Raw genomic sequence first — 57,671 nt, 5'->3', positions numbered from 1 at the left:
CCCAGATAAAGAACATTTTATATCCGACCCAGTCACTGATCATTCCGCTAAACATTCCCGGAATCATCACGCCAAGGTTCATAATTCCTGTTGCAAATGCATAATGAGCTGTTTTGTGTTTTCCAGGAGCAATTTGCTGCATCATGTAAAGCATTAACCCTACAAAGCCAAATCCATATCCGAAATACTCCACGACTACAGCAATTCCTACAGGTAAAAGGTCGGCCGGCTGATAATAAGCCAGTAAAGCATATACCACAAACGGAATATTAAATGCACAGCAAAGCCATATCAAAGATCTTTTCAGTCCGCGTGCTGAGATAAAATATCCTGCCAGTACAGAACCTAAGATAAATGCTGCAGAACCATAAGTTCCATAGACAAGTCCTATATCCGATGTGGATAATCCTAATCCTCCTGACGATCTTGGAGCTTTAAAAAACAGAGGAGCAATTTTGATGGCAAATCCTTCTGCAAAACGGTACAGAATAATGAAAAGCACAGACCATACAATATTTTTTTTGGTAAAGAAAGAGGTAATAACTTCCAATAATTCTTTACGCACATTTCCGGCTGTTTTTTCCTTTTTCTGTTCTTCTCTGTTGTCTTTTGGCAGGATGAAATAGTGATAAATCGCTAATACAAAAAACAGCAATGCATAGATTACCATAATGATCATCCAGGCATGAGTAACACCTTTTGTCTTTTCTAAAACACCTGCAAAATAAACGAGCGCTCCGCTGCTGATAATCTTAGCCAGATTGTAAAAAGCACCCTGCCAGCCGATATATCTTGCCTGCTCTTTATTGGTAAGAAAGCCAATATACGTTCCGTCTGCTACCACATCATGGGTCGCTCCACAAAATGCCACTACTGCAAAAAGAGCAATACTGTATTTGAAAAAATCATGCATCGGCAGGCTTAAAGCTACTAACGCAAACAGAATTCCTATGGCAAACTGGGTAAAAACAACAAAGAACTTTTTAGTTTTATAGATCTCCAGAAAAGGACTCCAAAGCGGCTTCAATGTCCAAGCAAACAGGATAAGAGCTGTCCAGAATGTGATCTGCGAATCCGAAACACCCATATCTTTATACATGATTCCTGAAACCGCATTAATGGTTACAAAGGGAACTCCCATTGCAAAATATAATGTGGATATCCAGAGAATTGGCTGGATCCGACGGGCTCCAGAGTTGTTTTTTCCCATATTTAAAAATAAGATTCTAAAGAAAATGAGAGCATCTCAAAAATTCATTCAGGCTTAAAAAACGAAACTATAAATTTTTTGGAGGCTCTACTCTATCCTCCTGCCTCAATGGTTGTTTCAGATAAAAACTGATTTTGAGATGTCTCTTTACTAACGAGTGATTCTGAATATTTATTATTTTTTATCCCACCATAGCTTAGTGCCTCCGGTATCAGGGCCGTTCAGCATTTGTGCAGCCTGCTGGTAATTATATAATGACGTTTTGGTATCAATAGTGAAAGGAATCCTTCTGATCATTGCCTCTGTACTGATGGCTCCTCCACTGTCATTTTTTCTTACCTTGAAAAGAACCGGATATCCTGTTCTTCTCTGCTCTGCCCAGGCTTCCGGTCCGTTCGGATAAAGGGAAAGCCATTTCTGAGTAATGATTCTTTCTAATTTTCTTTCGTTGGTATCCCCGTTATTCCATGCAATGGTGATGGTACTTAACTGAGGATTTCCAACAGGCACATTATTATCTGGATTTTTCGGATCAATATAAGGAGCCTCTGTGGAAGTTGTATCTGCAAGGTAAGTAGCGACACTTGCACTTTTCCCCCATTCCCCGAAAGACTGCTGAACCCCGGTAGTATAGTTGGTTTGAATATCACCTGCTCCGGCATATCCTCTCAAAGCAGCTTCTGCCTTCAGGAACCATGTTTCTGCAGCGGTGAATAATTTCATTTTACCGTCAGTACCGGAAAAATAATCTCCGTTGGCAGATTTTGCCTGTGGCTGTGAGAATCCACCGTATGTTGATTTACCATTTAATAAATCAATTCCCTGGCGTATTCCTATATATTTTCCCTGTAAGCTTGGATCAGATGCAGGAATAGCATAGGCAGGAAGTCTTGGATCATTGTATCCGTTCATATAAGCCATCAAAGGTGCTCCAATTAAACAATCTCCCCATGAATAGATAATAAAACTCAATTCTGACTGTCCCACACTGATCAGCGCATTATCGGCATTGTCAGTAATCAATCCTGCTGATGAAGCCAGAGCCTCCTCTGCATACTGTTTTGATTTTGCGGGATCTGCGTAGCTCATTCTCATCGCTAACCTAAGCTTTAATGAATTGGCAAATTTTGCCCACTGAGCCATATTTCCTCCGTAAACCAAATCCGCATTTTTCAGAGAAGATCTATCTTCTACATTCTTTGTTGCTGGCATGGCAATAACTTTCTGCAAATCGGCAATAGCTGCAGTAAGATCAGCGATAAAATAATTATAAGCATCCTGCTGAGAGTCAAAATCTGTAACTCCGTTAGCGTTTGGAGTTTCATACTTGCTGTACACTACAGGACCGTGGCTATCTGAAACTCTTGCTGCGGTAATCACTTTTAGGATTTTCTTCACAGCAAAAGTTCCTGTGAAATCTACTCCCTGATAGTTATTTTTAGCAGCATTGTCAATGATGATAGAATAGTTGAAGATATCCTGCTGTCTCGCAATAATTCTGTTGTTCCACCCATCCATCATAGAGTACGTAAGATTGTTTACCCCTCCGTTGAATGGCGTTGCTGTACTGAACATTCCACTGTACATATCTGCACTGAGGTTAGGATAAAGCTGATAATCTGACTGCAATCCTCTCTGAATAGATTTCATGGGGTTTACAACAGCAATAAAGTCAGCATAAAAGTTTTCAGGGCCTCCCAGCTTTTCCTGATTATATTGATCAAAGTCATTGGTACATCCTGATGCGGAAAGCAGCACTGCAGCTCCAAATACCAATGTTTTTATAGTATTGATTTTCATTTTCGTAATTGTAAAAGTTAGAAGTTAGCTTTTAATGATAATCCGATAGATCTTGTAACCGGCAGACCGAACGAGTCTACCCCAACCCCACCAGGTGTGTTTCCTGATACCTGTTCGGGATCAAATGGTGCTTTTTTGTAAAAGAAGAACAGGTTAGTTCCTACTAAACTTACCGTTGCATTTTTCAGGTACTTTGAATCCACATCAAAGGTATAAGAAACAGATGCCTGGCGTAAACGTACAGTTGTAGCACTATACAGATAGGCTTCGTCTACTCCTTTTCCGTAACCTTCAGTGGTTCCTACGCCTTTATAGTAATCCTTTGCATTGGTTAAGCCTGTATAAGCCTGCCCTGCATTTGGAGTTCCCGGTGCATATACTGCATTTGGAATCGCTACCCCGCCAGCATCTCTGGCATCAGCGGTAGCCTGGCTTACCCCATACAAATCATTGGCTTTTTCTGTAAGAGACAATACTTTGCCTCCAAATTTTCCATCAATAAGGAAAGAAATTCCCAGTTTACCGATATTGAACGCATTATTGAATCCAAGAATAAACTTAGGGTTTGGATTTCCTAAATAAGACGGTGTATTTTCAGCTAAAGGAACTCCTTTTTCATTCACTAAAATATGTCCCTGGTCATCTCTTTTGAATTTAATTCCGTAAAGATCTCCAAAAGAACCTCCAAGCTTAAGTCTTGTATAATCCCCTCCTCCTGTTAATGAGAAAAGTTGATTTTCCGGGATACTAAGGCTTGGCGGGAATAATTCAACAATTTTGTTCTTGTTAGCAGAAGCATTCAACGTAGTTGTCCATCCAAATTTTTCTGAACCAAAGATTTTATAAGAAAGAGAGGATTCAAAACCTGTATTTCTGATTTTCCCTGCATTTAGATAATAGGATCCCGGCGCTAAACCTCCTAAGTTTGAAAAGACTGTTGTTTCCAGTAACTGGTTACTTGTGTTCGAGTTATAATAAGTGATATCAAAGTTTAGTCTGTTATTTAACAATCTCAGCTCTGTACCTGCTTCAAATGTTTTATTCAGTTCCGGTCTTGGAAGCAGTGCTTCAAAACCTGCACCTGTAGCAAAAGAACTCTTAGGATATACAATAGTTCCTGCATCTACACCATAGGTATATCCTTTATTGTATTCAAGCATTGCATTGGAAATATTGGTAGGTAATCCTAATCCCACTGTTGCATAAGAACCTCTTACTTTCCAGAAATTAATCACTTCCGGAAGTTTGAAGATAGAAGATAATATAGCATTTGCTCCTACAGATTCATAATCAAATCCTGTTCTTCCTGTTAATGCTAACGTAGAATCCCAGTCATTTCTGAAAGTCATATCTACATAGAACATATTCTTATACCCTACAGAAGCACTTGCAAATACAGACTGTACCTGTTTTTTCATATTGGTATAGGTATTATGATAGCCATCTCCCGGTGATCTGTTGATATTCCACTGAAGGTTGTTCATAGTGAAAAGGTTCGGATTCGCCAGGTAAGCGTTATCAATCTGTCCTATTTTATTTCTTGTAGTATTGATACTTCCTCCTACAGTAAAATCTAATGAGATGGTCTCACTTATTTTAGGACTACCAATTAATAAAACATCTCCATAAGTAGAAGTGTTTTCGTAGGTATTTTTAAGCATTCTGCCATTTGTCCCGTTTGCCAGTAAGCTTGGTGCAGAGAAAGCAGCAATATCACGCTGGCTGTCTGAAATATTCCAGCTATAGTTTCCTCTCACTCTCGCCGTTAACCAAGGATTGATCTGATAAGAAAGGGATAATGCTCCGTATGTATTTTTGTTACTTACTGTAACTGGGTTTCTGTTTAAGATCCAGTAAGGATTCTGTGTCACCGGATTTCCTTTGAAGCTTCCATCTGGGTTTACTTCCCACCAGTTTTGAGCCGGCAAAAATCTTGTTTTATCTAAATAAGAATAGTTATTCTCTCCATACTGGTCAAAATCTACCCCTCTCGGCAGCCAGTACAAACTCGTTAAAGGTGAAAAAGAGGCTCCCGGAGTCTGTCTGTTCTTACTTTCCTGTAATGATCCGATGAAGTTGGCATCTAAAGTCAGTTTATCATCCAAAAACTTACTTGAATTTCTGAAAGAGACATTGTACTGATCAAAATACGACATCGGAACCACTCCTTTATTCGTGGTATTTCCGATAGAGAAATAGCTGGTTGATCTTTCGTTTCCTGACTGGAAAGAAAGACTGTTTACCCATGTCGTTCCAGTTTGCAGAAAATCTTTAAGATAATCTTTGGAAGATCCCTTTGCACCCCAGCTGTCTACAGATTGCCCTGGCTGTGATCCCGCTACAGATGGATCATAAGATAAATAACTGTGCTGCAGCTTTGGAAGACTATAGGCTCTGTCTACCGTAAAGCTGGAGCTATAGGTAATTGAGCTTTTCCCTGCACGTCCTTTTTTAGTCGTAATTAAAATAGCTCCGTTACCTCCGGCAGAGCCATATAATGCAGAAGCAGAAGCACCTTTCAGGAAGTTGATGCTTTCAATATCATCAGGGTTGATGGAGCTTAAAACGTCGCCCGGATCCGGCATATTGGAATACTGCCCAATATCTGCAGATTTTCCTGTTCCGTTGATAATAGGAATTCCGTCAATTACATATAATGGCTGCGTATTGTTTACAGACTTATTTCCTCTCATAATTACCCTTACGGAGCTTCCTACACCATTGGTTCTGTTGATCTGAACATTGGAAACTTTTCCGTTGATCGAATTTAATAGATTGGGAGTTTTCACTTCTGTAAGCTCATCTCCGCCAATCTGCTGACTGGAATACGTCAAAGAACGGGCCTGTCTTTTTATCCCCAAAGAGGTGACCACGACCTCCTCAATACTGGTTGTCTTCGTAGTGTCGGCTGATTTTTTCTCCTGTGCATTCGCAGTAAGTGAAAAAACGAACAGAACGGGTATAACTGCTTTTCTCATAAGGTATAGATTCGTTAGATTTAATTGAGAATCAATGACATTACTTTATTTTTCAATACAAAATAAATTATTGTTTTTTCAGCAAAATTTTGCTGTTTATGTATTAAATTATTTAAAGTTTCGTTAAGATTTAATTCACATTCACAAATCTAAATTTTGTAAATAGTCTGATATAATACTATTTTATCATAAAACGATATTATTTTTTCAGTAATTTTATTTTACAACCACTAACACACTATATATCAAACAAATACAACCCATCAAAAACAATTAAAAAAAGAGGATTTATTTTTGGTTTTTCCTCAAAAATAAACCGGATATGAATACCCGGTTTTCTATTATATGCTGACATAATAATGTAAAAATACATTTAAATTATTCGATCTTTTTTACTCCTTTAAATTGTTCTTTAAATTCGGTTGGAGTCGTCTTTTTGATGGATTTAAATACCTTATTGAAATTGGCAATATTATTAAACCCAGCTTCAAAAGCAATCTCAAAAACGGTAAGGTTTTTCTCCATCAGCCAACGTGCAGCATAACTGATTCTTATTTCATTCAGATAGTTGATAAAGGTTTTCCCTGTTCTTTTTTTAATAAACCTGTTGAACGTCACATTGCTCATATTCACCAATGAAGCTACCTTGTCCAACGTTATTTTGTTTTCAAAATTCTTATGCACAAAATCGTGTACCACCTTCATCTTATCATTATCATCAAAAGTCTCAAGCTCAATACTGTATGATGAAAGAAGCGTTTTATCTTCGGCAATAGCAAGTTCATTCAGAATTTTCATAATTTCTATAAAGGATTCAAAACTGTTCATCTTGGACAGGTTGAGAAACGAATCTTTTAGTTTTTCTGCTGTTTCCGAAGAAAAAAGGATACCCCTGATAGAGTCTTTCATCAGATTATTGATGGGTTTCAGGATATTTTTCTGCATCATGGACTGATTAAAGAAATCCTGATTAAACTGTATGGTAATTTCGTGGGTTTTTCTGTTTTTACACCGGTAGTTTGCCCAGCAATGCGGCAAATTTGGTCCTACAAGCACTAATTCCAGATTACCAATCTCTCCGGTATGATCACCTATCATTCTGCGGTAGCCTTTTCCTTTGTAGACAAAATTAATTTCAATCTCCGGATGGTAATGATAGGGAAAGTCAAAAGAAGCCTTAATCCTGTCAAATACGAGAAAGCTATCCTCAGGAGACAGTGGAGTTATTTCTCTCAGAATGTTTTCTAATTCACTCATACAGGTGGTTTTGAAAAATAGTTTTACTAATATGGGTCGCAGGACAAATCTTTGTAAAAATGATAAAATAATATCAATGTAAAAACTTATTTCCAATTTATTTTATTCCAAATTCTGTAGGTCTGGCATCAGATTTTTGGGTTTCAATAATTAATACGGTGCAAAACACTGCTTTTTTGTATCTTTAGAGTAAAGTTAAAGTATGCTGCAACCGCTTATTTTTGAAGACCACTATAAAAGACTCGGACTGGAAACATATTCAGAGAAAAACCTGGAAAGTTTCAAGGGAGATCAGTTCAGAACAGATATCAAGGTACTTTTTGTTCCTTCAGGATATGAACTCACCATAGACTTTAACCATTACAAAATAAACAAACCGTCTTTATTCTTTCTTACCAATCAGCATCTAAACATACAGAAGGGAAAAGATGAATTGCTCTTTCTTTTCTACAACCGTGATTTCTATTGCATCCAGATCCATGATAAAGAAGTGGCCTGTGATGGTCTCCTTTTTCATAATGTATTTGAAATCCCTTTTGTAGAACTTGATCAATCTGAGACGGCCCTTATAAAAGATCTGTTTCAGAATATTAAGGATGAGCTGAAGTGGAAAGATTCGTCTGCCGAAGAAATGATAAGAACTTATGTAAAACAGATCATCATCCGGGCTACCCGAAAATGGAAAAAACAAAACCTGGATAATGATACCCTTAAAATACCAGGAAGCGAGCTTGATATTTTCAGGGATTTCAGCAGGCATCTGGAAATTCATTTCAGGGAAAAGCATCACGTAGCAGATTATGCGGAACTTCTTCACATGGCTCCGAAAACATTAACGCATAAATTTAAAAACTTAAATCTGGATTCTCCCAATCAGTTTATCATCAACAGAATTTTATTGGAAGCAAAACGATTGCTTTTTTATACAGATAAACCTGTAAAAGAAATTGCCTACGATCTGGGATATGAAGATCCGGCTTATTTCAACCGTCTTTTCACCAATAAAACAGGAAACACACCTGCTAATTTTAAAAAAAATTACATATCGGGAAAAAAGTACAACATTTAAAGCTTTTTATCTATTGAATACTCCTTTCCACTGTCATACCTTTGTAACATCAAAATCAAACAACATTAAATACAAAAACAAACATTATGAGACGTAACGCAACAGCCGTTTGGAACGGTACCATCAAAGAAGGAAAAGGACATTTAACTACTCAGAGTACAACTTTAAACCAGACTCAATATTCTTTTAACAGCCGTTTTGCGGATGGTGTAGGTACAAACCCTGAAGAATTGCTGGCAGCAGCCCATGCAGGATGTTTCACCATGAAACTGGATGCAGAACTTTCACAAGCCGGATATAACCCCGAAGAATTAAAAACAACTTCTGTGATCACTTTAGATCCCAATATTGGAAAGATTACAAAATCAGAGCTGACTTTAACCGCTAAGGTTCCTGGAATTTCAGATGAGGAATTTCAGAAATTCGCCAAAATTGCTGAAGAAGGATGCCCTGTAAGTGCCGCATTCAACTTTGAAATTACATTGAATGCAACTTTGGAAAACTAATACAGGTTTTTATTCAACATCAATAGGAACGGGCTTTAGCCCGTTTTTTATTTTAAAAAAAGAATCCATTGTCTTTAGCCAAAACTTAAAACAAAATATTTACCCCATTAAACTTTTTCAGATAAAATATACCATTCGGTATATTTTTGTATATTTGCATCATATTTAAACATTTACAATGTCGAAGGCCGAAAAAACAAAACAGCATATCATCGAGAAAACAGCAACTCTTTTTAATACTAAGGGTTATATTTCCACATCGCTGTCCGACATTACTCAGGCAACAGGTCTGACGAAAGGCAGTATTTATGGAAATTTTGAAAATAAAGATGAAGTAGCCATCGAGGTTTATAAATACAATGCCGGCATACTCAGTAAAACTCTCAGCCGTTCCTTTGGTGATGAATTCCCCACTTCTCTGGATAAACTTCATGCTTTTGTAGATTTCTACAGGAAGAACTGGAAGTTTGTCTTTGCAAACGGCGGATGCCCGTTAATGAATGCAGCAACAGAAGCGGATGATTCTTTTCCTGCCTTAAAGACTCATGTGAAAAAGTCTTTTGAAAAGTGGATGACAAAAATATCAGACACCATTGCCGAAGGACAAAGTAAAAGTGAAATTGATAAAAAAATCGATACTGAGCAATATGCATCACTATTCATCATGCTTATTGAAGGCGGCATTCTGCTTTCAAAAACAATGGGTGATCAAGGTTATCTCAACCATGCTTTGGATAAAGTTGCCCAAATGATTGATCATGAACTCAATATTCTTCCATCATAAATAATACCATATGGAAACAAAAAAAGTGGCTATTGTAGGATACAACAGAATTCCTTTTGCCAGAATGAATACCGCCTATTCAGAGCAGGGTAATCAGAACCTCCTGCTTGCTTCTCTGAACGGATTGATAGACCGTTATCGTCTTAAAGGAAAGCGACTCGGAGAAGTTGCCGGCGGAGCCGTAATTAAACACATTTCTGAAAGCAATCTCATCAGAGAAACCGTAATGAATACAACACTGGATCCTGCAACTCCGGCTTGTGATCTTCAGCAGGCATGCGATACAGGGATTGAAGCTGCTATTTATATCGGAAATAAAATTGCTCTGGGCCAGATAGACTGTGGTATTGCATGCGGCGTGGAAGCCATGAGCAATATTCCCTTTGAATCATCACCCCGACTAAGAAAAGCGCTGTTAAAAGCCAATAAAGAAAAGTCGGCTTTTGGCAAGCTCAAACAACTGTTGAACCCGAAACTGAAAGACTGGATGCCAATTCCTTACAAAGGACAGGAGCCTAAGACAGGTCTTGTGATGGGTGAGCATACTGAAATCACAGCAAAATATTACAACATATCAAGACAGGAACAGGATGAATTAGCATTAAAAAGCCACCAGAATATGGCAAAAGCTTATGATGAAGGGTTCTTTGATGATATGGTCACTCCAGCTTTCGGTCTGGATAAAGATAATAACCTAAGACGTGACAGCAGTATTGAAAAGCTTTCACAACTGAAGCCTGCTTTTGATAAGCAGAACGGAACTTTAACGGCTGGGAATTCAACCCCTTTTACAGACGGAGCTTCAGCTATTTTACTGGCCAGTGAAGAATGGGCAAAAGCCAATGACCTTCCTGTTTTAGCTTATATCAGCTTTTCAGAATTGGCCGGAATAGAATATGTTGAAAATAAACAGGATCTTCTTCTGGCGCCGGTTTTTGCTGCAGAAAGAATGCTTAAAAAAGCAGGAATGAATTTATCCGATTTCGATTATTATGAAATTCATGAAGCATTTGCAGCCCAGGTTTTAGCTACCATAAAAATCTGGGAAAATGATGAAGTGGCCAAAAAATTCGGACTGGAGAAAGCCCTGGGAAAAATAGACAGGAGTAAACTGAATGTAAAAGGAGGAAGTCTCGCAGCCGCACATCCTTTTGCAGCAACAGGAGGAAGGATTATTGCAACCCTTGCAAAATTGCTTCATGAAAAAGGCAGCGGTAAAGGATTTATATCTATCTGCGCAGCCCGTGGACAGGGAGTAACCATGATTTTAGAAAAATAAAAACTCAGTATGGATAGATTAGCACAATTAAAACAATTCATCGGAAAAGAATTTGACCAGTCACCCTCTCCTTTTATGAAATGGCTTAATCCCACTGTTATTTCTGCTGAAGAAGGCCACCTGGAGTTTCAATATACCATAAGACCGGAATGGCTGAACCCGATCGGAAATCTTCACGGTGGAGTTACCGCTGCTATTGTAGACGATATCATTGGTGCCACCATGTTTTCTTTAAATGAAAATTCTTTCATTACCACTATAAATAATGTCATTGATTATTTTTCAACTGCAAAAGAAAATGATAATATTGTAGCCGAAACTAAAATCATTAAAAGAGGTAAGCAATTCGTCAATGCACAATGCGAAATATGGAATGCAGACAAAACACGGTTAATCGCAAGAGGTACCTCGAATTTATTCAAAATCAATAACTAAGTATGAAGAGAGTTGTCATTACAGGTCTTGGCGCAGTGACGCCGTTGGGAAATAATGTCGAAGAATTTTGGCAAAACAGTATTAAAGGAGTCAGTGGCGCAGGGCTCATCACCCATTTCGATACAGAAAAGTTTAAAGTACATTTTGCCTGTGAGGTAAAAAACTTTGATCCTAAGGTGTATCTGAACCACAATGAAATCAAGAGAAGCGACCTGTTTACACAATATGCAATGTATGCTTCAGCAGAAGCAATCCAGGACTCAGGACTGGAACTTGAAAAGATGGATCCGTTTGATACCGGAGTAATCTGGGGAACAGGCCAGGGCGGAATGTGGACCTTTGAAAAAGAAGTGATGGATTTTGCCGCGGGTGATGGTACTCCACGTTTTAATCCTTTCTTTGTACCAAAGTTCATTGCCAATATGGCTTCAGGAATGATTTCTATGAAATATGGTCTTCAGGGAATCAATTATACTACGGTTTCTGCATGTGCAACAGGAAATACGGCATTGATGGATGCTTTCAATTATATCCGTCTCGGGAAAGCAAAAGTAATCATCAGTGGTGGTTCTGAAGCAGCTATTACACCGGCTTCCATCGGTGGATTCTCTATTATGAAGGCAATGTCTACAAGAAATGATGATTTTGCAACGGCCAGCCGCCCTTACGATACAGACAGAGACGGGTTTGTAATGGGTGAAGGTGCAGGTGCACTGGTTCTTGAAGAATATGAGCATGCTGTTGCCAGAGGAGCAAAAATCTATGCAGAATTAGCCGGAGCAGCCATGACTGCGGATGCTTACCATATGACAGCACCTCATCCTGATGGTGTTGGAGCCATTAAAGCAATGCAGCTGGCAGTGAAAGAAGCAGGAGCCAACATGGAAGATATTGATTACATTAATCCGCATGCTACTTCTACACCCATTGGAGATACAATTGAATTAGCCGCCATCAACAAAGCGTTTAAAGGAAGTAAAAATCTTGATATCAGTGCCACAAAGTCCATGACCGGGCACTTGCTGGGTGCTGCCGGCGCAGTGGAAGCTATTCTTTCCATTAAAGCTATTCAAAGTGGGATTATTCCGCCAACTATTAATCTTCACAATATTGATGAGAATATTCCTCAGGATATCAATATCGTTTTCGGAGAAGCAAAAGAAAAAAACATCAATTTTGCATTGAGTAATGCCTTTGGATTCGGAGGACACAATGCAACTGTTGTTTTCAAGAAATTTTCTTAATTTTTAAAACAGATTCTTCCTTAACCAAGAGGAAAAATACCGGAAGATCTTTAATAAAAATATTGACAGTCCCTGTGTTTTTAAAGCACAGGGATTTTTTATGTATGAAAAGTTTTTGTAAGTTAGTTCCCCTACAAAATATTTTATGAAGAAACTTTTCTATGCATTATTAATTCTTATTTCGAATTTTCTTTATTCTCAGAATAATTTTGAAATTGATCTCCGTTCAGATTCATACATTAATGACAGCCTTATGCTGGGAGCTCCATCGACGAGAAAAGGATTTGGAGACCTTTATACATTCAAAATACAAACCAACAACAACATTTCTGATTTTGGAAAAAAGATCAGGATGAGCCATTCTATATATTATTTTAAGATTCAAAAGAAAAATATTGCCAGTGGTTTTATAGAATATCCTCAACCTGTAGCTTTTGGTTATATGGGAAAGAAGGGTAAAGCGGGTTATAGTACAAAAGTATTTTTCTTAGAAGGAGGAAAATATAAAATTGATTTACCCAAAGACTTTAATAATGTAGAACTTAATATAGACTCCCCGACCAACAGAGAATATAAGGTTTTACAAAAATCATTGGATGCGTTTTATATTAAATCAAAAAATCCTGATCAACGCGATAGCCTGATCAATATGGACAAAAAACAAGAGTTTTTAGGAGAATACATCAGAAAAAATCCCAATTCGTATGTTGCATTATGGGAAATTGTGAATGATTATACTCTTAACGATTACCATCCTGCCTACTTGAAAAACTTAAATTTATTTTCCGCAAAATTTAAGCAAAATACATTATACAAAGGTGTTGAAGCCCGTTTAAAAGCAGAACAATCTACCTCCATCGGACAAAAAATACCTGATATTTATTTTGACAAGGGGAATAAACTGACCTCGGAAGACTTTAAGAAATACAAATTAACCTTTATTGATTATTGGTCAACGACTTGTGCCCCTTGCATAAAAGGTATGCCTGAAATTGTGAATCTGTATCATGAGTATAAAGGTCAAAATGTAAACTTCATTACAATTACAGACGAGCAAAAACCCAATAGAATGGAGATTGCTAGGAATATTTTAAAAAAAAATAATGCGGATTGGGTTAATTTCTTTGATGTAAACAAAGACTTCCAAAAAAAAGTGAATGCTACAAGCTATCCTCTTCATTTCATCATCGATGAAAACGGAAAAATAATTGCCCGAATCAGCAATAGCATTGAAGAAGCAAGAACTATTATTAAAGAATTTCTACAATAATTCTTCAAAAGAAAAAAGCAGTCAAAACTGACTGCTTCAAACATAACGAATTATATACTCCTTATAAAGAGATTGACTTGTAACTATTGAGCATCCGGGATAAAAAAATCCTCGGCATTTTCAGCAATCGGAATATAGAGTCTCTCCCACTCCTTGCTCTTCACCATGTCCCAGCTGTGACCGGTTCCTTTAAGGTCTTCAGCCAGAAGAACCACTCCCGGTTTAATCATAAAAGTAGAACCATCTGTTACTTTAAATCGTATATTGCCTTTGATGGTAATCACATATTGTCGTCTGGGTGCCGGATGAGCATTTTTTTCCCACTCTTCTGTTTTATTGCTCATCCAGAAAGTTGTGGTATTCATATGTTTAAGAGTAGGGATTTTCCCTTTCTCAAAAGTACATGATCCGTCAGGATTATTAATTAATCTTATGGCAGGGATGAACTCAGTGGAGGTTTCCGCAGTGACGCTCACATGATTGTTCTTTTTATGTTGTGCATTCATAAATCCTACAGTACTTACTACTAAAGCAAGGCTAAAGCCCTTAATGATGTTTTTCATTATAAATTTAATTTTTTATTTTTAATTATAGACCGTATCGTAAACCTGCATTCTTTCAAAAAAAGGCTTATATTGCTGAACCAGTGCCAGATGTTCGGGAAGTTTCCCGTATGCTTCAAGCTCCTCCAGACTATCGAATTCCATAGAAGCATTATAGGTAAACGTGCTGTCTAAAACGCTTCTAGGGCTGGAAGCAGCAGGCTTTCCATAACGGAGATTTTTCTGATAGGGAAGCTTTTTAAGGCCTTCAAAAAAATTTTCAAATTCTTTTACTTCAGACTCAGAAAGATCCTTTCTAAGCCAGAACAACAAATAATGGAAGTACATTTTTTTCTTTTTTATAGGGTTAAACACAGGTAAAGCAGAGGCAAATATATTTCTTGAAATCAGCAGCAGGGCAGAAGCCTGAACTGATCGGAATAAAAATTTTCTTCTTTCCATTGTTATGTAATTTAATTAAAATCTATTCTGTATTTAAGGACAAACTGCCATTTTCTATCAGAAACTACGGCATTGTTTGATGGATCATTAGTATAAACCGGTCTGTTCTGGGCGTCAAAGGTTAAGCGCGAGGACATCCCGTTCATCAGCAGGGAAATTCCGGCATCATAGATCACTGCATTGTCATGAAGGCCTTTCAGATCTGACAGCTGCATTCCTACTGCAGGCTGAAGCTGAAGGCTTTTCTTTTCTTTATCCAGGTAAGGAAGTGTTCCTCCCAATTGCACATAATAGGTATTTCCGGTTCCGATAACAGGCATTGCATTTCCTGCTCCATTCAGACTCGCCTGGGTAATATCTGCAGAAGTCGCAGGATTATTGGTGCCCACATATCGGATATAATTGGGCCCATAGTCGTTATGCATCGCCATTCCATAAGCACTTATTGATGTTCCTTTTTCTTTGTTCAGCGGTGCATCATAAAACAAATCTACCGCAAAGCTTTTCATATCATCATTCACTGTATTTTTACCGGAATCCAGATGCCATAATGCGTTGTGAATATAATCGAATCCGGCTCCCAGACTCAGTACATTCTTCTTACCTACATAAGTTCCTGAATTAAAAGGAGTGGAAATATTTTCCTTGTCTAAAAAAGCATATCTGAAATATCCGGAGAAGTCTTTGCCAGGTGAGTTCTTACTAAAAGATGCTACATTCAGTTTCGGATCAGAAGTTGCCATGGTATAAGGATCGGCCACCACCAGACGGTAATCCAATCTTCCGAGCTGCCCTTTAATATAGGCACTCAATTCCCTTACCGTATAATCTGTTGTTCCCGCATTGGAGGTCGCGTAAGCAGGCAGGTCATACAACAGCGTATTTAAAGGCCCTGTAGTAAATCTTGAAAGACCACGCCACGTAGAACGTCCTGCACCAAAAGCAATTTTATCATTAAAAGCATATTCAGCATAAGCATCCAAAAGATCAAAATAGTTGCTTCCTTTGGCATTGACGTTCACGTTCGTAGTTCCCCCCTGCAATACAAACATCAGTTTTTCTGTTGGCTTATAAGTCATTTTCACACGAACTCTTCGAAGGGAAAGATCAGACAGGTCTGATTTTGCCTCATTATTGACAAGGCTTCCAGGGTTAAGTTGTGTATATCTGGCCCACAATTCTGCATATCCGCTAAAGGAAATATATCTTGAGTGATCTTCATTGAAATAATGGGTCAATCCGGGATTATTAAAATCATTTTTTTTCTGGGCATCTAATTTTCCCATCAGTCCCAATAAGGAAAACAAAGCAATTCCGGCTTTGAAAGAGGTAGTCTTCATAATTTTTCTATTCTTATCTTTTTGTTGATTTCAACAGGACAAAATTAGATTCCTAAAAGCCCGACAGGTATTAGAAATCTATTAGAAACTTTATAGAAAACTATTAAAAAGGTTAATCTATTCTGATAAAAGAAAAATATGAAATACCTTTGTACAGGGCTTTGAGGACCAATGAAAATCAAGCTTTTAAAATCAAAAAACAGTCTGTAAAACCAAGACATATTTCAAAATATTTCTTTATGAAAGTTTTAATTGTAGAAGATAATTCGCGTGTTTCAAGTCTTTTGAAAAGAGGGCTGGAAAGCCAGGAATATCAGGTGTATATTTCGGAAGATGCAGAAGATGCTATTGTCCTGCTGAATAAAATAACATTTGATCTGGCCATTACAGATATCATGCTCCCTAAAATGAGTGGTATTGATCTGTGTAAACTGATCAAACAGAAATATCCTGATCTTCCCATCATCATGCTTACTGCTCTGGGAACAATTGATGAAAAAATTGAAGGATTTGATGCCGGAGCGGATGATTATATGGTAAAACCATTTGAAATCAGAGAGCTGTATGTGAGAATAAAAGCTATTCTGCAGCGAAGGTCAGCCAGAAATAAGGAAGCATATCTGACCGACCTGGAGTACCATGACCTGAAAATTGACAAGAAATTCAACAGAGTTTTCAGAAATGGAGAAGAAATAGAACTCACTCCTAAAGAATTCAAGCTTCTGGTATTCCTGGTTAACAATGCTGAAAGAATTCTTACCCGTGAAGAAATTGCAGAAAATGTGTGGGGAAATCATTTTGACACCGGAACGAATTATATTGATGTTTATATTGCTTATCTGCGGAAAAAGATTGATAAAAATTTTGATCATAAACTGATCCACACCAAACCGGGAGTAGGATTTATTTTTGCTTCACAACTATGAAAATAGCAACCAGAACAGCACTCATTTATTCTATTCTTACGGCAGGCATTCTTTTTTTGTTTGCCTATGTTCTTTATTTTGTCTCCGAAAAAAACAGGGAGGATGAGTTTAACGACCGCCTGGGATATAAAGTCATCTGGCGGTCAGAGTTTATCTTTGATGTCAGGATCAGTGACGAAAAAATCCGCGAGCTTCACAAGCGCAACCAAAAACTACTGAACGAAGCAGATATCAGTGTTTATAACAGTAAAAAAGAACTTACCTTCACTGATGTACCTCCTCTTAAAAGCAATGAAAAGTATCTGGATAAAATTATCCGGTCCAATAAAAACAGAATATTCTGGCATCAGGGCGACCGACAGTATATTGCCATTCAGTTCCAATCAAACGGAGAAAAATATTATATCATCGGAAGTGCAGTAGACGTCACAGGAAAAGCCCATATTTCAGAGTTTAAAAAAGATATTATTATCATTTACATCAGTTCGATTGTCATCATTTTTATCATAGGATTTCTTTTTTCCTATTATACCCTTAAGCCTTTAAAGGATATTATTCTCCAGATCCGCGATATTTCAGAGCACAATCTGAATAAACGGCTGGATATTCCCAAAGCAAAAGATGAGATTTATGAACTGACAGAAACCTTTAATTCGACCTTCAACAGGCTGGAAAAATCCTTCAACAGTCATAAGCAGTTTGTCACCACTATTTCCCATGAGTTCCGCACTCCTCTTTCTATATTAATTGCAGAGCTGGAGCTTGCCAAGGAGCTTAATGTAACCTTGGATGACTATAAACTTTCTATTGACAATGCCCTTCAGGATGCCAATGATGCATCGGAACTATCGTCTGCCCTTTTAGATTTTGCCAGAGCCAGCTATGATGTATCACAGATCAGTTTTACCAATCTCCGCCTGGACGAGATTTTGGCAGAAGCCAAGCTTGCATTGCTGCAGAAAAATGTCAGCTATAAAATCGGAATTAATTATATGGGTAATACTTCAGACGATGATGAAAACAATTATGATTTTTATGGCAATCCTTACCTTTTGCAGGTTGCCTTCTCGAATCTGATGGAAAATGCCTGTAAATACTCAGCAGACAAAAGCTGTCATATTGAAATAGAAACCAACCCGGAACATATAAAAATCCGTTTTATAGATCACGGTATTGGCATTTCAGAAAAGGATCTTTCAAAAATCTTTGATCTTTTTTACAGGGGTTCTAATAAGAATTTCGAAAAAGGAAACGGAATCGGCCTTTCCATTGTAAAAAGAATTGTCGAAATACATGAAGGTAAACTGATGATAGATTCTGAAGTATCAAAAGGAAGTGTATTCACGGTAAAATTTCTCTCCAAAAAATAAAAGCAGTCAAAATCTGACTGCTTTTATTTTATGCTTTCAACCATTCTGAAGAGGAAAGATAATTCTGATCAGGATAATAGATAAACAGACAGTTTCGTCCCTTAATGGTATTAATGATAGACTGCGTCAGTTCTCTTGGAACAGCAGGGCATCCCCAGCTTCTTCCGATTCTTTTATGCATGGCTGCAAATGCATCGCTTACATAATCCGCTCCATGAAGTACGATTGCTCTTCTGTAGGCAGCATCATTAAAGCCTTTATCCATTCCCAACAGCTTCAGAGAATATCCGTTGTCCCCCTGATAGGTTGCATCTGTGATATAAAATCCCAGGCTGCTCTGCAGCGAACTTTCCCTGTTGGAAAAATTCGTCGCAAATTCTTCGCCTGTATTTTTTCCGTGTGCTACCAATGAGTTAAACAGAACTTTCTTATCTTCCAGGTCAATTACCCAAAGTCTCTTTGTATTTGAAGACATAGAAAAATCGCAGATAGTTAATAAATGCGAATCCTGGGTAAGCAATCCTGCTTTTTTTAAATTTTCATAGCCAGTCAATGCTTTTGAGAACACTTCATAGTTCAGTTCATGTTCAGGGTCAAATGCAATAGAATGGTATAGTGCTTCTGATGAAGATACGGCTGTATTCTTCTCAGATTTCGTGTCAGCTACTTTTTCAGTTTTCGTTTTGACATTCTCACTTTTCACCACCACTTTCGGAGAAATGTAGAATGAAGTCGTCACCATGTAAACAAGGCCTAGTACGCTATAAAATCCTTTCATTCAATAATATATAAATCCAAATTAGTGGGGCAAAATTATAAAAACATAATTACCAGGAGGTTATAACTCTAAAAAGTTTAACGCTATTTAAGAAACTTTAACGTCCTGATTTTGTGAATTAAAGTGGCTATTTTTGAGAATCCGGAACAAATTCCAGACTTATAGAATTCATACAATATCTTAATCCTGTAGGCTTCGGGCCATCATCGAAAACATGTCCAAGATGGGAATCACATCTTTTGCAAAGCACCTCCACCCTATCCATTCCATAGGACTGATCTCTTTTGTAATAGACGCCTTCTTTATCTGCTTCAAAGAAACTTGGCCAGCCGCAGCTGCTGGAGAATTTTGAGGTAGAACGGAAGAGATGATTTCCACATACAGCACAATAATACTCTCCTATCTCATCAAATTCGTTATATTTTCCGGTAAAAGCCCTTTCAGTCGCAGCTTCTCTTGCGATGGCATACAGGTCCGGGGCCAGGAGCTTTTTCCACTCTTCATTGGAAACATTAAGTTTTGTGGTATCTGTTCTGGAGTAGTATGGATTATTTTTTGCTTCTGTATTTTCCATAGAGGATTTTTTAATAGGTTGATATTTCTGCATACAGGAATGCAGTATAATTAATATAATAGCTGAAACTAAAAATTTCATTTCTTAATTAAGACTCTCCGGTTTTACCTGAAAAGACATAAAAGTTTGTATCTTTTAGAAGTTAAAAGCGCTGGTTAAGATTAAAAATGATTTCGTAACCAAATTTAGTAAATTTGAGAATATGAATGACGAAGCAAAAAGAAAACAGCTCAGAAAATATAAAGCATTTGCCACAGGATTATTTGTCCTGATGGCCGTTATTTTCATCATTACCACTTTACTACAGAAATCCAACACTTCCCATTGGGTCGGATATGTACGGGCTTTTGCCGAAGCGGCCATGGTAGGTGCCCTGGCAGATTGGTTTGCTGTAACGGCACTGTTCCGTCATCCTCTAGGCCTTCCGATTCCCCACACCAACCTTATTGAAAACAGCAAACAAAAATTAGGAGATAATCTGGGAAGTTTTGTGGTCAACAATTTTCTTTCTCCACGGAACATCCGCCCTTATATTCAAAAGCTTAAAGTATCCCATTTTGTCGGAGAATGGCTGGGAAAAGAAAAGAACCAGGAAATACTGCTTAAAAACTTATCTGATATTGTACTGGATGTCCTCAATAAGCTGGATGACTCTGCAGTAAGTCAGTTCATCAGCAAAAAGGTTTCTGAGATGACCGATGATATTAAGCTTAATAAAGTAGTAGGAAACGGAATTGGCTATATTCTTGAAAAGAATGATCATCAGAGAATCATCACCAATCTTTCGAAACAGATCAAAGAATATATTCTTGAAAACGATGAAATGATTCAGGAACGTGTAAAGAAAGGCAGTTACTCATTTATTCCTTCTTTTGTAGATAATAAAATTGCTGATAAGATTGCTGACGGGCTTTCTGACTTCTTTAAGGAAATAGAGGAAGATCCTCAACATGAAGTAAGATCATTAATCACTCAGAAGATTCATGAATTCTCCATTGATCTGAAAGAGGATCCAAAATGGGATGAAGAGTTTAAAACCATCAAAAACGGTCTTCTGAAAAATGATAAACTGGATGAATATTCGAATGACATCTGGGTTTCTGTCAAAAAAACACTGATGAAAGAACTTCAGGAAGAACGTTCCGCATTGAAGAACTATGTTTCTAAAAATCTGAATGAGTTTGCACAAAACTTAAAGACAGATGAAAACCTTCAGAACAAAATTGACCATTGGGTACGTGTGACAGCCTATAAATATATTCTTAAAAACACCCATCAGTTTGGGAATCTTATCAGCACAACTGTTGGCAACTGGCAGGGAAAAGAACTGAGCGAAAAGCTGGAACTGGAAGTGGGAAAAGATCTTCAGTTTATCCGGGTCAACGGAACACTGGTAGGAGGCCTGGTAGGGCTTATTATTTATACCATTGCCCATTTTTTCATTTAAAAAACTAAAACCACACCCCCAGCCAACCATGAGAAAAATTTTTTCTGTATTCTTTTTCTTTTTCCTCACATCCGTGCTGTGTCAGAATGTTGAATTAAAGAAAACCACAGATACTACGCAGACTTTTACCGGAGAGATCAGCGGGATTCCCATTACCATACACCTTAACTATACGGGAATAGTAGATTGTGACCAATATCAGCATTATGTTGACGGATGGTACTATTATGATAAATACAAAAAGAAAATTCCACTCACTGGAATTTATGATTATTATGGCAATCTCTCATTATATCATTTTGGAACAAAGCAAAAACAGAATTCTATGCTGCTGAAGGAGCAGATCACATCACTTCAGAAAGTAGAAAAGACAGATGAAATAGCACAGAAACTGGCTCCACAGGAGTCTATAATATTTGAAACCCTCAGCACGAACAGTAATCCGATTTCCGGGCATTTTTATAGGGGTAAAAAAGAACAGCCGGTAAAGTTATTTACAGGTAATGTCATGATCTATCGCCTCAATAATTATCTCTATTTACCCAATAATAAAAAGATCAATACATACGACTTTATCAGCAAAGCAGGCGGAAATGAATTGGTCTCTTATGCTTCAGGAGAAAATGGGAACAGGGTCCTGCTTTATTTTGAGCAAACGTCAAATTTTAATGCCTGTGGGCAATGTGGGGCAAGCGATGGTGAAAAAGGCTACAGAGTTCTCTATTTTACAAAAGACTGGAACTATAAAAACTATGAAGAATTCCTTACTGAAAGCTGCCGGGAAAATATTTACGATGTTACCAGAACAAAATCCAAAGACAAACAAACGATTACTTATAAAATAGGTAAATCTGAAAGTTCTCCTGCCCATACACTTACCGTTGATATTAAAAATGCGACCGTCATGAAGTCAAAATAAAAAAGAGAGTCATATCAACTCTCTTCTATATTATCTCGGTAATCTGCCTGCTCTTTTTAGTAATTCCTGATTGATATTGTTAATCAGCTCTGGTCCTTCATAAATAAATCCTGTATACAACTGGACAAGACTTGCTCCTGCATCCAGCTTTTCCATGGCATCTTTTGCAGAATGTATTCCTCCTACCCCAATGATAGGGAATGCCCTGTTGCTTTTATCAGAAAGGTATTTAATCATTTTTGTACTTCTTTCCCGGATCGGCTTTCCGCTTAACCCTCCATTTCCTATCTGTTCTAAAACTTCCGGGGAAGTCTTCAGTCCTTCACGGTTTACAGAGGTATTGGAAACTACAATACCATCGATTTTTGTTTCTGCAATCAGCTCAATAATTTCGTCTAATTGATTGTCATTAAGGTCCGGTGCAATTTTCAGGAGTATGGGTTTCTGTACAGTTTTTGACTGATTTATTTTCTTTACTTCTGTAATCAGCTCTCTAAGATATTCTACATCTTCAAGTTTGGCATGACTTCCTACATTCGGGCAGCTTACATTCAGTACAAAATAGTCTACATAAGGATGAAGACCTTCAAAGCAGTCCAGATAATCCTGGGTATAGTTTTCAGGGCTTGTATCCGTATTTTTTCCGATGTTTCCACCGATGATTATTTTTCCTTTGTTGGATTTAAGTTTTTCAATAGCGGCCTGCAAACCGTCATTATTGAACCCCATCCTGTTGATGATCCCACCGTCTTCAATGAGACGGAATAATCTTTTTCTGGGATTTCCGGCCTGAGCTCTTGGCGTAACAGTTCCGATTTCTACAAATCCAAAACCTAAGTCTGCCAGTTCATTGAACAGTACTGCATTTTTATCAAAACCGGCAGCCAGTCCTACAGGATTTTTAAATTTCAATCCGAAAACTTCTCTTTCCAGACGTTTGTCTTCGACAGGTTTCGGGAAGAATAATTTAGTGAGAAATCCAAAATTCTTAAGTACCGAAAAAGTAAAGTGGTGGACATCTTCGGGATCAAATTTGAAAAGAATCGGACGAATGATCGATTTGTACATTGAAAAAAAGTTTTACAAAATTACTCATTTTAAAATTAATTATGGATTAACCTATGATATTTTATCAAAACGTCTGATATATAGTATCTATAAACCAGAAACAATTTGTGCAAACTGCGAATGAGTAAGATATTTTAACGCTACGATCGCAAAGAAATATGATCTGAAAACATTTTGTTCGCAAGGTCGTTTCCCTAAACGAAGCCCGAGCTATCAGCCTTCCTGAATGAAGTGACTTAGCGATCAATAAATCATTCTTCAATAAACTTTGCGAGCATTGCGTCAAAGCAATAGAAACAGAGAAATACCTACATCATCCCTGTCAAGATTTAAAAACCTTGACAGGGATATTAAAATCTTAAAGGTAAGCACCCAGATCAAAATTCAGAATATCTCCTACTCTTTTAAATTCCTCATCTATAGTAGCATTTACGGTAATTCTTTCGTTAGAAATAGGATGATTAAAAATCAACTGATGGGCATGAAGCGTCATTTTATTGATACCAAATGTTTGAAGCCACAACTTATTTTGTTTATTACAACCGTGTTTTCTGCAGCCTAAAATAGGATGCAGAATATGTTTAAAATGTTTTCTCAGCTGATGAAATCGTCCCGTTTCAGGAATGGCTTCTACCAAAGAATATCTTGAAGTCTGATGTTTTAAAAAAGGGAGATCTATTTCCGAAGTCTGCAAACGGCGATAGTTTGTAACTGCATTCTGCCTGACTTCATTTTCATTAATTAAATCATAATCAATCGTTTCTTCTTCTTTTGTCCAGCCTCGAAGAATGGCCAGATATTTCTTCTCTACTTCGCGTGAAGCAAACTGTTCGCTCATGATTTTAAGAGTGTCTTTATCTAAAGTAAAAAGCAGAACACCTGAGGTTTTCCGGTCTAACCTATGTACAGGAAACACTTTTTGTCCAATTTGTTTCTTCAGCTCCTGAATAGCATAGGTATCAGCTTCTCCGGCATAAAAGGATTTATGAACCAGTAATCCGCTGGGTTTGTTGATGGCAATAAGATGTTCGTCGCGATAAAGAATTTCTAACATGTTGCAAAAGTAGAGATTTTCAACCGATATAGCCCTGATTGCAACGGCATCCTTTTGCGAAGCAAAAGATATAGTGAAAAGCAGGTTCCCGGCTCCTAAATTCCTGCATTATAAAAACTTCCATCTTCCCGCTCCTATCTTCCCACATTTTCACTATTTTTGCACATCAGACGTTAAAAAAATTATGGCAAAGCAAGAAGATGTTTTCAAGAAAGTGATTTCTCACGCTAAAGAATATGGTTTTATTTTCCCATCGAGTGAGATCTATGATGGTTTATCCGCTGTTTATGATTATGGACAGAATGGGGCCGAACTAAAAAATAATATCAAACAATACTGGTGGAAAGCTATGGTACAGCTTAACGAAAATATTGTGGGTATTGATTCGGCAATTTTGATGCACCCGACAACATGGAAGGCATCAGGCCACGTAGACGCTTTCAACGATCCATTGATTGACAATAAAGATTCCAAGAAACGTTTCAGAGCAGACGTTCTGGTGGAAGACTACTGTGCTAAAATTGAAGATAAAGAAAACAAGGAAATCGAAAAGGCAGCGAAAAGATTCGGGGATGCTTTCGATAAGGATCAGTTTGTTGCTACGAATCCAAAAATCCTGGAATACAGAGCAAAAAGAGAAGCTATTCTTTCAAGATTGGCAAAATCTTTAGAAAATGAAGATCTTGCTGATGTAAAGGCTTTGATTGAAGAGCTTGAAATTGCTGATCCTGATACAGGTTCTAAAAACTGGACGGAGGTAAGACAATTCAACCTGATGTTCGGAACAAAACTTGGAGCTTCTGCAGATTCTGCAATGGATCTTTATCTGAGACCTGAAACGGCTCAGGGTATTTTCGTTAACTTCTTAAATGTACAAAAAACTTCCCGTCATAAGCTTCCTTTCGGTATTGCGCAGATCGGTAAGGCATTCAGAAACGAGATTGTTGCAAGACAGTTTATCTTCAGAATGCGTGAATTTGAACAGATGGAAATGCAGTTCTTCGTAGCTCCGGGAACAGAACTTGAATTCTACGAGCAATGGAAGCAGAAACGTCTGAACTGGCACCTGGCATTAGGGTTAGGAAACGAAAATTACAGATTCCATGATCATGAGAAATTGGCTCATTATGCCAATGCTGCTGCTGATATTGAGTTTAACTTCCCTTTTGGATTTAAAGAACTGGAAGGAATTCACTCAAGAACAGATTTCGACTTAAAAGCTCATGAGGAATTCTCAGGAAGAAAGCTTCAGTTCTTTGATCCTGAAAGAAACGAAAACTATGTACCTTATGTAGTGGAAACGTCAGTAGGATTAGACAGATTATTCCTTTCCATATTTGCACACTGCCTGAGAGACGAAGTATTGGAAGACGGTTCTGAAAGAACAGTTTTATCACTACCTCCGGCATTGGCGCCAATTAAAGCAGCGATTCTTCCATTGATGAAGAAAGACGGCCTGGCAGAGTATGCAGAAAAGATCTTCAATGATCTGAAATACGATTTCAACTTATTCTACGAAGAGAAAGATGCGATCGGAAAACGTTACAGAAGACAGGATGCCATCGGTACTCCATACTGTATCACTGTGGATCACGACTCTCTTGTTGATCATACCGTAACGATCAGAGACAGGGATACGATGCAGCAGGAAAGAGTACCTGTGTCAGAGTTGAGAAGAATCATCGATGAGAAAACGAACTTCAGAAATTTACTTTCTAAAATATAGTACAAAAGCCCTTTTTCAGGGCTTTTTTTATTTTTTATACGTTCCAGACGAACATACCACAAAAAGTATTATTTTTAGCGGACTAAAAACTAAACTAAAAATAACCATGAAAAAACTGATTCTGTCTTCACTGACTGTGGCAGTGCTCTCAAGCTGTGTGTCTAATGATAATCCTGCTGATCACAGAGACAATAGCAATAATTCTCATAACAATAATAACGGGCCTCTTCATCTTGTAAAGAAAGCGACTGATGTTAGCCCGGGAGGTTCTACATATGTGGTGGAGTTTAAATATAATGGAAATAAGATTGTAGAAACCTACAATGCAGCAGATGACGATAGAGTTATTTATACTTACAGTGGAGATTATATTGCTAAAACAGAAGAATATATTGGCGGATCTCTGGTTCTTATGAGAGAATTCACCTATTCTAATGGAAGGCTTTCAACGGAAAAGATAACTGATAAAGAACAGGGAACACTTATTTATACTAAAATTTATCAGTATATCAGTGATACGCATGTTCAGTTTGAAGAATATAAAGGTGGAACTTATAATCCTTCAACAGGAACGTATTCAAATCTTGTATTTGCACAGGTGGATGTTTATTTAACCAACAGCGGAAATGTGGCTTCAGCAAACTATACTCATAATGGAACCACCTATAATATTACCAACACTTATGACACATTCAATAATCCTATGAAAGATATAAAAGGTTTTGTTAAGATCAATCTATTTGATGTAAGCGACGGGCAGATAGGTTATAATAATCTGCTGAACCAGACAGAGACTTACTCAGGCTCATCCAATGGAACCAACAAAATCAGTTCAGTTTATACTCTTAATGCAGATAACTACCCTACCAAAGCCGTTACCACTTATAATATCTCCGGTTATGGAACAAGTACTCATAACTGGCTTTACGAATACTATCAGTAACTTTATATAGTAAGCTCTGAAATTATTTTCAGGGCTTTTATTTTCATCAACATATCTGTTAATTTATTACTTTTATCCCTCAAATTTTAACCATGAAAAAAATAACACTAATGGTGTTTGGGCTGATCCAGACCTTTGCATTTTCCCAGACTCAGGATCTGACAACACTGGCTGCCGGAGATCACGTGGGCATGAATGCTCTATTTGATGATAAGGACAATCTTTACGGTTACGTTTCTTTATATTCTTACGGAAAATCCGGTGACAAGACCAAAAAGTTCGAATACGTAATCCTGGATAAAAACCTCAACCCTGTTGCCAATAAAGAATTTGAAGGAGATATCACTGCGGCCTCTTATTTAGGCTATGTTGATTTTAAGGGACAGATCATCCTAAAACCTTCCATGATGGATTATTCCCTGATAAAAAGTAAAGAGGTGTTTACTCCTGTTTCGATGGTAATAGATCCAAAAACAAACTCAATTACCCGAAAAATATATTATGACTATCTTGAGGATGGAACATTCAAAGAGATCAATGAACCCAAAAGCTGGAAAGAACAGCGTAAGGAAAACCGTGATGAGAAAAAAGAAAAAGGCTACAATTATGTCTCTGCTGTCGGAGAGCTGAAAGAAGGAGGTTACTTTGCCGTTGAGTACAAAGATTACGGAAAATATGAAAACAGCAACAGTCTGATAAAATTTGATCCGAATAAAAAGGAGGTCTGGAGATACAGATACAATACAGACGGAAGCAAAAAAGTGTATACCACTTTATCTGTTCTGGAAAGAGATGAGAACTATATGTACTGTATTATGAAAAAAGTGAATGACAAGCAGAAAACATTCAGTCTCATGGTTCTTGATATGAAAACAGGAAAGGAAACTTCCAACAAACCTGTTACAGGGTTATCTGATGATACAATAGACCGTATAGACTCTTTTTACTCCGGGTACAGGAAGATTGATAATGATAAAACTTTTGATGATAAAGTAGTGCTGCTGGGAAGAAACTATGATGATTCCGAATCAGTAGGGTTTGCCAGAATGATCCTTAATAAGTCAGATTTCTCCGTAGATACAAAGGCGATCAATTATGAGCCCAATATATCGGCATTTCTTCCAAAGGTCAACAGGAATGGTATTGTAGAAAACGGCTATATGCTCCAGACCAAAGATATGTACTTTATGAATGACGGAAGTGTGGGTATTTTATCCGAAAAATACAAACCGGCAACGCAATATACCGCCCCGAAGACTACAGATCTTGTGTATATCTATACCGATAAAGATTTCAAAGTGAAAAACGTCCAGGTTTTTGAAAAGGAAAAATCAAAATGGGTAAACAGTGATTACCTATTCTCACAATACCTCAACGGAGGAAAAGATGTGGTATTTTTCTACCGTGACTATCAAAAAGATGAAGTCACCAGGCAGAAAAGATGGAATCTGTTTATCAATACCATTATTGACGGAAAATTCAAACAGGAGATCATTCCGATCTCTGAAAAAGATAATTATATAGTGACTCCGTATGTAGGAAAAGAAGGCTATATACTGCTTCGTGAGTATAATGAAAAGGAAAAGTTCAATAAGATCCGATTGGAGAAATTAAATTACTAAAATAATAAGAACCCTGACGAAACATCAGGGTTCTTTCTTTTATGTTTTGGCTAAAGTCAGCGGATTTTTTTTATTTCAAAAAGAGGCTAAAGCCCGTTTTTATTGATGTTTCATTTATAATGAAAATCAATTTACCTTTGCTATAGTATCATTCGTCTGGTAATAGTCTGCAATATTCTTTATTTCATCAAGGCTTAAGTTCCACATAAAGTTGAGGAACTGCTGGTAGCTTTCGCTTTGATTTTTAGGCTCTATCCTATCCAGATACCGGTTGAGGTTATAGTTTTTCCTTGCCTCATATATTTTGGAGAAGCATCTTCCCAGCCAGCTTTTATAATATTTTTCTTCCTCTTCATCCTGCAAAAACTGCATGGCAGCATATATTCCCAGTCCATAATCTTCAGAATGGAAATAATTGGGTAAAATTTCCATTCTTGCTGTTTTCTTTAATGTTATAAACAGATCCGAAGGCTTTTCCGGAGAAGCAGAAGCTTTCAGTTCTTCAAATGTTTTTTTAAGCATTTCAATCCTTCTGGAAACTTCAGGATGCGATGCCAGAGAATCTTTATTCAGTTTCTCTTTGTAAAAGTTGTAGTTGTATAATGAAAAATCTTCCTTTTTCATCCATTTTTCATTGAAGGCCTGTTTGGGAAGGTTAAACAGTTTTTTATACGTTTCTACCTTCAGTTCCCTTGGTGAAATTGTGTCAAAATCCTGTAATCTCTGCAGCGCATTGACAAACTCAGCCTTTTTAAAATCACTGTTTTTAAAAATAACATATCCTAAAGAGTCTGCCTGCATTTCATTTTGTCTTCTCTCTACCCCTTTCTTATAGACTGTATTTTTAAAAATATCAAAAGCTTTCTGATTCTGGATCTGGCTTCTGCTTGTTGTAGTAGATTTTATATTCTCAACAACGATTTTATCCAGCTTATCCTGTTCGATGATTTTTAAAAAGGTCTTCAGGGAATGCTCCTCTATTTTATGCCCCAGTTCATGGGAAATCACAGCAGCAATCTGCTCCTCATTATTCAGCCAGCTGTACAATCCCATATTGATAACAAAAGTTCCGTCAGCAAGGCAGTAAGCATTGGGCGTATTGTCCTTTGCAATCAGAATTTTCAGGTCCTGAGGAATTTTAGGATTATTCTTTTTCAGCCGTTGAATAATAGATTGTATACTGGTCTCAAACTCAGATTTAAAAATAAAGTCCTTATTTTTCACCTGCTTTTCAAAATCAGTTCCGAACTCTTTGTAAATTCTGGATAATTCAGAGCCTGTTTTCCCGGAATACTGGGACTTTAATCTCTTTATTGTTATTTCATTATTTGTCTCAAAATTCTTTAAGAACACCTTTCTCTTTGTATAATCTGCAGTATCTATCGGTTTATACATCTGTGCCATTCCCATCATCGAAAATAAAAGGTATCCCAATACAAAAAGTTTTCTGGTCATAGTTTTCATCAATAAGAACAAAAATAACTTATTTGCCGGTTCATTTTAAATTTTATTGTCAAATTATTTTAAATTTGTTTAAGACCCATTCATGAAAAAATGAGAATACTGAAGTATATGATAGGCGGAGCTGTAGCAGGCGCTGCAGCTGCTTATTTCCTGGGATATGATTATTTATTTAGTGGTATTTCCAAAACCTATCTGAAAGGAAAATCAAGCGCACACATTGATGACGGAAATCTTTTCCCAAGCCATCCTATTGCTGCTGAGAAACCCAAACGCTGGGAAAAAGATCCCGACTACAACAAAAAAGAGCTACCGAAAAATTTAGTTGAAAACTTAAAACATTCCAGAACAGCGGCTTTTGTAGTCATAAAAAATGGGAAAATTCTTCATGAACAGTATTGGGGAGGTTATAATCAGTTATCACAAACCAATTCATTTTCGATGGCAAAAGCGGTGACGGTAATGCTATTGGGAAAAGCACTGGAAGAAGGCGTTATTACAGACATTCATGAAAAGCTTTCAGATTTTTACCCGGATTTTAAAAATAAAGCATTTGGAAATCAGGTTACGCTTAAAAACTTGGCACAAATGGAAGCCGGGCTGGATTGGGATGAAAATTACAATAACCCTTTTCTTCCCAATGCTAAAGCTTATTATGGAAAAAGTCTTGTAAAAGCCCTATTCTCAAGAAAATTCAAGGAAGAACCCGGAACCAGGTTCGAATACCAGAGCGGTTCTACTCAGCTTCTTGGCTTTGCGCTCAGAAAAGCGCTGAATCAACCATTGGCAAGCTATTTATCAGAGAAATTCTGGAGGCCTTTAGGTATGGAACAAAATGCCAAATGGAGTACAGACGATTACGGTATGGAAAAAACCTATTGCTGTATTCATTCTAATGCCAGAGATTTTGCCAAGCTTGGACAACTGTTCCTGGATAATGGTAAAGCCGGAGATCAGCAGATCCTTAACGCAGATTTCATTGAACAGATGAGAACTCCAACAGAAAAGTCTGAAAACATTTATGGAATGGGCCTCTGGATCAACCATGACAATCCGGTCAGACATTATTATTTCCTGGGATTACAGGGCCAATATATCATCATGGTTCCGGAGCATAATATCGTTATTGTAAAGACCGGAAGCTATCTCAATAACCCCAAAAACGATAGAGGAAGACCTGATCAGGTAAAATTCTTTGTGAATGAAATTGTACAATTATTCCAATAAATACGATGGAAAAATACAGTCCTAAAATTGACGCATATATTGAAAAATCACAGGATTTTGCAAAGCCTGTCCTGCATTACATCCGTGAAACCGTTCATGAATTCTGTCCTGATGCTGAAGAAACTATGAAGTGGAGCTTTCCCCATTTTATCTATAAAGGGAAAAACCTCTGTGCTATGGCTTCCTTCAAGCAGCACTGTACTTTTGGGTTCTGGCTGGAAAAGGAAATGAAAACCATGCAGGAAATGACTCAGGATATTGAGAAAAACTCAATGTTCAGCTTAGGAAAAATTACCCGGATTGAAGACCTTCCATCCGGACCTCAGCTAAAAAAAGCGATTAAAGAAGCCATGGAACTTACAGATATGGGAGTCACCATGAAGAAAGCACCATCCTCCAAAACAGAAATGGACGTTCCCGATTATTTTCAGTCAGCCCTGCATGCCCGGCCAAAAGCACTGGAAGTTTTTGAAAAAGCTTCACCATCATTCAGAAAAGAATATATTTCCTGGATTACGGAAGCCAAAACAGAAGCTACCAGAAATAAAAGATTGGAACAGTCTCTGGAATGGATCGCTGAGGGTAAAGGAAGAAACTGGAAATATGAAAGGAAATAAATCTGATTATACATAAAATATTCTGAATCTTCACAATCCCTGAAGGTCAGCTACAAGCTCAGTATATGATATATTGAATCTTTCCCTCAATATTTCTCCTGTTTCAAATTCTTCCATAATGATATCATAATGGCCGGTTTGGGAAAAATCAAATGTTGAAATATAGATAAGCACGTTTCTCTTTTTCAATCCTATGGCAGTGGTATCTCCATCCCAGTAATTAACGAATTCATATCCGGAAATATCTTCTTTAGATAATTTACGCAATAAATTATTGACATCAGCAGTTTTATTTTTCATACACTAATAAATCCTAAGGGAAAAATAAACAGAATTTTTAAAATAAAATAATGTCTAGTGAAATCTGAAATTGGCTTCCGGTAATGTATTCTTTTTCAGGAAGGCTTCATATTCAGGGGACAGCTTTGTACGTCCGAAAGTATTCTCTCCGCTCATACTTCCCAGACGGACTTTATCCTTTCCGAACTTTCTGTTCATAGCATCCATTGCTTTCATCACGGGAAGGTGCTGATTTTGTATGTCTTCTTCAAAAAGGCTGATCTGTCTCTGATCCTCAGGAACAAAATCATTCACGATTACGCCAGCTCTTTTATAATGAAATCCGTCTCTGTAAATTGTTTCAAAAAGCTCGTTAACTACTCTTCCAATCAGAATGGATGAATTGGTAGGATTGGAAAGAATCCGGGTCATTGCATTTTTGTATTCGGGCAGATCTTTCCTGAATCGGTTGGTTTGTACAAAAACTGTAATCATTTTACAGCAGGTATTCTGCTTTCTCAATCTTTCTGAGCAATACATTCCAAAAGTTTCTACCCGTTCCCTTACTTCTTCTTTTTTGGTAATCATCTGCATAAAGCTTCGGGTAACTGCGATGGATTTTTTGGGAGAGGGCGTATCCAGCTCCAGCTGGCGAATTCCCTTCAACTCGTTGATCATCCTTACTCCATGAATTCCCATGATCTTCCGTACCCACATTTCAGGTTTCTGAAGAAGGTCCCAGGCTTTGTATACTCCGCTGTCATTCATTTTGACAGCAAGTCTTCTTCCTATCCCCCACACATCCCCTATATTAAGCCATTTTAAGGCTTTTTCTATCTTTTCAGGAGTCTCTAAAATGTAAACTCCATTAAAATTCTCCGGGAAATCTTTTACAATCCTGTTCGCAACTTTACATAAAGTTTTGGTAGGCGCAATTCCTATACTTACGGGAATGTTTTCTTTCTCCCTGATCTCTTCTTTAATTTTAAGGCAGTACTCATACATATCGATATACTTAAATCCTGTTAAATCAAGAAAAAGTTCATCAATACTATATACTTCATGATCAAGCACGTAGGATTTGGCGATATTGATGACCTGCTGGCTTTTATAATTATACAATTCAAATTTTGCAGAAAAGCTTTTTACATCATGTTTCTGAAAGAGTTCTTTGTATTTGAATGCAGGAGCCGCCATCGGAATTCCCAGGTCTTTCGCTTCTTTACTTCGGGATACAACACAACCATCGTTATTGGAAAGAACCACAACGGGTTTGCCTTCAAGATCAGGATCTAAAGTCCTTTCACAGGAGACAAAAAAATTATTACAGTCAACCAGAGCGTACATGACAATTGCATCATAAATATTGATACAAAATTATAGTTTTTTAAGAATAAAATTATCTTTTAGACTATAATTAACATCATATTTAACAAACTGAAAAACAAACGAATAAATTTTTATAATACGACAGGTTCTGTCGCATTAGCGCTTTAATTTTGTTTTCAAAAACTTTCTTGCTTAAGCGAACCGGCGTTCAAATCATCTTTAAACGTTCCTCCTCAAGGTCAATTTGATAGAGCTGATGACGGATGATTTCTTCATTCACGGAAACATCCTTGTTGAGCTCTGCGAGAAACTGTCTCTGACTTTCCAGCATTTCAAAAAAGATATCTTTTGTTTTTTCATTTATCCATTCAGTTTCATTGGTCTGTATCTTTTCTTCCCAGTGTTTCAGCATCCTTTCTAATCCGGCATGGCTGTTCAGCTCACTTTCATGCTTATTTTTAAGGAAATGATAAACATGCTGTTTCAGCTTGTGCTTTATTTCATCTCTAGACTGTCTGTCCTTCTCTTCATCTGCAAAATCGTCAAATACGCGGCCATATGTGATCAGATATGGAAGTGTAAGTCCCTGTACAAGTAATGTAAGCAGAATCACAACAAAAGTAATGAAGAGGATAAGATTCCTGTTGGGAAAAGGAAGCCCGTTTTCGAGGGTTACCGGAATAGCCAGGGCAGCAGCTAATGAAACCACCCCCCTCATTCCCGTCCATCCAAGTATAAGAGGCATCATCAGGCGTCTTTTTACAGAAGATGCGCGGGGTGCTACACTGGGACGGAAAATAATTGTAGCTACCATTGCTGCATAGGAGCTTATTATTCTGGCAGCAATAAGAATACCGGTCACCAAGATCCCATATTGAATGGCTATTCTCAAAGGAATACCTTCAGACCTGAGTCCCCCGACAATTTCAGGAAGTTCCAGCCCGATAATTAAAAATACAATGCCATTCAGAATGAAAACAAAACTTTCCCAAACACTATAGCCTCTTATACGGCTGGTACTGTTGAGGAATATCATTCTTTTACCGGACATGTACAGCCCACCGCAGACTACCGCTAAAACCCCGGAACAATGAAGCTGTTCTGCCACCCAGTACATCAGATAAGGCTCAATAATTGTCAGTGCAATATCTGATGAAGGTTCTGTAGGAAGCCGTTTATGAGCCTGCACAAAGATCCATGCCAGCAGCAGTCCGATACCTGCACCTCCGGTGATCATCCATAAAAAATCCAAAGATGCTTCCTGCCATACAAATTGTCCGGTTCCTACCGCTATCAGCGCAAAACGGAATATAATCAGTGATGAGGCATCATTCAACAGACTTTCTCCTTCCAAAATAGCAGAAGTAGCAGACGGAACTTTTACAAACCTCATAATAGCTCCCGTACTTACCGCATCAGGGGGAGATACAATTCCTCCTAAAAGAAATCCAAGAGCAATCGTAAATCCGGGAATAAAGTAATTCGCTGTAACGGCAACTGCCAAAGCTGTAAAAAAGACGACCAGAAAAGCAAAGCTTCCGATAATCCGCCACCATCTTTTCATTTCTTTAAAGGAAATAGACCATGCTGCTTCAAATAGTAGAGGAGGCAGAAAAATAAAAAAGATGAGATCCGGATTGATCTTCACAACCGGCAAGCCCGGTACAAAGCTGACAAGCAGCCCAAATACAACAAGTAAAATGGGATAAGCAATTTTCAGTTTTGTTGCCCACATGTTCAGCAGCACAATCGCTGCTATCATAGCCAATAAAAAAGGTAGGATGGTGTGCATTTGATATTGTGTTTTTTGAACATCATATTTACTACTTCTATTTGATTTTTAAAAATTTAAAGGCTGTTTTTTTCCTGTTTTTTTATGATGCAGGTTAATTTATATCCTATACATCTGCTGGCATAAATGTTTTTGCCTGAGACTGAATAGCGTAGAATTTAATATAAAATTCAAATAAAACACGTCAAGTTTCGACGCTTCTGCGCTATACTTTTGTCCTGTAACAAAATAAGAAATATGGACAAAGTAACCTTAGAAAGAATTCAGAAACTTCATCCGTTGGTAAGAGATGAAGTAAAGCAGATTATCCAGGAATGTGATGAAGCACTTACCGGAAGAGCCCGGGTACGAATCACTCAGGGGTTAAGATCTTTTGAAGAGCAGGAAAAGCTTTATGCGATCGGAAGAATTACTTCAGGAAAAAAGGTGACCAATGCCAAAGCAGGACAAAGTATTCACAATTACGGACTTGCAGTTGATATCTGCCTGATGATTGACAGAAAAACAGCAAGCTGGGATACTGTAAAAGACTGGGATAATGATCAGGTTGCAGACTGGTACGAGTGTGTAAAAATTTTTGCCCGTCATGGCTGGGACTGGGGTGGAAACTGGAAGACATTTAAAGATCTTCCCCATTTTGAAAAAAAGAATATTCCCTCTAAAAAAGAAGCTGTAAAAACCAGCTGGAGAACTCTTTTAAAGATGCCCAGAGATAAGCAGGGGTATGTTATTTTTTAATTCTTATTTATTGAAACAAAACGAACAACCACCTGATTTAACGCAATTTAAACCAATAAAACCAATTAAAATTATTTATAATACGACAAGTTCTGACGCTTCCTCCTTCTATATTTGCTTTATAAGAAAAACACCAAGAGCATCCTCATAAACAAGCTAAAACCAATAGACATTTTTCAGAAATCTATTGGTTTTACTTGTCTAAAGCTGCTCAATGTTTCTTCTAAAAAATGAAAAAAATAATATGAAAAAGACAACCATTCTTTCTTTGGACGGAGGCGGAATAAGAGGAATCATCACCTGTATTATTCTGCGTTACATAGAAGAACAGCTACAGCATTATGATAAACCCACCGCTAAGCTTGGGGATTATTTTGACCTGGTGGCTGGCAGCAGTACCGGAGGTCTGATTGCTTCTATTATTCTATGTCCTGATGAAACCCGAAAAGCAAAATATTCTATTCAGAAAGGTTTGGAATTGTATGCGGAAAAGGGCGGCGATATCTTCCAGGTTTCCTTTTGGGAAAGGCTGATCAATCCATTCGGATTATTGAATGAAAAAATTCCACAGGAATCACTTGAAAGGAATTTAAATGACTTTTTTGGGAATCTAGAATTAAAAGAATTAATAAAACCCTGTTTAATAACAAGTTATGACATAGAAAACAGAAGGGCAAAACTTTTCAACTCATGGAAAGCCAACCTCAGCACAGATAACTTTTATGTAAAAGATATCTGCAGAGCCACTTCAGCGGCTCCCACCTACTTCAGCCCCGTTCAGATCAAATCAATGTACGGGCAGATTTTCAGCCTGATTGATGGCGGAATGTTCGCTAATAATCCCGCCCTTTGTGCTTATGCAGAGGCAAGGAAAATCCCTTTTGCTGAAGTGTTGAAAAATCATCAGAAAGCCAATTATCCGAGCGTAAATGATATGATCATTATCTCTATCGGAACCGGAATTGAAGCCAGGCCTTATCCTTTTAAAAAACTGGAAAAAGCAGGGAAAATTGGATGGGTAAACCCAATCGTTGACATTCTGATGTCTGCGAATGCCGAAACAGTAGATTATCAGCTGGGACAGATGTTCCAGACTTTAGGCCTCAGAAACCAGAAAAATTATTACCGCTTGAATCCTTCACTGAAAAATGCTTCTCCGGCAATGGACAACGTCAGAAGGTCTAATATTGAAAATCTGATCCAGGCCGGATTAAGTTATATCGATGATAACAGGGAAACATTGAACCAAATTGTTCAAAAACTCATCAAAAATAAAATATAAGCTTTTTAACTTATAAAGACGTAATATAATCTTTAAAGCTTATACGAAAAAAATAAAACATTTTTTAAACACGTCAAGTTTTGTCGTTTTGGCCCAATATCTTTGGAGTATCAAAAAAGACACAAAATAATAATCCAAAAAATCTTAAAAACCTTTGAATTCGAGATTCACCTATCCTGAACAACCCAAGATATGTTCAAAACATAATCCTCATTTTACAATACAAAAAGTAGAAACCCCAGATCATCATCCAGATCTTCCCTTCGATCAGGGCCTCTATACAATAGAATGGAGCGATATCGAAAATATTGAGATGGATTACGAAAATTATCTCAACGATATAGAAAGCTTCTTCAGAGAAGATTTTGAGAATGATATTCTCGGAGAAGATTCATTTTAAATATTAAAAAAACTAATAACCATACTCAGTTCTGACGCTGTCCGGTATTCCTTTTATAATCTCTAAATACGCGCAAAGCAGTCTCATTAAACTTTCTCAACACTTTTGAATTCACCATTCACAAAATGCTGGACAGCCAGAACTATGTCTTAAATACAGCATAGAAATAGACCTGCTCTATTACAAGGCAGTACATAACCATTAATTAATAGATCACACAACGTTTTATGAAAACAAAACAAGAATTAAAAAAATATTTCGAAAACGGAGATATTCCGGTTCAGGAAGAATTCTGGGAGTGGCAGGAATCATACTGGCACAAGGATGAAAAAATTGATATGCAGAAGGTTTCAGGATTAGAAAACGGCACATTTAACCTGCTCTATGCTGAAATGGATACTGAAAAGAATGCTTCATTGGCGTTCTTTATGAAAAGAAAAATAATTATAAAACCAGGAACACTAAGCATTCCAAAAAACTTTGCCGGAGGCTTAGGAATTACAAATTCCGGACACCTTACTAAGTATTCAGGAAAGCGCATTTTCAGGAAGTGGCTTAACTACATTGGAAATCCCTGGCCGTGTAACGGATATCCAAAGCTGGGCTTTTTTCGGTAACAGATTAATCTCTTTAAATATTCCGGATAGTGTTACCAACATTGGCATTCAGGCATTCGCAGGAAATCAGTTAACAGAAGTACATCTTCCAAAAGGAATAAAGGATATCAAACTAGGCACATTTGCCTCTAATAAGCTTCAGTTTGTTATCATCCCTGATGGAGTAACAGAAATTAAATCCGATGCTTTTATCAACAATCAACTTACCTCAGTAACTATTCCTGACAGTGTTATGAATATTGAAATGAATGCATTCAGAGATAACCGGCTTACAAAAGTAACATTAGGACCTGAGACTACTTATTCATCTTATTCTTTTGACAGTACTGTGGAAATTGTTGGAGGAAAACTTATCAACTAAACTTTAAACAAATGAAAACAAAGCAAGAATTAAAAAAATATTTCGAAAACGGAGATATTCCAGTTCAGGAAGAATTCTGGGAGTGGCAAGAATCATACTGGCACAAGGATGAAAAAATTCCGGCAGATAAACTAGACTATGACCTCACTCAAAAAGCAGATGTAACGGCATCCAATCTAAGTCCGCAAAATGCACAGCTCTGGAAAGATAAAATTGAGACTCAGACATCTATTCAGGCGCCGCAATTGAACGGAAATGTCTTAACCGTATTTTATACAGGAGAGAATGGTGTCCAGCAGAGTAAATCCGTAGATTTAAGCAACTTGGTAACCCGTGACATCAGTATAGAGAATGCCTCATATGATGCCTCTCAAAATATTATTACGATTATCCAGAATGATGGTTCAGTCTTTCAGATTAACCTTTCGGAATTCAGTATCATTCCGACTGTCAATTCTGATGGAAGTGTAACGTTGTCCCAGGAAGGACAGGAAAAAGTCACGGTCAAAAAGGTGGCTGTAACAGGCAGCTATAATGATCTTTCTGATAAACCAGCCTTTAGCGGGAATGATAATTTACAAAATGTTATCGACAGAGGTAACGGAACAACTAAACCTATTATTTTCCAACCGAATGAAGGCAGAGCAGGAGAATTAAATTTCAACCCTACCACTTATTCATTATGGTTTGGAAATATGAATCCGGATCATACCGGTACATATGGAATTGGAATTGGGTATAATACTCTTCCAAACTTAACAACCGGCCTAAGTAATATTGCCATAGGAGGTTATTCAGGCGCCAGTTTAACAGCCGGAGACTGGAATACACTTGTTGGCGTAAACAGCGGTTCACTTTTAACCACTGGAAATTATAACTTAATGCTTGGAACTGAGGCAGGCAAAAACTCCACAACTGCCATAGGATGTACTTATGTCGGAGACGAAGCAGGTGTTAAGAATATTGACGGCAAGTACAACACCACTCTAGGAATTGGCACCGGATACTGGCTCACACATGGAGTTCAGAATACATTTGTCGGAGCTTTTGCCGGTCAGATGCATGGAAAAGTTACAACTTCAGGCGCATGGGGATCCAATACTTTTATCGGATACAATGCTGCGTCTACTACTCATGCAATGGGTGTTTGGGGAGATAACAACGTTGTCATCGGCTGTAATGCACCATTAGGAGGTTCAACATTCAACAAACTGGTTATTGAATCAAATCCGGTAGCAAGGCGTCATGATTTTGTTACTCCTTTAATTGGTGGCGACTTTACTGCAAGAACATTGGATTTTGATGCTGTTGTTTCTGCAAGAAGAACACCTTTGGCTGACAACACCTATACAAAAGTTGCGGTTCTTAATGCTGGTAATGTATTTGGATATAAGAACTTATCAGACTTCACTGATTTCATTCCATTAACAGGAACGGGAACCGGAGCTCTGGTGACAGGTAATATCCAATTTACAGATGAAGACCCAGAAGAGAGAATCATTTATAGAACCAATGAACTTAACGGTGTAAAAAATAGTTTCGGTTTATTTCCTGAATCTGCCATGATGTCTTCCGGAAATTTAGATGGAACAAATGCCTCCAGTATCTCTGTAAGTAAAGAAAATGGTGTGTTCGCTTATGGACATGGCTCACGTTTAATGCTGAGTGATGTAGGTGCGGCTTTAAGACAGACAACCGGAGGAGGTGTAAAAGGAATTTTTGCAAGCTCAAATATAGATGAACCTGTGCTTATAGAGCATGAAACAACAAATCCCAGAGGATTAAGTTCTAAAACTTATTTTGGAGATAACGCTGAAAAGAATGATTATATCCAAAAGCAATATGCAGATAAGCAACACTCTTACAGCACCAAAGAAGAGCTAACAGGCGGGAACTGGATCAATGGTAAGCCTGTTTACAAAAAGACCTTGTATCTGGATCAGATTCCAAGAACGGGTGAAATTGATTTGAAGGCTGAATTCCCGGATCTTGAAACTATTATCTCCAACGAAATGTTTACAGAATGGTATGATCTTAAAGCCGCATTTGCAGGTAACCAATGGCGAACAAAAGCCTACATCACCATCGAAAGGGAAGTGGCTATCATAGAACTATTGAACATCCCTGATTATGACTATTCCCGTATCAACTCGTTTACTCTAACTCTTGAGTATACAAAAAAATAAACAAAAATGCCAGCAAATAATACATCAGCAAAATCCGCATTTACCGTCGGAAAATCCTTCATAGGAGAAGGAATTATTAATTATAAACAAACAAACACTATGAACACAAACAACCCATCACAAACACTTTTCAGATTTGTAAGCTTAAGAAGTCCGCAATTACCCGATGAAGATAAACAAAGCAAAAAATTCATTACAATTCCGGATTCTTTAAAAAGCGACAATACATTTTATGTACCTGTAGCCACAGGAACAAGGCCCAAGCAGGAATTATTAAAAGAAAGAGCTGCTGTTTTTGCCCAAAATGCCAATTTTATTGCTGATATGGACGCATTGAAACAAACCTATGGCATTGTGTATGATTACGCACTTTGGCTTGCAAAAAATAAAAACACCTGTTCTTATAATCAATTTAATGGTAAAAAGAATCAGGTAAAACTATCTTCTTCTTATGCATTTCCCGATCTCATCAATTTATGGAACAACTTAATTTATCAGATAGCTACCCATAAAGACTTTTATGTTAAAGAAGGGTTGATGCAGGTTTTATTGGCAGCCCATACCCTTACCCCTGAAAATTCAGCTCCGGCTGAAAATGAATACAAAGATCTATTATCCGCAAGAGTTGTAATTCCCAGAGAACTGATGCTGGATACTCCGGATGCCAACCCTATTGGCATTACTTCAAAAATGGAGAAACAAGAATCGGGAGAAGTTACATCACCGTCCTCTTACATGGAAAAGCAGCAAAATATCCAGGAAGCTCAGGCTCTTCTCAAGAGATATGAAGTGTTAACCAAAGAGATGTTTCTTATTGAGAACAGTTATAAAAAAGAGTATACACGAGAATATAAAGCCAGTGAAGAAAAACATAACGAATCCAACCAATCCATCCTTGACGAATATTATGCCCGCGTAGAAGAAGCAAGGAGAAAATATTGTGAGATCAGAAATCCTGAGTTGCCATATGATCCTGAAGACCCTTGTAACAGACCAGAAGAAATTCCCTATCCGAAGCTTCCGAAATTTGAATTCTCCTTCCGTCCTGAAGTTGACGCGAGAACTCTTTTAAGTGGATTGAAACCCGACAGCATTGATACAATATTATCCCTTTTAGAATATGATTTTTCAGAGACGGGTAAAGAAAGAATTGATGACTCATCACTAATTGATCGTTTGCTGGCGGGAAGAAATACGTTCAATGAATTAAAAGACATTATTTCCAACGCTACGGAGAGTGCTAATAAAGTTATTCTGGATAATATCATGGATAATTCTGAAAGCTATACAAGCATTGGTGGAGTCATTCTTCCTGTCTCAAGAGTAGAAACGATTCCTTTTACCTATCAGTTATGCCCAAGGCATATTTTAAGAAATACATGTCTGGACTTATCTATCGATGTTCCTGATGCTTCCTGGAATGTAGCAAGTATGAGCTATACTTTCTATACCAATGCAGGACCTATTTCCGGGACCTATTTTGAAAAAAGCCGTGTTGGTAATAAGATTTTCTTAAGTAAATTATTAGGAAGCGCAACAACAGACGGTGTATACATTTCTCAAACAGAGAACTTTACAATGGATGTTAAAATCACCTTTACCAATGGTAAGGTAACGACTTTCTTCCCAAGAATTATTTCAATGAAGTCCTGCTACACCTCATCTTTTGAGTTCGTAAATGAAATTAAAGATCCTGTGCAGGAACCTGATGATTCTTATATCCCTTCCGGATTTGGATTTAAGCAAATCGGTATTGCTGACTATCTTAAAGTAGAACAGACTACCCATGCTTATGTAGAAGGGGAAGTGGCTCATATTGAAAACGTAATGGCCCGTGAGTACCGTGAAAAAGCAACAAGAAGACTAAGAAGAAGCGAAAACACCACTACTACATCTTCAGATACTGAAAGAGAAAAACTTACAGACACCACTACTGCAACCAGATTTGAAATGCAGACTGAGATTGCCAAAATGTTGCAGGAATCCAGAGATGCCAATGTACAGGCACATTTTGATGCCACCTGGAAAACTGGAACAGGAGCAATGGGGGCAACAATAAGTACAGGAATTGCCGGTGGATATGCCACTCATTCTTCCAAAGAAGAAAGTACAAGACAAGCGCTTACCCAAGCTCAGGATATTACAGCAAGAGCATTAGACAGAGTGGTCACAAAAGTTCATGAAGAAAGAATTGAAAAGATCATTGAAGAGTTTGAAGAGAATAATAAACACGGTTTTGATAATACCAAAGGAGATAAGCATGTTGTGGGTGTTTTCCGTTGGGTAGACAAACTTATGAAAAACCAAATCTATAATTATGGCAAGCGTCTGATGTTCGAATTTATGATTCCTCAACCTGCTAAATTACATACGCTGGGAATGACATTGGACAATTCAGCAACGAAGAGCGATCTTGTAAAACCTGAAGACCCAAGAAAAGCAAGCTATCTGCCATTAGAAAACTATTCATCTTTAGGTAACGAAGCTGCGTTAAAATATTGGATAAGTAAATACAATGCCGAAATTGATGAGAGACCTGCAGAATCCTTTGCTATAAGTAAATCATTCAGTGGGCGTGATGGAAACTTCGGAGGAAAAGATGATGACAAGGTTCAGATTGTAAACGGAAACGGAGAAGTTGAAGTTCCGGAAGGTTATTTATTAAAAACTGTTGATTATACTTTCCAAACTTATCCACACAGCTTTAAAGGAGCTCACCAGGCTTTCATGACTATTGGAGGACAAGGTACTTACTGGATTTCTTCACCGAACAGCACACAGGTAAGTGGAACAACAACAACCTTGAATATCAAAAATAAACTGGAATTTAGTTTTGCTACAGGAGAAAGCCCAATTATGCAAGGTACTCTGAAACTGAATTTAGAGCTTACTCCGGAAGCAAGAAATGCATGGCTTCAGAAAACATTCAAAGCCATTATTGACAGCTATGAAAAGGCTTTAGCAATTTACGAACAGAAAATAGCGGAAGAAAAAGCTACCGGTATCCAGATTAAAGGATCCAATCCGAGATTCTATCGTCAGATCGAGAATACGGTACTCCGTAAAAACTGTATCTCTTATATGATCAACAGATCAGCCAATTCTACCCATGGTTATGGTATGGCAGGGCTAACTACCGGAAGCACCTTTACAGATTATGAAACAGATCTGTCATCAACACTGGATAAATATACTGCCTTCCTTAAGTTTATGGAACAGGCCTTCGAATGGGAAAACCTTTCTTATTATCTGTATCCTTACTATTGGGCTAATAAAACAGAATGGACTAACCTTTACCAGGCTGAAGATGTAGATCCGTTATTCAGAGCATTCCTGCAAAGTGGTATGGCAAGAGTTGTTGCTACGGTACGCCCGGGATTTGAAGATGCTGTTCAGTTCTATATGGCAACGGGTAAAATCTGGAATGGAGGTGAAGTTCCTGTCATTGGAGATTCTCTTTATCTATCTATTGTAGATGAAATGAAACAGCCTAAAGGCATAAAACAAGGAAAAGCCTGGATTACCAGACTTCCAACTCCATTAAACATTCTTCAGGCTGAAAGCATCGGCTTAAAAGTAGCGCATGCTTTACCATTTAGTGCCGAAGATCCTAATGAGTTTGAAGTACCGGGAGAGGTGATTACGGAAAGTAACTTTGTGAAGGATAATTCTTTAATGGGAAACAAATCTAGCATAAAACAGATCCAATTCTCTCTGAAAGAATTAGATAGTACAGCCTCGTATAATACCATTGGAGACCTAGACCAGGCAGGCGAGTTTCCTAGAAAATACGAATGCATGGGACAAACCATTGAGGTTGTAAGAGACGCAACATGGGCAAAAACAGATTCTCTAGTGAAGGTTTATGGAGCTTTAGCTTCCGGACTTTCAGGAATAGATGGCATTGAAGCTTTTGCCAATACAGAGAATGGAGTTACGATCCGAGTAGACATAGACAAAATCAAAAATTTCAAATTTGTCAAACCTCCTTATACAGAAATGTCAGACACATTAGCCCTTACAACGGATGGAATTAATTTCCTGAAATTTGCTGATGATTTCTTCACCGGTTCATCCAACCGACTTTTTGACAAAGACGATAAGCTGGTTGATGCCCAAGAATATGCTGAAAAGCTCTCTCTATCAAGATTCCTAATTTAATCTAAAAACAAAAAACCATGAGCCAGGTAAAACCCGAGGCTATCTGGCAGCACGATAAAGTGCTGCCTTATATCCTCACAACCTTAAAGGACAAGATTGATGATATTACTGCTGTAGAAAAGATATTTCTTTTCGGAAGCAGAGGCAGGATACCATTTGATGAATGGAATACGCTGGAAGGAAAAGACTGGGATGTTTTGGTACAGGCTAAATGCAAACTTAAAAATGCCCACACACTCCTTGATAAAGATTACTATCTGGATCTTCTCGTATTGGATGAAGAAACAATTCAGAAGCATTATTACAACAATAAGCTCACAATGATTTTTCCGGAAAATGAATTATCATCCGTAAACTCTAAAACCAACGAAAATGACTGATTTTGAACAAATCATTGAGTTTCTAAGGCTCTATCGAAGGTCTGAAGAAAGTGCAAAAAATGCGTTGCCTCCCACTGAAGTTCTTTTAACACCTTTACATGATGGTAATGCTTATAATGTCAATAAGAACATTTTTGAAACAGATTTTAATAAATACAAACGAATTTTCGGGCTTCTGAATAGCCATAATGCTGAAGCAATTTATCTGCTTAAAACAGGAGGAAATAATAAATATTATGTAAAAACCCTCACCGGAAAATATTTCGATCTTTTAGAAGAAACTACTGAAACCATACCTGATGAATGGCTTATCGAATTTCCTATAGAATTTGGGACTAGTTCCTACATTTATGATACCGTTAAAAATCTAGTTGTCATTTATTCTGAAAGTCTAAGGGCTGTAACCATTTTTCCAGACAATATATACTATGACCCCAATGGAAAATATCTGAAACATTTAGAAAATGACACCTATACTTACGATTATACTGATCATGTGACAACTTTTGGGAAAATTATAAAAATATTGTTTGATGATGAACAATATTTATGGAATAATCCGGAAAAGAAGGTTCAGGTTCTGAAATCTGAAAAGGAAGGCAGAATGACTTTGATTCCCTTTCTTCAGATAGAATATGGGCTAAAGAATTTCATACTAAAATACAGATATTATGAAAAAGGATACAGACCCAAGTTCTTCCTATATGATGACGAATGCTCCATTATATTAAAATTTACAAGTATCGGCGGGATACTTACTTTTTTAGATCAAACCCTGTTTAGTGAAGGGTTCTCCTTAGAAAAAGGAGATAACAGCAATCCCCAGCGAGATTCTTTCAGAGATCAGTTTATGAACCAGGTTATACATAAAATAGAAGACAGTATTAAAAGTAAAAGTACCCTTGCTTACTATGATGCCATGAAAACGCTGTTTTATTTACCGGAATCTGTAGCTGTAATGTTTAATGAAGACTTCCTATGGAAACTTATGGAAATGGCTGTAAGAAGGGATAGCCTTACAAATAAAAAAGATCTTGCGGAAGAAAACATTTTTATAAAACTTATAAAAATTATTCTGCAAAAAGAAGGACAGGAAGTAAAACTCATGAATTGGTTCCTAGAGACAATAAAGGACGGAGACAAAAATATTTCCAAGTTTGAATTTATTTATGACAGGATCAATGGAGAAAATTTTCTGGAATTTGCAAAACTGATCAGCCAGATATGGAAAAAGTCAAGGTTTATATACCCTGATACAGAAAAAAATCCTGAATTTGCAACTACTGATGGGCTTTTATTCCTGCCATATTCTTCTCAAAAAGCTTTCGGTTTTTATTTCAGTAATGTAAGTATGTCTTTTGATACCCATCAGCAAAAAGGAAGGCTGATAAAAACTTTATATGATACGGGAAAAACAGAAATTGAAATGAGGCCAGGTCTGAAGACTGATAATCTAGTGCCTACGCAGGTTCCTATTATAGATCAGTTCTGGTATCATCCTTTTTATCCTATCTATCTTAAGGATATTGAAAATCAGGAAACAGAAATGAAGCTGGATTCTGTTGTCCCAGCCTTTATGTTGAAAGCCAATCGTGACAAACAGTTCTGGAGTAACGTTATTACAAGCGCAGAATATGTCGCAGATATTTTAACTACCGTTTCCGGAGTAGGAAACATTGGAAAATTCAGATATCTGGCAAAATTTGCAGCGAAGGCAGAGAAGCTTAGATTTGTAAGTAAAGCAGGAAGAGCCGTAGCGAATGTAAGAAAGGCCGTAGCAGCAACAGCAGCCGTAGTAGAAATTACAAGCGGTACAGTCAATACATTACTGAAACTTTCCGGAGCAAGAGATGCCTCATGGGGCAAATCATTATCTGAGTATTTATTTTGGCTGGAATTATTATCTTTATCCGGTGAACTTTCTGTAGCAATTCATAATGGATTGAGAAAAAGTGCTAAAGAAATTCTGGAGCATGAGGATGATATCAGAAAATCTGCAAAGAATGCTGATGAAGCTAGTGAAATAGACGAGGCTTTAGAGCAAATGAAACATGAAGGAGGCAGTGGAGGATATTCAAAAGTGGTAACTACAAATGAGAAAGAAGTTAAAGCTTTTGAAGAGTTAGAGAAAAAGTTTTTAAATAAAACAATTGAAAATCCTTTTGAAAATGTTAATGAAATATTGCCTTTACTCAACCATATATCACTAAAAAGTGAAATAATTCAAATTAGCAGAACGAATTGTGGTAATACGGCAAAAGTTTTAGTCGATTTTTTTAAAACAGGAAAAATAATTAGAGCTGAGGCATCAGCAATGCAAGATATAACAGATGTAGCTACGAAATTTAAAAAGGGTAATTTTATTCCTGCAACACTTCCTAGAATGAAAGAGATATTAGAAGAAGGACAAATAGTTGTTATATATGGTGTTACAAAGATACAAACTTATGTAAACAAAAAGGGAATAAAAATAGGACAATCAATAGAGGGGCATTATTTTGTAGGAATAAAAAAGAATAATGAATTGCACTTATTTGATGGACAAACAGGAGAAGATGCTATTTTTAAAAACACTGATAAATTTGCTGAATTTATTGGAAGTAAATACAATAAAAGATATACTTCTAAAGAAGGAGGAGGTTTTAGTTATATAATAGTAAACGATTAAAAACAATAAATTATGTTAACAGACAAAGAAATGCTAGAAATAGCAGAACTTTTTATAAGAAGAATAGTAGCAAAGGATATTGAGCCAATGATTATTCCTAATGCCACATTAAACAAACCATATGGTAATATTTATTTTTTCAATTCTAAAAAACATATATTAACAGGAGATCCTACTGCATCTCTAGTTGGTTCTGGTCCTTTTATAGTAGAAAAAGAAACTGGAAGAGTCGTAAGTTTTGGTTCTCTTGGTACTTTAGAGGATAATATTAAATCTTATGAAAATGGAACAATGACTCCAAGTTTAGACCTTTATTGGTATCCTGATGAAGACAGATTTGATTATAAATAATTATTAGATTTATAAAAAAACAAAACAGTATAACTCTTGAGTAAAACCAGCAGTAAAGATACTGCTGGTTTTATTATTGACCTGATCATATGATTTATAAAAATTTAAGAGGTAGTGTCTATTTAATTGGATAGTTATTTTAAGATTGAAAATCTTATTGAACACAATTGGAATTAATTTTTAGAATGGAATCCCAACATTAAAGAATGGGGTAAAAGAGTATTGATATAGAGCTTGATAACTATCTTGCTGGAGAATGGAATTTAAAAAATGATTTAAAAAAATTAAATATACATTATTAAAAATATGAAACCGACAAAAGAACAAATCATACAAATAGGATTAAAAGTAGTTGATGATGTCTTTAAAGAAGCTTATAATTTGCAAACGGCTTCAGCAACAAAAGATAAAGTAAAAGTATATTCATTAGGCAATGATGGATATTATGAACATGACGGATGGCATTTTAGTGTGAATAGTAAAGAAAAATATGATAATGAATATAAATCTTTTTTTATATACTTTTTAGATAGTGGTGTTTCTCTTCACATGACCTCTTTTTTAGGAGATGACAAACCGAGGTTTGTTTATGCTATAAAAGATAAAAATAATAAATACACTGTTGTTGATGAAGATAAATATTTTAAACATCAAAATTTTGACTTTAAAAATTTTGTAAGGAAGAATTTTTAACACACTGGTATCCTCACGAAGACAGATTTGATTATAAATAATCATTATATTTTACAATAATAAAACAAAAGAAGTATAACTCCTGAGTAAAACAGCAGTATCTTTATTGCTGTTTTACCCAATAACATTTACATTATTTACTTGATTGATCATACTTTAAAATCAACAACCATAAAATATTCACAAGACCAGGCCAGAAAAATCATCACTAATCGTAAGGACGTATAAAAATATAAAATATGTTAACAGAAAAAGAAATGCTCATCATCGCAGAACGTTTTTTAAAAAAACTAGGTGAAGGAGGAGAAAATATTGAAGTAGTTATAGATAAAGTTATTATAACGCCCTATGGTAATGTATACTCTTATGATTCTAAAGAATATCTTTTAACAGGTAATTTTAATAAATCATTAGTAGGTAATGGACCATTTTTAGTAGAAAAAAAAGCGGGAAGGGTGGTTACTTTTGGTACGTCAGGTAATCTGGAAGACCAATTAAAAGCTCATGAAAATAATACTTTATCATTATGTTTAACACGTTATTGGTATCCAGACGAAGATCGTTTTGATTATAAATAATCAGGACACTTTACAAATATAAAATACAAGAACTAAAAACTATTGAGTGAAAACAGCAGTAGCTTTGCTGCTGTTTTTATTATTCTGAAAGGGAATTACACTTTGAAAAACACATATTGGCTATAAAACAATTACACAAAAGATAAATATTACAAATAACACCTAAAATTGGAATGGAGATCTTCTAAAGTTGCAAAAGCAATTTCTCGATTGGGAAATAGACAGATTAAAAGAAGTTATTTACATAACCAAGCAAGGAGATATTAACTATTTAAAACTTTAAAAATAAAATCATGTCAATTACATATCATTTAAAGTTCCGAAAAAATTTAGAACAAAAAAAAGAACTTACTCAACTTATCAATGAATATAAAAATAATATATTATTGGTCTCAAATTTATATTCAACTCAACATGGCTATGAAGGAGGAAAATTTCAAGATGAATATTTAGATATTGATTTAAAAAATTCTTCTCAAATATCTTTCGACCTTTTACAAAAAGATGCAGAGCCGCACTACTGGAAGACAATGCTCAATGAGATTATTCATAAAATCACTAATGACATATATCCTAAAGAAGATTATTTTTTTGATTTTCAAGGTGATATCGTTTATGAAATGAGAGAAAAAGGAGTAATTAAAAAAAATAGTATTGACAAGTTTCTTTAATTTCTTTGTTAAACTAAATTATAAATAAAGCATTTAATGCTTACCGTATTGTTCTCCAGCTACTATTCATAGCTGGAGAACAATCTTTTACATTTCTCTAAACTTCAGAAAAAATTATAGAACAATCACTAAGTTTTTCTTTGCAATTTTATAAACGAAATAACCTTACATCTAAAACTGTAAGCCTCCTACTAAACTTTCCAACAAAAAAATAAAACACGTCAAGTTTTGTCGTTTTCCTAAATTACTTTTGAAGCATAAGTAAAGACCCAGCAAATAATCATTAAAATCTTAAAAACTCTTAGAATTCAGCATTTACAAAATGCTGCAAAGCCACAACTATGTCTGAGAATCTAAAGATTGAAACATAGTCAACTTTAAAAACTGAGCCTCTTTAATCTTAAACTATTTAATACAAAAATCACCAAATTTTTATTATGAAAACAAAAGAAGAATTAAAAAAATATTTTGAAAACGGAGATATTCCAGTACAGGAAGAATTCTGGGAATGGCAGGAATCTTACTGGCATAAAAACGATTTGATTCCAATAAACCAAATTCAAAATAGTGTCCAAATTATACAGCAAAACAGCAGTTTCAATGATTATATAAACCCAATTCTGGAAGTTGGAGCGCTGGCAATTTCCGGTTCTATCGGGTTTCCCACAGGATCAACTATAAGAGGAAGAACGGATTCTTTTTTAGATATCATCTATGCCAACCAAATTGAACTTCTGGGTGATATGTTATTACAAACTATTTTCTATTATTCCGATACGAATGTTTTTATTTCAAAACAGGATATAAACGCAAAAACATTTACGCCAACCATCCCTGCAACAGCAAAGAAATGGAAAGTTTCCCTGCATCATATTGACAAAACACAAACAGTTACCCAGCCCGAATTAAGTGCAATTAAGATCAATTGTTACTCATCTAAGTCAATCACATTTAATGATATTGTAGAAAATGCAAAAGCTTCCATAAAAGTCATATCAGAATACAATGATTTAGAAATTAATTTAGGAGAAAATATCCCTACAGAAATCGGCAGAATAGCCGTAAATAATGGTTTCAATTCTACCTCTGACACAGGGATAAGAACAGCTTTAATTCCTGTAGTTTCCGGTAAATATTTGATTAGTCAGAAATCAGGGTATAAAATTTCCCGTGTTGTTTTCTATAAGGATGGAATATTTGCCAACCAGAATGTTACGACCAATGACTTTTCAGTAGATAATTTGACCTCTAATCAGGTGAGACTCGTTTTTGAAAAGAATACTCCAACAGACATCGTTACCGAGCAGGACCGTCTTGATTTCACATATATTTTAAAGAATGTCAGTGTCAGTAAGTATGATCAGTTATTAAATGAAAGTAAAAAAAGCAAGCCACTTCCATCTACTATTTATACGATCAATGAACAGGTTGCCATCCTAAATACCAATGATACCGACATCAATTTTGATTTAGCTAACCGTAAGATCATCATTTCCGGAGGAGCAATCATTGACACGGGAAACACAACTGTGGGAAGAATTAGCCTGCCCATTTCAACTGCGGGTATAGATATGCCTTCTGCTATAACAGCCGGTGTTGTATTGTATAATAAAACAAACAATACAATCATTGTTCAAAACCAGACATCTGCTCCTTTATTAAACCATTTGGTTTTATTTACTTACCGGTATAGCGGTGCCTTTACTAGTTTTTACGTCACCGGCCTGAAAAATTATTCTGTAAACGGAGTTCCAGTATCTCAAAAGGACACTCGACAAATGAATAAATTTGCAGTCGACAATTTCGGAATTAAATATTGGAGTGCTCCGGTTTATCCCGCCTTCAATCCTTTAACTCTTACATCAGATGTTCTTTACCCAATGTATGATCGTGTAATAGCACCCTTCTCAAATAATGTCACTAAAACAGTTATAGGCCAGACAGAAGGCCCTACACCCTATGATATTTTGCGGATTGATATTTCATTGAACAGAAAAACGCCGCCAACACAAAGGCGCAGAAAACCTCGCATATTCGTATGTGCTGGCACTCATGGAGGCGAAAAGTTGAGTGTTTACACAACCTATTTATTTTTTAAACTATTGCTTGAAAATCCCAATAAAGATGAGATGATAGATGCTTTACGCACTAACTATGACTGGACATTGATTCCTTTGGTTAATCCATATGCGTTGAATGTTGGAAATGTAGGTGGCACAGAATCGGTAAGATGGAATCATAACGGCGTGGATATTAACAGAAATTTTGATTATCGTTGGGCAGAATATGCAGACGGTGGCGCTGGCTCACAATCCTATAAAGGGACTACACCATTTAGCGAAAAAGAATCACAATTGGTAAGGGATACTTTTAATGCGATTAAAACAGATACGATATTATTTATTGACTGTCACAATTTTGGATCAGGAGTAAATATTGATTATCGTGCTGCCTGGTTTGCATCATCATTTAATACTGTTCAGAATGCCATCTATTCATTATGTGACAGATTAGATGCTGAAATAAGAAAACGATATAGTTATTTAGCGGATAAAGATCTGCTTGCTTTTTCCGATATTGATAGCAGCTCTCCGATGTCTCAGGCCTGGATGGGTAATCAGCAGGTAGTAGCAATGACAATGGAAACCGATCAGGGAGACTTTTACAACCCCACAGATTCTTCATCCTTTAACAGCAATGTTATTACAAGAAGTATAGAAACCTATGTAAATACATTTTATTCTATGGGCAAATTTGCTGTTGATTTTTATAACAACAGATTATAAATAATTCTTCATAAAGTTTCCACAAAAAATAAAACACGACACGTTTTGTCGCATGAACCGCATATATTTGTCTTATAAAACTTTACCATGAATAGCAGCACTGCTGCACCCTAAAAATAGAGAAATGAAAAAAGATTTTTATCTGACAAGATATGCCTTAATTATTAAAAGATTAGAAAGTTCTCCGGCTACTTATTCCCAGCTGGAGGACTATCTTTTAAACTCTTTTGAATTCCAGGATGCAGGAATCAAGAGCTACTCTATCCGTACTCTGCAAAGGGATATCCGGGAGATTTCAGATCTTTTCAACCTCTCCATTCATAACAAAAAGAAGGGTGACAACCGGTATTATATTGAGAGCCGCCCGATTATGGAAGTGGATGAATACAATCAGAAACTTCTTGAGTCCTTTCAGGTAAGCAATGCGCTGAACCTTCACCCGGATTTTTCAGATTTTATCTTTTTTGAAAGCCGTAAACCAACCGGTGTAGAGCATTTTTATGACCTGTTCTTTGCCATCCGCAATAAACGAGTGGTAACTTTTGAGCACTACAATTACAAAAACAAACTGATGACCTCCAGAAAGGTGCACCCTTTGGCTTTAAAAGAATCAAAAGACCGATGGTATCTTATTGCCATTGATACAAAAGATAAAATTTTAAAGTCATTCGGGCTTGACAGGATCAATTATCTGGATGTCACTAAAAACCAGTTCAGAGAAAAATATAAATACAACTTCAGGGAGCATTTCAAAAACGCATTCGGAGTGATGAATCTGACAGAACAGAAACCACAGAATATTGTATTGAAATGTACCCGCCATCAGGGAGAATATATCAGAAGCTTTCCTCTTCATCAATCGCAAAAGGAGACCAAGGAAACTCAGGAAGAAATTTATTTTGAGTTCTTCCTCCACCCTACGTATGACTTTATGCAGGAGATTCTTTCTTATGGAAAAGAAGTAACCGTATTAGAACCGAAAGGTTTAGTTGATGACATCCGAAATCATCTTCAGGAATCCCTGAACCGCTATCTTGAAAGCTGATCATCAGGAATATATTTCATATTTTTTGTTATATTTACATAAATATCCTTTATTGAAAACTTTATTCATTATCATAAGCTGTTTTATTTCTTCTTTATTTCTCGCACAGCAGAAAGAAGAATTCAGACTTGTAAAGAGCTATTATAACCAGCACAGAAATATGCTGAATAAAGAATTCAGAAAAAAATTTGATGCAGAACCCAATGCCGTAAAAAAAGCAGAAATAAAAGGAGATTTTCTTTTTTTCATGAAAAAAATGGACAGCATTGAAAACAGCGCATTGATCGGAGCTTTATTAAAAGTTAGAAACCTTGAAGACCTCCAGTCTATCAATAAACCCAGATTAGGCCTATCCCAAAGGTTCCCGGAAGTGGAAAAGATTGCCGATTATCCCGGAGGGCTCAATTCCCTGAGACAGGAAGTGGCCAACCTACTGTATGTGGACGGCGTATATTCTGAGGAAAAAACAATAAAGACAGATGTTGCCTTCACGGTAGAAAAAGATGGCACGGTGAGCAATGTTCATGCACAAGGCGATAATTTCACCTTCAACAGACAGGCGGAAATTGCCTTGTACTCTCTGGCAGAGAAATTTTCCCCGGCAATGATAAAAGGAGATCCAGCAGTCTATTGTTTTAAGCTTCCTTTAACCTTAACAATGACAGATTAATGTTTACTGACGAATATTATATGAAAATGGCGCTGCAGGAAGCAGAAGCCGCTTTAGAAAAAGATGAGGTCCCCATCGGATGTGTTATAGTTTCCAATAACCGGATTATCGCAAGAGCGCACAATCTCACAGAAACATTAAATGATGTCACTGCCCATGCAGAAATGCAGGCTATCACCTCAGCAGCCAATTTCCTTGGAGGAAAATACTTAAAGGACTGTATACTGTATGTAACCATGGAACCATGCGTCATGTGCTCAGGGGCCCTTTCCTGGTCCCAGATCTCAAAAGTCGTCATTGGTGCAAGAGATGAACAGAGAGGATTTATCAATAAACATCTTACCCTTCATCCAAAAACAGAAGTTATCACAGGAGTCATGGAGGCGGAATGCTCTTCTATTGTTAAAGATTTTTTTAAAAGTAAAAGATAACCTTATAAGGCTTTGATTTATATAAGCAATTTTCTCGGGGTCAATTATTAAAAATAGAATATCGCACCAGATCAAAATATTCTTCGTCTTTTTTAATTTCCTGAATTAAAACAGCTTCCTGCTCCATTCCTATTTTCTCCATAATTCTTCCAGACGCAGGATTATGGATAAAATGAGTTGCAAAAATTTTATGAAAGCCCAGTTCATTAAACCCAAAATCAACGATGGCTTTTGCGGCTTCCGTTACGTATCCCTTATTCCAGTACGGAATTCCGAGCCAATAACCCAGTTCAGCCTTATCATCTTCCCTGTCATGAAGCCCGATAGCTCCGATAATATGTCCTTCTTTATTACGAATCCCAAAAGTATAGCCGGTATTGTTTTCAAAAGCATCCTTTGACATTCTCAGCCAGAATCTGGCATCACTTTCTGTATAAGGATAAGGAATATTGGAAGTAAGATCTGAATAAATCCTATGCTGAAGATATTCAACAATAAAAGGGATATCCTTCTCTTCCAGCTTGGAAAGAATAAGTCTTTCAGTTTCTATAATCGGAAACTTTTTCATGATTTTAAAATTAAGGTTGAGGTGAAGACTAAGGTATTACCTGGATTCAAACCCAAACCTTACTCTTTAATTATAAATCTTTCCCCAGGAAATAAAGCCCTTTCAGGGTATGAAGCCTGTCCATCACATGAATTTTATCTGTCAAAGGCTTATAAACGTGGGAAACACCTCCGGTTGCCACCACAAAACAGTCATCATTTACCTCTTCATTGATGCGGTTCACAAAACCTTCAACCATTCCCAGGAAGCCATACACCATACCACTTTGCATACAGGTTACGGTGTCCAACCCCAGAACAGATTTTGGTTTTTTCAGTTCAATATCAGGAAGCTGCGCAGTCTGGTTGATCAGAGAATTCAGAGATGTAACAATTCCGGGAGCAATAATTACCCCCAACGTTTCTCCGGTTTCCGCCACACAGCTTGCCGTAAGGGCAGTTCCGAAATCAATGACAATTTTTTTGCGACCAGGGTATAAATTATGAGCAGCGACCAGATTGGCATAAATATCAGTTCCCATCTGCTTGGATTTTGCCTGCACCGCTGATGGAGTATTTCTGTCTACAATAACAGGTGTCGTTCCATGAATTTTTTTGATTCCTGAACTCATTACTTTGGTAAGCTGAGGCACTACTGACCCAATAATGACTTTATCGATTTCTTTGGGTTCAATTTTATAGGTCTGATAAAGCATCAGCATCTGTACATAAAGCTCGTCTGCTGTTCTGTAAGGTTTTGTATTGATGACCCACGAAATATCACAATTATCACCATTGAAAAGACCAAATCTGATATTGCTGTTCCCTACGTTGATTACGATTGAATTCATTGACATATTTTTCAGAAGTTCCCCTGCCATTCCTGATAAAAAGAAAAGGGAAAATCTCCATTAATTTTGCAGCCCTAAATTTAATCATTTTAAGAAAAAAATCCGTCATTATAGAACTAAATTGCGTTCCTTATTCATTTCTTATTTTCATTTTTAAAACAAATCAGTATATTTAAACATAAATATTATTGGAATATCTCATGAAAAAACTGATCATCGGCACTTTATTATGCCTCAGTATCCATGTTTTTGCACAGTCCGGAACGCCTCCTATTACACAGGTTTTCCAGAAAATAAAATCTCAGTCAAAGATCGATCCTGATGACAGAGTGGTTTACGATCTGATGGATGAGTTTTATCAAAAAAATCTTCAGGCTGAAAATGGCGAGATGACTCCTGAACTGATGCATAAAATTCAAAAAACAATTTCTGATTCCAACACTAAAAATCTACACCTGCTGTATCTTCTTCTGATGTACCAGCAGCATATCAGCCAGTCGATATCAGAAGGAAAAAGCCCCAATCCTGAATTTCAGATCGAAACTATGAATCTTCTGGAAAATGAAACAAAAAATTTATACGGAAAAATCCCGGCACTCGTGTATATTTTTAAAGCTGAAGCCTTAGATAGCGGTCACAAGAAGGAAGAAGCAAAAATTACCGTTGCCAACGGACTGAAGGAATATCCTGATTCTGTTCCTTTAAAAGTCTATACTTATTTAAATACTAAAGACGAAGCTTTGAAACAGGATCTTATCAAAAATCATTCACAGCATTGGATGGTACAGCAATTTGAGATAAAATAAAAAATCCCACAGAGCTCAATAGACTGCACCCAAAAGTTTAGACAAAATTAAACAATATTATTATATGAAAGAGTTCGGTACTGTACCGGACTCTTTCCTTTTAGATTAAGTCTTATCCTGTCGTTATTGTAATAATTGATAT

General features: G+C 36.8%; 52 protein-coding genes (1 of these 52 running past the window's edge). 34 read left to right on the top strand and 18 right to left on the bottom strand.

Annotation, left to right across the window (positions count from 1 at the left end; all coding sequences use genetic code 11):
- From CRS_RS23520 to CRS_RS23505, 4 genes are all read right to left on the bottom strand, one after another.
- Positions 1–1,210: the 5' portion of an MFS transporter gene (locus tag CRS_RS23520; protein ID WP_142726382.1), read on the bottom strand. Its footprint begins 89 nt before the window's first position; only the first 1,210 of its 1,299 coding nucleotides appear in the window; its start codon is at positions 1,208–1,210; the stop codon falls past the left edge of the window.
- Positions 1,211–1,384: 174 nt separating this feature from the next.
- Entirely contained in the window at positions 1,385–3,010 is a 1,626-nt protein-coding gene (locus tag CRS_RS23515; RefSeq protein WP_142726381.1) for a SusD/RagB family nutrient-binding outer membrane lipoprotein, read from the bottom strand.
- A gap of 17 nt (positions 3,011–3,027) precedes the next feature.
- The gene (locus tag CRS_RS23510; protein ID WP_142726380.1) at positions 3,028–5,988 is read right to left on the bottom strand and encodes a SusC/RagA family TonB-linked outer membrane protein; all 2,961 of its coding nucleotides are present in this window, start codon (positions 5,986–5,988) and stop codon (positions 3,028–3,030) included.
- 378 nt (positions 5,989–6,366) lie between these two features.
- Positions 6,367–7,245, bottom strand: a complete 879-nt coding sequence (locus tag CRS_RS23505) for an AraC family transcriptional regulator (protein ID WP_142726379.1) — start codon at positions 7,243–7,245, stop codon at positions 6,367–6,369.
- Between the two features lie 202 nt (positions 7,246–7,447).
- Here CRS_RS23505 and CRS_RS23500 point away from each other — a divergent pair, with 202 nt between their 5' ends.
- The 7 genes from CRS_RS23500 to CRS_RS23470 all read left to right on the top strand — a co-directional run bounded on the left by CRS_RS23500 (position 7,448) and on the right by CRS_RS23470 (position 13,832).
- Positions 7,448–8,314, top strand: coding sequence for an AraC family transcriptional regulator (locus CRS_RS23500; protein WP_142726378.1), 867 nt, complete (start codon positions 7,448–7,450; stop codon positions 8,312–8,314).
- An 86-nt stretch (positions 8,315–8,400) separates the two neighbouring features.
- Entirely contained in the window at positions 8,401–8,820 is a 420-nt protein-coding gene (locus CRS_RS23495; protein WP_142726377.1) for an OsmC family protein, read from the top strand.
- 178 nt (positions 8,821–8,998) lie between these two features.
- The gene (locus tag CRS_RS23490) at positions 8,999–9,604 is read left to right on the top strand and encodes a TetR/AcrR family transcriptional regulator (protein WP_142726376.1); all 606 of its coding nucleotides are present in this window, start codon (positions 8,999–9,001) and stop codon (positions 9,602–9,604) included.
- Between the two features lie 10 nt (positions 9,605–9,614).
- A complete protein-coding gene (locus CRS_RS23485; RefSeq protein WP_142726375.1) occupies positions 9,615–10,883 on the top strand; it encodes an acetyl-CoA C-acetyltransferase in 1,269 nt (422 codons plus the stop codon).
- Positions 10,884–10,892: 9 nt separating this feature from the next.
- Positions 10,893–11,318: a PaaI family thioesterase gene (locus CRS_RS23480; RefSeq protein WP_142726374.1), complete on the top strand. Its 426-nt coding sequence runs from the start codon at positions 10,893–10,895 to the stop codon at positions 11,316–11,318.
- 2 nt (positions 11,319–11,320) lie between these two features.
- The gene (gene fabF, locus CRS_RS23475) at positions 11,321–12,562 is read left to right on the top strand and encodes a beta-ketoacyl-ACP synthase II (RefSeq protein WP_142726373.1); all 1,242 of its coding nucleotides are present in this window, start codon (positions 11,321–11,323) and stop codon (positions 12,560–12,562) included.
- A gap of 145 nt (positions 12,563–12,707) precedes the next feature.
- Positions 12,708–13,832 carry a TlpA disulfide reductase family protein gene (locus CRS_RS23470; RefSeq protein WP_142726372.1) on the top strand — a complete coding sequence of 375 codons (1,125 nt, stop codon included), beginning with the start codon at positions 12,708–12,710 and terminating at the stop codon, positions 13,830–13,832.
- 83 nt (positions 13,833–13,915) lie between these two features.
- Here CRS_RS23470 and CRS_RS23465 read toward each other — a convergent pair whose 3' ends face one another.
- The 3 genes from CRS_RS23465 to CRS_RS23455 are packed head-to-tail and all read right to left on the bottom strand — an operon-like array spanning position 13,916 to position 16,176.
- Positions 13,916–14,395, bottom strand: a complete 480-nt coding sequence (locus tag CRS_RS23465) for a hypothetical protein (RefSeq protein ID WP_228451335.1) — start codon at positions 14,393–14,395, stop codon at positions 13,916–13,918.
- Between the two features lie 21 nt (positions 14,396–14,416).
- Entirely contained in the window at positions 14,417–14,836 is a 420-nt protein-coding gene (locus CRS_RS23460) for a Dabb family protein (RefSeq protein WP_142726371.1), read from the bottom strand.
- A gap of 11 nt (positions 14,837–14,847) precedes the next feature.
- Positions 14,848–16,176 (bottom strand): porin, encoded by a 1,329-nt coding sequence (locus CRS_RS23455; protein ID WP_142726370.1) that lies wholly within the window; start codon positions 16,174–16,176, stop codon positions 14,848–14,850.
- Positions 16,177–16,415: 239 nt separating this feature from the next.
- On the opposite strand from CRS_RS23455, the gene CRS_RS23450 reads away from it, so the two are divergent.
- Entirely contained in the window at positions 16,416–17,102 is a 687-nt protein-coding gene (locus CRS_RS23450; protein ID WP_142726369.1) for a response regulator transcription factor, read from the top strand.
- Entirely contained in the window at positions 17,099–18,472 is a 1,374-nt protein-coding gene (locus tag CRS_RS23445; protein WP_142726368.1) for a HAMP domain-containing sensor histidine kinase, read from the top strand. The genes CRS_RS23450 and CRS_RS23445 overlap by 4 nt, the downstream gene beginning before the upstream one ends.
- A 28-nt stretch (positions 18,473–18,500) precedes the next feature.
- On the opposite strand, the gene CRS_RS23440 is transcribed toward CRS_RS23445, so the two are convergent.
- Positions 18,501–19,250 carry a murein L,D-transpeptidase catalytic domain family protein gene (locus CRS_RS23440; protein ID WP_142726367.1) on the bottom strand — a complete coding sequence of 250 codons (750 nt, stop codon included), beginning with the start codon at positions 19,248–19,250 and terminating at the stop codon, positions 18,501–18,503.
- A gap of 127 nt (positions 19,251–19,377) precedes the next feature.
- Positions 19,378–19,857 (bottom strand): peptide-methionine (R)-S-oxide reductase MsrB, encoded by a 480-nt coding sequence (gene msrB, locus CRS_RS23435; protein WP_142726366.1) that lies wholly within the window; start codon positions 19,855–19,857, stop codon positions 19,378–19,380.
- Between the two features lie 169 nt (positions 19,858–20,026).
- Here msrB and CRS_RS23430 point away from each other — a divergent pair, with 169 nt between their 5' ends.
- Together CRS_RS23430 and CRS_RS23425 are read left to right on the top strand one after the other, a co-directional pair.
- Positions 20,027–21,271: a DUF445 domain-containing protein gene (locus CRS_RS23430; RefSeq protein ID WP_142726365.1), complete on the top strand. Its 1,245-nt coding sequence runs from the start codon at positions 20,027–20,029 to the stop codon at positions 21,269–21,271.
- 28 nt (positions 21,272–21,299) lie between these two features.
- The gene (locus CRS_RS23425; protein ID WP_142726364.1) at positions 21,300–22,190 is read left to right on the top strand and encodes a hypothetical protein; all 891 of its coding nucleotides are present in this window, start codon (positions 21,300–21,302) and stop codon (positions 22,188–22,190) included.
- A 30-nt stretch (positions 22,191–22,220) separates the two neighbouring features.
- On the opposite strand, the gene CRS_RS23420 is transcribed toward CRS_RS23425, so the two are convergent.
- Positions 22,221–23,258 carry a quinone-dependent dihydroorotate dehydrogenase gene (locus CRS_RS23420; RefSeq protein WP_142726363.1) on the bottom strand — a complete coding sequence of 346 codons (1,038 nt, stop codon included), beginning with the start codon at positions 23,256–23,258 and terminating at the stop codon, positions 22,221–22,223.
- Between the two features lie 358 nt (positions 23,259–23,616).
- Positions 23,617–24,312, bottom strand: a complete 696-nt coding sequence (locus CRS_RS23415) for a pseudouridine synthase (protein WP_142726362.1) — start codon at positions 24,310–24,312, stop codon at positions 23,617–23,619.
- Between the two features lie 184 nt (positions 24,313–24,496).
- Here CRS_RS23415 and CRS_RS23410 point away from each other — a divergent pair, with 184 nt between their 5' ends.
- From CRS_RS23410 to CRS_RS23400, 3 genes are all read left to right on the top strand, one after another.
- Positions 24,497–26,038 (top strand): glycine--tRNA ligase, encoded by a 1,542-nt coding sequence (locus CRS_RS23410; protein WP_142726361.1) that lies wholly within the window; start codon positions 24,497–24,499, stop codon positions 26,036–26,038.
- Between the two features lie 106 nt (positions 26,039–26,144).
- Positions 26,145–26,981: a hypothetical protein gene (locus CRS_RS23405; protein ID WP_142726360.1), complete on the top strand. Its 837-nt coding sequence runs from the start codon at positions 26,145–26,147 to the stop codon at positions 26,979–26,981.
- Positions 26,982–27,073: 92 nt separating this feature from the next.
- Positions 27,074–28,603 (top strand): hypothetical protein, encoded by a 1,530-nt coding sequence (locus CRS_RS23400; protein WP_142726359.1) that lies wholly within the window; start codon positions 27,074–27,076, stop codon positions 28,601–28,603.
- Positions 28,604–28,729: 126 nt separating this feature from the next.
- Here CRS_RS23400 and CRS_RS23395 read toward each other — a convergent pair whose 3' ends face one another.
- On the bottom strand, positions 28,730–30,058 hold the full coding sequence (locus CRS_RS23395; RefSeq protein WP_228451334.1) for a M48 family metalloprotease: 1,329 nt from the start codon (positions 30,056–30,058) through the stop codon (positions 28,730–28,732).
- A 99-nt stretch (positions 30,059–30,157) separates the two neighbouring features.
- Between CRS_RS23395 and CRS_RS23390 the strand changes: the two genes are divergently transcribed.
- Positions 30,158–31,291 (top strand): serine hydrolase, encoded by a 1,134-nt coding sequence (locus CRS_RS23390; RefSeq protein WP_142726357.1) that lies wholly within the window; start codon positions 30,158–30,160, stop codon positions 31,289–31,291.
- A 5-nt stretch (positions 31,292–31,296) separates the two neighbouring features.
- Positions 31,297–31,908, top strand: coding sequence for a YdeI family protein (locus CRS_RS23385; RefSeq protein WP_142726356.1), 612 nt, complete (start codon positions 31,297–31,299; stop codon positions 31,906–31,908).
- 30 nt (positions 31,909–31,938) lie between these two features.
- Here the strand turns inward: CRS_RS23385 and CRS_RS23380 are convergent, their stop codons facing one another.
- The 3 genes from CRS_RS23380 to CRS_RS23370 all read right to left on the bottom strand — a co-directional run bounded on the left by CRS_RS23380 (position 31,939) and on the right by CRS_RS23370 (position 35,308).
- Complete coding sequence (locus tag CRS_RS23380) at positions 31,939–32,208, bottom strand: hypothetical protein (protein ID WP_142726355.1); 270 nt, start codon at positions 32,206–32,208, stop codon at positions 31,939–31,941.
- A 54-nt stretch (positions 32,209–32,262) separates the two neighbouring features.
- Complete coding sequence (locus CRS_RS23375) at positions 32,263–33,534, bottom strand: Y-family DNA polymerase (RefSeq protein ID WP_142726354.1); 1,272 nt, start codon at positions 33,532–33,534, stop codon at positions 32,263–32,265.
- 190 nt (positions 33,535–33,724) lie between these two features.
- On the bottom strand, positions 33,725–35,308 hold the full coding sequence (locus CRS_RS23370) for a Na+/H+ antiporter (RefSeq protein ID WP_142726353.1): 1,584 nt from the start codon (positions 35,306–35,308) through the stop codon (positions 33,725–33,727).
- Between the two features lie 237 nt (positions 35,309–35,545).
- Between CRS_RS23370 and CRS_RS23365 the strand changes: the two genes are divergently transcribed.
- The 17 genes from CRS_RS23365 to CRS_RS23285 all read left to right on the top strand — a co-directional run bounded on the left by CRS_RS23365 (position 35,546) and on the right by CRS_RS23285 (position 55,326).
- A complete protein-coding gene (locus tag CRS_RS23365; protein ID WP_142726352.1) occupies positions 35,546–36,046 on the top strand; it encodes a M15 family metallopeptidase in 501 nt (166 codons plus the stop codon).
- 244 nt (positions 36,047–36,290) lie between these two features.
- Positions 36,291–37,328 (top strand): patatin-like phospholipase family protein, encoded by a 1,038-nt coding sequence (locus tag CRS_RS23360; RefSeq protein ID WP_142726351.1) that lies wholly within the window; start codon positions 36,291–36,293, stop codon positions 37,326–37,328.
- 154 nt (positions 37,329–37,482) lie between these two features.
- Entirely contained in the window at positions 37,483–37,728 is a 246-nt protein-coding gene (locus CRS_RS23355; RefSeq protein WP_142726350.1) for a hypothetical protein, read from the top strand.
- Positions 37,729–37,955: 227 nt separating this feature from the next.
- Positions 37,956–38,345 carry a hypothetical protein gene (locus CRS_RS24615; protein ID WP_185150439.1) on the top strand — a complete coding sequence of 130 codons (390 nt, stop codon included), beginning with the start codon at positions 37,956–37,958 and terminating at the stop codon, positions 38,343–38,345.
- Complete coding sequence (locus CRS_RS23345) at positions 38,233–38,706, top strand: leucine-rich repeat domain-containing protein (RefSeq protein WP_142726349.1); 474 nt, start codon at positions 38,233–38,235, stop codon at positions 38,704–38,706. Before CRS_RS24615 ends, CRS_RS23345 begins: the two co-directional genes overlap by 113 nt.
- A gap of 11 nt (positions 38,707–38,717) precedes the next feature.
- Complete coding sequence (locus CRS_RS23340) at positions 38,718–40,892, top strand: hypothetical protein (protein ID WP_142726348.1); 2,175 nt, start codon at positions 38,718–38,720, stop codon at positions 40,890–40,892.
- A gap of 6 nt (positions 40,893–40,898) precedes the next feature.
- A complete protein-coding gene (locus CRS_RS24610; protein WP_185150438.1) occupies positions 40,899–45,053 on the top strand; it encodes a hypothetical protein in 4,155 nt (1,384 codons plus the stop codon).
- Between the two features lie 17 nt (positions 45,054–45,070).
- Positions 45,071–45,433, top strand: a complete 363-nt coding sequence (locus CRS_RS23330; RefSeq protein WP_142726347.1) for a hypothetical protein — start codon at positions 45,071–45,073, stop codon at positions 45,431–45,433.
- Positions 45,426–48,101, top strand: a complete 2,676-nt coding sequence (locus CRS_RS23325; protein ID WP_142726346.1) for a hypothetical protein — start codon at positions 45,426–45,428, stop codon at positions 48,099–48,101. The genes CRS_RS23330 and CRS_RS23325 overlap by 8 nt, the downstream gene beginning before the upstream one ends.
- Positions 48,102–48,113: 12 nt before the next feature.
- Positions 48,114–48,452: a hypothetical protein gene (locus tag CRS_RS23320; RefSeq protein WP_142726345.1), complete on the top strand. Its 339-nt coding sequence runs from the start codon at positions 48,114–48,116 to the stop codon at positions 48,450–48,452.
- A 306-nt stretch (positions 48,453–48,758) separates the two neighbouring features.
- A complete protein-coding gene (locus CRS_RS23315; RefSeq protein WP_142726344.1) occupies positions 48,759–49,145 on the top strand; it encodes a hypothetical protein in 387 nt (128 codons plus the stop codon).
- 239 nt (positions 49,146–49,384) lie between these two features.
- Entirely contained in the window at positions 49,385–49,723 is a 339-nt protein-coding gene (locus CRS_RS23310) for a YrhB domain-containing protein (RefSeq protein ID WP_131437137.1), read from the top strand.
- 293 nt (positions 49,724–50,016) lie between these two features.
- Positions 50,017–50,394, top strand: coding sequence for a hypothetical protein (locus tag CRS_RS23305; RefSeq protein WP_142726343.1), 378 nt, complete (start codon positions 50,017–50,019; stop codon positions 50,392–50,394).
- Positions 50,395–50,831: 437 nt separating this feature from the next.
- Positions 50,832–53,180: a M14 family metallopeptidase gene (locus CRS_RS23300; protein ID WP_142726342.1), complete on the top strand. Its 2,349-nt coding sequence runs from the start codon at positions 50,832–50,834 to the stop codon at positions 53,178–53,180.
- A gap of 124 nt (positions 53,181–53,304) precedes the next feature.
- Entirely contained in the window at positions 53,305–54,225 is a 921-nt protein-coding gene (locus CRS_RS23295) for a YafY family protein (RefSeq protein WP_142726341.1), read from the top strand.
- Between the two features lie 52 nt (positions 54,226–54,277).
- Entirely contained in the window at positions 54,278–54,895 is a 618-nt protein-coding gene (locus CRS_RS23290; protein WP_228451333.1) for an energy transducer TonB, read from the top strand.
- Complete coding sequence (locus tag CRS_RS23285; protein ID WP_142726340.1) at positions 54,895–55,326, top strand: nucleoside deaminase; 432 nt, start codon at positions 54,895–54,897, stop codon at positions 55,324–55,326. The genes CRS_RS23290 and CRS_RS23285 overlap by 1 nt, the downstream gene beginning before the upstream one ends.
- 40 nt (positions 55,327–55,366) lie before the next feature.
- On the opposite strand, the gene CRS_RS23280 is transcribed toward CRS_RS23285, so the two are convergent.
- Entirely contained in the window at positions 55,367–55,894 is a 528-nt protein-coding gene (locus tag CRS_RS23280) for a GNAT family N-acetyltransferase (protein WP_142726339.1), read from the bottom strand.
- 70 nt (positions 55,895–55,964) lie between these two features.
- A complete protein-coding gene (locus CRS_RS23275; RefSeq protein ID WP_142726338.1) occupies positions 55,965–56,723 on the bottom strand; it encodes a type III pantothenate kinase in 759 nt (252 codons plus the stop codon).
- Between the two features lie 200 nt (positions 56,724–56,923).
- Between CRS_RS23275 and CRS_RS23270 the strand changes: the two genes are divergently transcribed.
- The gene (locus CRS_RS23270) at positions 56,924–57,529 is read left to right on the top strand and encodes a hypothetical protein (RefSeq protein ID WP_142726337.1); all 606 of its coding nucleotides are present in this window, start codon (positions 56,924–56,926) and stop codon (positions 57,527–57,529) included.
- A gap of 47 nt (positions 57,530–57,576) precedes the next feature.
- Here CRS_RS23270 and CRS_RS24880 read toward each other — a convergent pair whose 3' ends face one another.
- Positions 57,577–57,669 carry an IS3 family transposase gene (locus CRS_RS24880; RefSeq protein WP_373995763.1) on the bottom strand — a complete coding sequence of 31 codons (93 nt, stop codon included), beginning with the start codon at positions 57,667–57,669 and terminating at the stop codon, positions 57,577–57,579.
- Positions 57,670–57,671 lie beyond the last annotated feature (2 nt).

This window comes from Chryseobacterium sp. ON_d1, assembly GCF_006829085.1.
Taxonomy (GTDB): domain Bacteria; phylum Bacteroidota; class Bacteroidia; order Flavobacteriales; family Weeksellaceae; genus Chryseobacterium.
The sequence above is the reverse complement of the archived record's forward strand: the minus strand, read 5'-3'. Positions and strand labels throughout refer to the sequence as shown.

What these genes read in the sequence shown, in the direction of transcription:
- CRS_RS23425 (WP_142726364.1), top strand. Translation starts at nt 21,300, where the DNA reads ATGAGAAAAATTTTTTCTGTATTCTTTTTCTTTTTCCTCACATCCGTG.
- CRS_RS23325 (WP_142726346.1), top strand. Translation starts at nt 45,426, where the DNA reads ATGACTGATTTTGAACAAATCATTGAGTTTCTAAGGCTCTATCGAAGG.
- fabF (WP_142726373.1), top strand. Translation starts at nt 11,321, where the DNA reads ATGAAGAGAGTTGTCATTACAGGTCTTGGCGCAGTGACGCCGTTGGGA.
- CRS_RS23500 (WP_142726378.1), top strand. Translation starts at nt 7,448, where the DNA reads ATGCTGCAACCGCTTATTTTTGAAGACCACTATAAAAGACTCGGACTG.
- CRS_RS23310 (WP_131437137.1), top strand. Translation starts at nt 49,385, where the DNA reads ATGTTAACAGAAAAAGAAATGCTCATCATCGCAGAACGTTTTTTAAAA.
- CRS_RS23445 (WP_142726368.1), top strand. Translation starts at nt 17,099, where the DNA reads ATGAAAATAGCAACCAGAACAGCACTCATTTATTCTATTCTTACGGCA.
- CRS_RS23440 (WP_142726367.1), bottom strand. Translation starts at nt 19,250, where the DNA reads ATGAAAGGATTTTATAGCGTACTAGGCCTTGTTTACATGGTGACGACT.
- CRS_RS23280 (WP_142726339.1), bottom strand. Translation starts at nt 55,894, where the DNA reads ATGAAAAAGTTTCCGATTATAGAAACTGAAAGACTTATTCTTTCCAAG.
- CRS_RS23395 (WP_228451334.1), bottom strand. Translation starts at nt 30,058, where the DNA reads ATGACCAGAAAACTTTTTGTATTGGGATACCTTTTATTTTCGATGATG.
- CRS_RS23370 (WP_142726353.1), bottom strand. Translation starts at nt 35,308, where the DNA reads ATGCACACCATCCTACCTTTTTTATTGGCTATGATAGCAGCGATTGTG.
- CRS_RS23510 (WP_142726380.1), bottom strand. Translation starts at nt 5,988, where the DNA reads ATGAGAAAAGCAGTTATACCCGTTCTGTTCGTTTTTTCACTTACTGCG.
- CRS_RS23465 (WP_228451335.1), bottom strand. Translation starts at nt 14,395, where the DNA reads ATGAAAAACATCATTAAGGGCTTTAGCCTTGCTTTAGTAGTAAGTACT.
- CRS_RS23400 (WP_142726359.1), top strand. Translation starts at nt 27,074, where the DNA reads ATGAAAAAAATAACACTAATGGTGTTTGGGCTGATCCAGACCTTTGCA.
- CRS_RS23375 (WP_142726354.1), bottom strand. Translation starts at nt 33,534, where the DNA reads ATGTACGCTCTGGTTGACTGTAATAATTTTTTTGTCTCCTGTGAAAGG.
- CRS_RS23495 (WP_142726377.1), top strand. Translation starts at nt 8,401, where the DNA reads ATGAGACGTAACGCAACAGCCGTTTGGAACGGTACCATCAAAGAAGGA.
- CRS_RS23300 (WP_142726342.1), top strand. Translation starts at nt 50,832, where the DNA reads ATGAAAACAAAAGAAGAATTAAAAAAATATTTTGAAAACGGAGATATT.
- CRS_RS23410 (WP_142726361.1), top strand. Translation starts at nt 24,497, where the DNA reads ATGGCAAAGCAAGAAGATGTTTTCAAGAAAGTGATTTCTCACGCTAAA.
- CRS_RS24615 (WP_185150439.1), top strand. Translation starts at nt 37,956, where the DNA reads ATGAAAACAAAACAAGAATTAAAAAAATATTTCGAAAACGGAGATATT.
- CRS_RS23390 (WP_142726357.1), top strand. Translation starts at nt 30,158, where the DNA reads ATGAGAATACTGAAGTATATGATAGGCGGAGCTGTAGCAGGCGCTGCA.
- CRS_RS24610 (WP_185150438.1), top strand. Translation starts at nt 40,899, where the DNA reads ATGCCAGCAAATAATACATCAGCAAAATCCGCATTTACCGTCGGAAAA.
- CRS_RS23295 (WP_142726341.1), top strand. Translation starts at nt 53,305, where the DNA reads ATGAAAAAAGATTTTTATCTGACAAGATATGCCTTAATTATTAAAAGA.
- CRS_RS23275 (WP_142726338.1), bottom strand. Translation starts at nt 56,723, where the DNA reads ATGAATTCAATCGTAATCAACGTAGGGAACAGCAATATCAGATTTGGT.
- CRS_RS23455 (WP_142726370.1), bottom strand. Translation starts at nt 16,176, where the DNA reads ATGAAGACTACCTCTTTCAAAGCCGGAATTGCTTTGTTTTCCTTATTG.
- CRS_RS23340 (WP_142726348.1), top strand. Translation starts at nt 38,718, where the DNA reads ATGAAAACAAAGCAAGAATTAAAAAAATATTTCGAAAACGGAGATATT.
- CRS_RS23365 (WP_142726352.1), top strand. Translation starts at nt 35,546, where the DNA reads ATGGACAAAGTAACCTTAGAAAGAATTCAGAAACTTCATCCGTTGGTA.
- CRS_RS23380 (WP_142726355.1), bottom strand. Translation starts at nt 32,208, where the DNA reads ATGAAAAATAAAACTGCTGATGTCAATAATTTATTGCGTAAATTATCT.
- CRS_RS23470 (WP_142726372.1), top strand. Translation starts at nt 12,708, where the DNA reads ATGAAGAAACTTTTCTATGCATTATTAATTCTTATTTCGAATTTTCTT.
- CRS_RS23420 (WP_142726363.1), bottom strand. Translation starts at nt 23,258, where the DNA reads ATGTACAAATCGATCATTCGTCCGATTCTTTTCAAATTTGATCCCGAA.
- CRS_RS23315 (WP_142726344.1), top strand. Translation starts at nt 48,759, where the DNA reads ATGAAACCGACAAAAGAACAAATCATACAAATAGGATTAAAAGTAGTT.
- CRS_RS23385 (WP_142726356.1), top strand. Translation starts at nt 31,297, where the DNA reads ATGGAAAAATACAGTCCTAAAATTGACGCATATATTGAAAAATCACAG.
- CRS_RS23515 (WP_142726381.1), bottom strand. Translation starts at nt 3,010, where the DNA reads ATGAAAATCAATACTATAAAAACATTGGTATTTGGAGCTGCAGTGCTG.
- CRS_RS23305 (WP_142726343.1), top strand. Translation starts at nt 50,017, where the DNA reads ATGTCAATTACATATCATTTAAAGTTCCGAAAAAATTTAGAACAAAAA.
- CRS_RS23415 (WP_142726362.1), bottom strand. Translation starts at nt 24,312, where the DNA reads ATGTTAGAAATTCTTTATCGCGACGAACATCTTATTGCCATCAACAAA.
- CRS_RS23320 (WP_142726345.1), top strand. Translation starts at nt 48,114, where the DNA reads ATGTTAACAGACAAAGAAATGCTAGAAATAGCAGAACTTTTTATAAGA.
- CRS_RS23505 (WP_142726379.1), bottom strand. Translation starts at nt 7,245, where the DNA reads ATGAGTGAATTAGAAAACATTCTGAGAGAAATAACTCCACTGTCTCCT.
- CRS_RS23270 (WP_142726337.1), top strand. Translation starts at nt 56,924, where the DNA reads ATGAAAAAACTGATCATCGGCACTTTATTATGCCTCAGTATCCATGTT.
- CRS_RS23360 (WP_142726351.1), top strand. Translation starts at nt 36,291, where the DNA reads ATGAAAAAGACAACCATTCTTTCTTTGGACGGAGGCGGAATAAGAGGA.
- CRS_RS23485 (WP_142726375.1), top strand. Translation starts at nt 9,615, where the DNA reads ATGGAAACAAAAAAAGTGGCTATTGTAGGATACAACAGAATTCCTTTT.
- CRS_RS23480 (WP_142726374.1), top strand. Translation starts at nt 10,893, where the DNA reads ATGGATAGATTAGCACAATTAAAACAATTCATCGGAAAAGAATTTGAC.
- CRS_RS23490 (WP_142726376.1), top strand. Translation starts at nt 8,999, where the DNA reads ATGTCGAAGGCCGAAAAAACAAAACAGCATATCATCGAGAAAACAGCA.
- CRS_RS23330 (WP_142726347.1), top strand. Translation starts at nt 45,071, where the DNA reads ATGAGCCAGGTAAAACCCGAGGCTATCTGGCAGCACGATAAAGTGCTG.
- CRS_RS23460 (WP_142726371.1), bottom strand. Translation starts at nt 14,836, where the DNA reads ATGGAAAGAAGAAAATTTTTATTCCGATCAGTTCAGGCTTCTGCCCTG.
- CRS_RS23405 (WP_142726360.1), top strand. Translation starts at nt 26,145, where the DNA reads ATGAAAAAACTGATTCTGTCTTCACTGACTGTGGCAGTGCTCTCAAGC.
- CRS_RS23285 (WP_142726340.1), top strand. Translation starts at nt 54,895, where the DNA reads ATGTTTACTGACGAATATTATATGAAAATGGCGCTGCAGGAAGCAGAA.
- CRS_RS23430 (WP_142726365.1), top strand. Translation starts at nt 20,027, where the DNA reads ATGAATGACGAAGCAAAAAGAAAACAGCTCAGAAAATATAAAGCATTT.
- msrB (WP_142726366.1), bottom strand. Translation starts at nt 19,857, where the DNA reads ATGCAGAAATATCAACCTATTAAAAAATCCTCTATGGAAAATACAGAA.
- CRS_RS23450 (WP_142726369.1), top strand. Translation starts at nt 16,416, where the DNA reads ATGAAAGTTTTAATTGTAGAAGATAATTCGCGTGTTTCAAGTCTTTTG.